This is a genomic window from Pseudomonas fluorescens (genome assembly GCF_041354075.1).
GTDB classification, from domain to species: Bacteria; Pseudomonadota; Gammaproteobacteria; order Pseudomonadales; family Pseudomonadaceae; genus Aquipseudomonas; species Aquipseudomonas fluorescens_CE.
This window is the reverse complement of the sequence record NZ_JARZGC010000006.1, coordinates 280,775-334,612: the sequence shown is the minus strand read 5'-3', so window position 1 is coordinate 334,612 and position 53,838 is coordinate 280,775. Positions and strand designations below refer to the sequence as shown.

Here is a 53,838-nt window from a genome sequence, read left to right as displayed (position 1 = left end):
GGATGATTTGGCGTTTCATGGTGGTGTGCTCCGGGGTGTTATTGGTTGGTATGGGTGTGATGTTACGCCCCGGAATTTTTAAGAGAACTTCATTGACGTGATGTTGAACATCGACGCCAGTGATGATTTGTCAGGCTCCCTGCGCGTGAGATTGATGGTTCGTATAGGGAAGGGGTTCAGATGACCTTCACCGCGCGACCGATGAATTGAATCGGCCCGGTCGGCTTGCCGATCGGCGAGCCGGTGCGGTTTTCCAGGGTCAGTTCGAACAGCTGGTCCGGCTGCAGCGGCGGCAGCTTGTCCAGCGGCACCGACAGGGTCTGCCCGGGCTTGACCAGGCCCAGGGACACCGGCCCCTGCCAGCCTTCGGCCTTGGTCCAGAACTCCAGCGCCTTGTCTTCCGGAACCTGCGCAACCCCGAGCGGAATCAGCTGGATCTCCCTGGAACTGCTGGCCTGGATCACCCAGCCTGGCGCTTTGTCCTGCGGCGCGACGAGCACCACCAGATAGGTCGGTTTGACCGTGGCCTGGGTCAACAGCAACGTCCCCAGCACCAGCGACGCTGCGAGCCCGGCACCGGCAAACCCGCGCCACAGCCCCAGCCGGTTCCACCAGGAGGGCGGCGCGCTCGCGGCGCTGGCCGAGCGTGGCTGCGAGGCGTTGAGGCTGCGCTCGATGCGGTGCCACAGATGGGGCGACGGGGTCACGGGCTCGGCCAGCTCCGTCAGGCCGAGCAGACGCCGTTCCCAGCCATCCACCGCCCTGCGCAGCGCATGATCGTCGCGCAGGCGTTGTTGAACCTCGGTACGTCGTTCGGGCGAGAGCGTGCCCAGCACATATTCGCTGGCCAGTTCGTCGCGTTCGTCCGGGGTTTCTTCCACAGGTCGAGTGGTCATCCCATGCACTCCCGCAGGGCGGTCAGGCTGCGTTTGATCCAGGCCTTGACGGTGCCCAGTGGCGTGCCGAGCTTGTGTGAAATCTGCGCGTGCGAGTAACCGTCGACGTAGGCGTGCAGGATGCAATCGCGCCGCGCCGGTTCCAGTTGTTCCAGGCACAGGTGAATGCGTGACGAGTGGGCCTGTGCCTCGAAGGTTTCAACGTCGTGGTACTCGTCGATGTCGCCCTGGATCTCGCGGCTGTGGTCGCGGATGAAATTGAGCGCCAGGTGCCGTGTCACGCTGTACATCCAGCCCCGTGCCGTCCCGCGCGCCGGGTCGAAACGTGCTGCGCCGGCCCAGATCTTGAGAAAGGCATCGTGGACGATGTCTTCGGCCAGCGCATTGTCCCGCACCAGACGCCTGGCCACGCCGAGCAATCGCGGGCTCTCCTGCTCGTACAGCGCCCGCAGGGCCTGACGCTCGCCCCGGCCACAGGCGAGGAGGTGGGCTTCATAATCGAAAAGGGTGTCGGGCAAGGGCACACGCTCAGTCGTTCTGGTCATGCAGTGCAATCTAGCAAACAATCGGGATACCTGGGTTTGCATCTGAATACCAACCCGGCATGCCCCCTGTAGGAGCGAGCATGTCGAGGCGTCGAACCGTCGCGATGGTGGCCAACGATAACGCTGGCTTACTGGCACCCCGTGTCGCCTGGTCCTCCATCGCGAGCATGCTCGCTCCTACAGGGGAGGTGAAAGTCAGCTGGCAGACCAGAAAATATAATCCGCCTGGTACTTCACCACTTCCTGTTTGCCTTTGTTGGCCGCCGTGCATTCTGCGCTGGGGGCCACGCCGCCCTTGAGTGCCACGCGCTGGATGTAGCTGACGCCGTTCATCGCGCCCTTGCCCTCGGCCGGGTTGGCCTTGACCAGTTGATACGGCAGATTGCCCGGGCTCGACGGGGCGACGGCCAGTTGGGTGCCGGTGACTTTCGAGCCGTCCTTCGCTTGCCAGGTGGCGGGTGGGCCGAAATAGGTGCCGACCTGTTTGCCACTGCGATCATTGAGCACCGCCTTGGGCCCGACGAAGAACCACTCGGTCTGCCCGGCGGCGTTGGCCTTGTCGCGGCATTCGTAGGTGATTTCACCGACCCCGGTGGTTTCCATCGCCACCTTGTGCCCGTCCGGTACCTTGATGCTGTCGGGCAGTGCGGTCTGGGCAAATGCCGCAGGCGTGGCAGTGAACAAAGCGGCAAGGCACATCAGCTGTCTGGCGTTCATGAAATTCTCTCCGTTTATGAGTCATTCGCTGCGCAACCACTGCGGCTGCTACAGGTACTACCCGTCGGAAAGCGATTTGGATGCAGCGGCAAAAAAAGAAATTTCCCGGCAGCCGCGCAGTCAGCTGCTACAAAGAGAAGACCACAGTGGAGGTGTGTATGTACCAACTCTACGGGCATCGGAACTCCGGCGCCGCCGCCATCGAAGCCGCGCTGGAGCTGTGCGCGGTGCCTTATCGCTTCATCGACGTCGAACTGGCCATGGAGGCGGCGATCGAACTGGAGAAGCTCAACCCGCTCAAGCAGATCCCGACCCTGCAATTGCCCGACGGCAGCATCCTCACCGAAAGTGCGGCCATCCTGCTGCACCTGGCGCTGACCTTTCCCGAAGCCGGCCTGCTGCCGAAGGCGCCTGCCGAGCGCGACCAGGCGATACGTGGCCTGATCTACATCGTCAGCAATTGCTACGCGGCCATCGGCATCATCGATTACCCCGAGCGCTGGCTGTCGGCGGCCGATCATGCCGCCCGGGAAAACCTGGTGGCCGGCGCGCGCCAACGGCTGCACTGGAGCTGGGAAGTGTTTGCCGATGAGTTTTCCGGGGAGTTGTACCTGGGGGAGGAAACCCCGGGAGCGCTGGATGTGCTGGCGGCGGTGGTCACGCGCTGGGCCGGTAGCCGGGCCCATCTGCGCCACGCCCGCCCGGGTTTTTTCGCCTGGCTGGAGCGCATCGACCGGCATCCGACATTGGCGCCGGTGTTTGCACGGCATTGGCCGGGTTGAGTGCGCCGCAGACCAGAATGTGGCAGCGGGCTTGCTCGCGAAGGCGGCGTGTCAGGCTCAACTCTGTTGAATGTTCTGCAGCCTTCGCGAGCAAGCCCGCTCCCACAGGGAGGGCGTGGTGTTTGGGCTTATTCCCCGCGAATGTACTGCTCCAACTGCCGGATCAGCTCCGCTTGTTCGGCGATGGCTTCCTTGACCAGGTCGCCGATCGACAGCAAGCCGATCAGTTTGCCGTCCTGCACCACCGGCAAGTGGCGCAGGCGCTTGTCGGACATGATGCCCAGGCAGGTATCGACGGTCTGGTGGGTGTCCACGGTGATGACCGGCGACACCATGATGTCGCGCACCGGCGTGCCCACCGAGGAGCGCCCGTGCAGCACCAGTTTGCGCGCGTAGTCGCGTTCGCTGATGATCCCCAGCACTTGCTCATTCTCCACCACCAGCAGCGCACCGACGTTCTTCTCGGCCATTTTCATCAGCGCTTCGAGCACCATGTGGTCGGGTTTGATCTGGTGCACTTCCTGATTTTTCTGATCTTTCAACTTGAGCAGTTGGGCGACGGTTTTCATGGTGTCTTCTCGGGTGTTGTCGTTGTTCCTGAAGAATCGTAGACCCTGACGTCCAGAGCAAGGCGCAAAGCGGCAGATAACGTGCAAAAAACGTCATTTGCCGGTTTTTCTTGCATGAACCCGTGGCAGCGAGCCCATCCCCGGCAATGACGCGTAGAATTGCCTTCCTGATCGACGTTGAGGTTGCAGTGGTGGATTTACAGCGGGGCTTCGTCCTGACCCGGCATTGGCGCGACACCCCGAAGGGTACGGAAGTCGAATTCTGGCTGGCGACCGACAGTGGCCCCCGGCGCATTCGCCTGCCGCCTCAACCGTCGGTGGCGTTCATTGCCGCCGAGCAGCGCGAACAGGCCGAAGCGGTGCTGCTGGACGAAAAAAATGTCGAGCTCAAGCCCCTGGCCCTGAAGGACTTCGATCACCGCCCGGTACTTGGCCTGTATTGCCAGCAGCACGGGCAGCTGATGCGCCTGGAAACCGCCCTGCGCAAGGCCGGTGTCGAGCTGTTCGAAGGCGACGTGCGGCCTCCGGAACGCTACATGATGGAGCGTTTCATCACCGCTCCGGTGGTCTTCGGCGGCACGCCCGATGCCGAAGGGCTGCTGGTCGACGCGCAGATGAAACCCGATCCCGATTATCGGCCGAGCCTGCAGCTGGTATCCCTGGACATCGAAACCACCGCCCAGGGCGATCTGTATTCCATCGCCCTGGAAGGCTGCGGCGAACGCCAGGTCTACATGCTGGGCCCGCCCAACGGCGACGCCAGCGCCGTGGATTTCCAGCTCGAATACTGCGATTCGCGCACGGTGCTGCTGAAGAAGCTCAACGAATGGTTCGCCCGGCATGACCCTGACGCGATCATCGGCTGGAACCTCGTGCAGTTCGACCTGCGGGTGCTGCACGAACATGCGCGTCGCTTGGGGGTGCCGCTCAAGCTGGGGCGTGGCGGCGAAGAAATGCAATGGCGCGAACACGGCAGCCGCCACCACTTTTTCGCCGCAGCGGCCGGGCGCTTGATCATTGATGGTATCGAGTCCCTGCGCTCGGCGACCTGGAGCTTTCCCTCGTTCAGCCTGGAAAACGTCGCGCAGACCTTGTTGGGCGAAGGCAAGGCGATCAGCACACCGTACCAGCGCATGGACGAAATCAACCGCATGTTCGCCGAGGACAAGCCGGCCCTGGCCACCTACAACCTCAAGGACTGCGAACTGGTCACGCGGATTTTCGCCAGGACCCAGTTGCTCACCTTCCTGCTGGAGCGGGCCAGTGTCACCGGTCTGCCGGCCGATCGCAGCGGCGGCTCAGTGGCGGCATTCACCCACCTGTACATGCCGCTGATGCATCGCCAGGGGTTCGTGGCGCCCAACCTGGGCAGCAAACCGGCCCAGGCCAGCCCCGGCGGGTTTGTCATGGACTCGCAACCGGGCCTGTATGAATCGGTGCTGGTCCTCGACTACAAGAGCCTCTATCCGTCGATCATCCGCACCTTCCTCATCGACCCGGTGGGGTTGATCGAGGGCCTCAGGCATCCCGAGGACAGCGAATCGGTGCCGGGCTTTCGCGGCGCCCGTTTCTCCAGGACCCGGCATTGCCTGCCGGCCATTGTCGCGCGGGTCGCCGAGGGCCGCGAAACCGCCAAGCGCGAGCACAACGCGCCGTTGTCCCAGGCGCTGAAGATCATCATGAACGCCTTTTACGGCGTGCTCGGCTCCAGCGGCTGCCGTTTTTTCGACACGCGGCTGGCATCGTCCATCACCCTGCGCGGGCACGAGATCATGTTGCGCACCCGGCAACTGATCGAAGCCCAGGGGCACACGGTGATCTATGGCGACACCGACTCGACGTTCGTCTGGCTGCGCCGCGCTCACGGTCAACAGGAAGCGGCGCAGATCGGCCACGCCCTGGTGGATCACGTCAACCAGTGGTGGCGCGAGCATGTGCAGCAGCAGTACGGCTTGCAAAGCGCCCTGGAACTGCAGTTCGAAACCCACTACAAACGTTTTCTGATGCCCACCATCCGCGGGGCGGAGGAGGGCAGCAAGAAGCGTTATGCCGGGCTGGTCACCCGCGACGACGGCAGCGAGGAAATGGTTTACAAGGGGCTGGAAACCGTACGTACCGACTGGTCGCTGTTGGCCCGGCAGTTCCAGCAGGAGCTGTATTCGTTGATCTTTCATCGCAAGCCCTACCAGGATTACGTGCGCGACTATGTACGCAAGACCCTGGCCGGCGAGTTCGACGATCGGCTGGTCTACCGCAAGCGTCTGCGCCGAACCCTGGATGACTACGAGCGCAATGTGCCGCCGCATGTGCGTGCGGCGCGGATCGCCGACGACTACAACGATCGTCAGGGACGGCCTCGGCAATACCAGAATGGCGGCTGGATCAGCTACGTGATCAGCGTCGCCGGCCCCGAACCCCTGGAAATCCGCCACGCGCCCATCGACTACGATCACTACATCACGCGCCAGCTGCAACCGGTGGCCGACGCGATCCTTCCGTTCGTCGACGATGATTTCTCAACCCTGGTTGGGGGGCAACTGGGCCTGTTTTGAGTCCAGCAGCGTCAGCGTCCATCCGTCCGGGATACCGTGGAAGTAACGCTCCAGCGCTTGATGGAAGAGGCTGGCCGGAGGGGCGAACTGCGCGAACAGGGTCATCGATGAATGGAATTTCAGCTCATCCGGGTGACCGAACACCTCGGCGATCGAGCGTTCACGGATATCCAGAACCGACTGCGTGCAGGCGAGCAGCCGTGGACCCAGCAGGGCATGTTGCAGGTAGGCCGCAGCTTCTTCGCCGGAGCGAATGGCAAAGCGTCGGGACATTTCGCTGTCGCCCAGGCCGGCGAACTGCGGAAAGACGAACCACATCCAGTGACTGCGCTTGCGCCCGGCACCGAGTTCGTTCTGCACGCGCTGCAACACAGGGTTCTGCGCCAGGACAAAGCGCTGCAGATTGAAGGCATCGAGCTGATCGGTGCTTCTCATCGGAAGCCCTCCGCCAGAACCGCGATGGCTCAGACCATGGCCAGTCGCTGTTTGCGTTGTGGCGCGCGAAACGCTTGGTCCAGCGCCTCCAGATCCTTGATATGAAGTTGCAGTTGCGCGGGTCCCTGTTCCCACCGAACCGCCTTGGGGATGGTGATCACGCCATCCTGTCGCAGAATCCACGCCAGCGCTACCTGCGCCGAGGTCGCTGCAGGCCAACCTCCAGTGAAACCTGGAATTACTCCAGTTGGCAGCAGAATAGCCCACGGGTTCCCTTGGCCGGTAGCCGCCGGCCTGGAACGGGCTGGCGGCAGGCGGCGGGAGGTGTTACTGGGCGGTGAATTTCAGCACGGTGTTCTGGGTGTAGGTCTTGCCTGGGTCCAGGCGGGTGGACGGGAAACCCGGCTGATTGGGCGCGTCCGGATAATGTTGGGTTTCCAGGGTGAACGCGCTCCAGTGTGCGTAGGTCTTGCCCGCCTTGCCCTTGACCGAACCGTCGAGGAAGTTGCTGGTGTAGAACTGCACGCCGGGCTCGGTGGTGTAGAGCTGCAAGCGGCGCCCGGACTGCGGATCGCTGACCTCGGCGGCGAGCTTGCCCAGGTCGCCCTTGGCATCGAGCACCCAGTTGAAGTCGAAACCGCCTTGTTTGGGCTCGGCGAACTTCAGTTGCGGGTGGTTGGCTTTGATGTTCTTGCCGATGGCGGTGGGCTGGGTGAAGTCCATCGGGGTGCCGGCCACCGGGGCCAGTTCGCCGGTGGGGATCAACTTGCCGTTGACCGGGGTGTAACGGCTCGCGTGCAAGGTGGCGAGCTGTTGCAACACATCGCCGTTGCCTGCACCCGCCAGGTTGAAATAGCTGTGGTTGGTCAGGTTGAGCACCGTGGGCTTGTCGGTGGAAGCCTTGTAGTCGATGCGCAGTTCGTTGCGCTCGTTGAGGCTGTAGGTGACCTCGGTTTCCAGGTCGCCGGGGAAACCCATTTCACCGTCGGCCGAGCGGTACGTCAGCGTTACGCCCACCGAGTCCTTGCCCTGGGTCGCCCGGGCTTTCCAGACGTGTTTGTCAAAACCCTGAGGGCCGCCGTGCAGCGAGTTGGAACCATCGTTCTGCGGCACCTGGTAGCGTTTGCCATCCAGTTCGAAGGCGCCGTTGGCCAGGCGATTGCCGAAGCGTCCGATGGTCGCGCCGAAGTAGGCCTTGCCGGCCTGATAACCCTGGACGTCATCGAAGCCGAGCACCACGTCTTCGACCTTGCCGTGCTTGTCGGGCACGGCCAGCGCCTGCAACGTTGCGCCGTAGGTGATGACGGTGGCCTGCATGCCGTGGCTGTTGCGCAGCACGTATTGCTCGACGGGCGTGCCGTCGCTGGTTTTACCGAAGTTTTTCTGTTCGCTGGACAGGCCGGCAGCCTGGGCGGAGAGGGTGGCGATCATCAGTGAGAGTCCAAGGAGGCACAGCGGAGAGCGGGATTGAAGCATGGTCAACCTTCCTTTTTCTTGTTGTTGGATAAGTAGTCATACTAGTGGCCGATTTGTTATTCGGCAGGTGGGAATTTATAGCGGGTTCTGCTGGTATTGCACTAATAAAGTATGACTATTTTGCGTGAGCCCGAATCTACGACGGCTCGGCACTGCACTTTTTCGCGATTCCCGGCTCTATCCTTGGCCAGCCTGCGGCGATCCCCACCGCCGGCCCATGCCCAAGTCCGCGTACCCATGGCCCGAGTTTTACCCACAAGCGTTGTGCCCATCCGCCGCCTTTGCCTGCTGCTGGCCCTGCTGTCGATGCTGTTCACTTCCGGGTGCAGCCAGCAGCAGGGGCGCGACATCGTCAGCCAGTTCCGCGAGGGCAGACCCCAGGAATTTCTCCAGACCAGCGTGGACCGCATGGCGACCCTGGCCATGCGCGACAACCTCGATAGCCTCTACCTGTTGATGAGCAAGCTCTACCTGCGCAACCCGCAGGAGCTGAAAAAGTCCGGTTTCCTCGACGCCCGCACGGCCGGGAAACAGGTGCGCCTGGCCATCGAACAGCAACAACCGCTGCCGACCCTGGGCGGCAGGAAAGACCTGGCGGCGCTGAGTTACGCCATGAGCCCGGAGTTTCTCGGCGACCGGGTAGGTGCCTTCATCTATGCCATCGGCAGCATGCTGGTGACTGCGCATGGCAATCGGATGGAGTTCTACATGACCGATGCGATCAACCCGACCTTCGTCAACAACGCCGCGCGCAACATCGAGAAAGCCACCTGGATCCTCAGCCAGCGGCAAACTGCCGATGGTCAGCCGCTGCTGTTTTCCAACGAGATATCGGAAGAGGGCAGTAACCTGAGTTTTGCCGTGGAATTCGGCAAGATCGTCGCGCGCCTCGACCTGTTGACCCAGATGCTCGACGAACGCTACCGGCGGATCGGCCTGAACTATGCGCAGAGCCTGTTGTTCCTGAATTTCCTGCCGGTGCAGTGACCACCCCGCAGGAAATTGTTTATGGAATAAACATAGATCGCATCGATATAAGTGGTTATAAGAAAAATCGCTATCCTGCGGGCCAGTTTTTTCCTGCTTCGTGGGCGTTTTGATGGAATTCGGTGATTTCGGCTTAATCGTGGCAGGCCTGGTGGTGGGCTTCATCGTTGGCATGACCGGCGTGGGGGGAGGTTCACTGATGACCCCGATCCTGTTGTGGTTCGGCGTCAACCCGGCCACGGCGGTCGGCACGGACTTGTTGTACGCGGCGATTACCAAATCCAGTGGCGTGCTGGTGCATCGCAAGAACAACAACATCGACTGGGCCATTACCGGTTGGCTGACCCTGGGCAGCGTGCCGGCGGTGGCGCTGACCCTGTGGTTCCTGAGCACCCTGCAAACCTCGCCCGAGGCGATGAACGCCGTCATCAAGCAGGCGCTGGGCTTCGTGTTGTTCGCCACGGCGCTGGCGATCTTCTTCAAGAAACGCCTGCTCGATTTTGCCCACAAACGCGCCGGCGGCCACTACAACCCGAGCGGCCGGCGCTTGAACGCACTGACGGTCATCACCGGCCTGATTCTCGGCACCATGGTGGCGCTGACCTCGATTGGCGCCGGCGCCCTGGGCACCGTGGCCTTGTTCATCCTCTACCCGCTGCTGCCGACCCGCCGCCTGGTGGGCACCGAAATCGCCCACGCCGTGCCGCTGACCCTGGTGGCCGGCCTTGGCCACGCCAGCATGGGCAACATGGATTGGCAGGTGCTGGGTTTCCTGTTGGTGGGTTCGCTGCCCGGGATTTACCTGGGCAGCCACCTGACCGGGCGCATCTCCGACGACTGGCTGCGCCCGTGCCTGGCGACCATGCTGGTGCTGATCGGCTTCAAGCTGGCGTTCTAGGCTGACCGAGCTCAGCTCAGCCTGGCACCCCGCCAGATCAGCAGCGCCGCCAGCAACTGGCTGCCGGCAAAGACGCTGAACAGCTCCAGGGCGCTCCACCGTGCATCCAGCAGCAGGCCCGCGACGGCCGGCGAAAGGATCGCGCCAAGACGTCCCCCCGCCAGCACCAGGCCGACGCCGCGGCTGCGCAGGGCGGTGGCGAATGCCTGCGGCGCCAGGGTGAACAGCGCGGCGATGGCGCCATTGAGCAACAACCCGCAGCTGAAACCGATGGCCACCGCCAGGCCCTGAACGCCCGTGGCTGGCACCATCAACGGCATCAGCACCGCGTTGAGCAGTACAAAGCCCAACAACAGCCGATTGCCGCCGAAACGATGCGCCCCCAGGCCCATCAACAGCGCGCCGAGCATGCCGCCCAGGCTCAACAGGATCCCGCCCGTCGCACCTTCCGTCTCGGAAAAGCCGTGCTGCACCATCAGCGTCGGGGTCCAGCTCATCACGAAGTAGAAGCAGAACATGATGAGGAAAAAGGCCAGCGTCAGTGAGGTGGTCTGGCGCCACTGGGCGGACGCGAACAACGCTCGGTAACCTGTCGCATGCACAGGCTGCATCGGGCTGGCGCCTGACCACCGGGCGTCGCGGCGCTGTCGCTGCAGCCCCAGGAACGCCTCGGATTCGCTCAGCCACCGCACGCCGGCGAAGGTCACGATGAAGGTGATCACTGCACCTGCAAGAAACACGTAGCGCCAGCCAAGGCCTTCATTGAACACCTGTGCCAGCACGCCGCCCAGGCTCACGCCGAGGGCGAAGGCCACTGATTGCAGGGCAATTGCCAGGCCGCGACGATGGGCGCTGGCGTGCTCATGGGTCAACACATTGGCGCCCACCAGCACCACCCCCAGGCCAATGCCGGTCAGGGTGCGCAGCAGCATCAACGCGCTCAAGCCCTGGCTCCAGAAGCACAGCAGCATGCACAGGCCGCTGAACGACAGGCCGGCCAGCAGCAAGGGTCGACGCCCGTAGCGATCCGCCATGGGGGCAGCGAACAGCGAGCCGCCGGCCATCCCGACCAGGCTGGCACTGAGCAGCATCCCGAGTTCGGTCCCGGTCAACGCCCATTGCGCCGCAACGCTGGCCGCCGTGAAGGCCATGACCATGGCGTTCATGCCATCGACCACGTTGAAGAGCATGCACAGGCCGACCACCGCCCAGCAGGTGGACGCCAGTGCCGGTTCGTTCATCGGCTCGTGCAGCGTGCGCTCACTCATTGCCACCCATCCCTTGCTTTCCCCTGCGTCGACCCATTCAACCTCGCGCCCTCCCGGGCGCGTTCCGCGCTGCTGACGACACCATTCAGGGGTATCGGCTGGCAAGTGATACTTAGGTATCGACCGACACCTACGTGCAATCGTCCCGAGGCTGGGCGGGTGGTTTTATCAAGCCTGCGTGAGCTGGTTCGAGCCAATGACCGAGGCCACTGCCCGGTCGCCGATCCAGTCATTCGCGCTGCGCCTGCAGGCCACTTACTCAAAGGAGATTGAACATGCATGCAGTTTCGTCCGTTCTTGCCTGGCCGCGCTGCCTGGCGTCATCCGCCCGGCTGCATCTGCTCGGTTTTGCCCTGATCGCCGGCAGCAGTGGCGCATGGGCCGCCAACGCTGCATCGGCGCAATCGGAAGCCATTCGGCCGTATCGCATCCACGTCGATGAAGCGCAACTGACCGACCTGCGCCAGCGCATCGCCAACACCCGCTGGCCCGACAAGGAGACGGTCAGCGACGTCAGCCAGGGTGTGCAACTGGCCGAGGTGCAGGCGCTGGTGAAGTATTGGGGCAGCGATTACGACTGGCGCAGGGCGGAGGCGAAGCTCAATGCCTTGCCCGAGTTCATCACCCGGATCGACGGTGTCGACATCCAGTTCATCCACGTGCGTTCGCGCAACCCCAATGCCATGCCGCTGATCCTCACCCATGGCTGGCCGGGTTCGCAGTTCGAGTTCCTCAAGACCATCGGCCCGCTGACCGATCCGACCGCTTACGGTGGGCGTATCGAGGACTCCTTCGACGTGGTGATCCCGTCGATTCCCGGTCATGGGTTCTCGGGTAAACCTACCGAACTCGGTTGGGGGCCGGACCGGGTGGCCAAGGCCTGGGATGTGTTGATGAAGCGCCTGGGCTACAGCCATTACGTGTCCCAGGGCGGCGATCACGGGTCGGTGGTCTCCGACGCGTTGGGCCGCCTGGCGCCGCCGGGATTGCTGGGCATTCACCTGAACATGCCGGCCACGATTCCGCCGGAGCTGGTGAAGCCGATCTTCAGCGGCGATCCGGCGCCGAGCGGGCTGGGTGATTCGGAGCGCGCCGCTTTCAATTCGCTGAGTACCTTCTTCGGCCGCAACGCCGCCTACGGCGCGATGATGGTCACTCGACCGCAGACCATCGGCTATCTGCTGGCCGATTCTCCGTCCGGCACGGCGGCGTGGATGTACGAGAAGATCGCCGCCTGGACCGACAGCGACGGCAAGCCCGAACGCGTCCTGAGCCGCGATGAAATACTCGACGACATCAGCCTGTACTGGCTGACCAACGCCGGCGCCTCGTCCTCGCGCTTCTATTGGGAGAACAACAACAATAACTTCAGCGCTGCGGCGCAGAAGACCGCCGAGATCAAGGTCCCGGTGGCGATCACCGTGTTCCCGCACGAGATCTACCGTGCCCCGAAAAGCTGGGCCGAGCGCGCCTATCCCTCGCTTTCCTATTTCAACGAAGTCAGCAAAGGCGGGCACTTCGCCTCCTGGGAACAGCCGCAACTGTTCAGCGAAGAGCTACGCGCCGCCTTCCGACCCTTGCGCGCGGCAGCGAACAAGACGGCCGCGAAAACCGCACCGTAAATCCTGCATGACCGATCCATCACGCGGCGGCCATGGGGCCGTCGCTCGGGAGACTTACCATGAGCACCCAGTTCAACTCTCACGCTGTCCCGCGCCATCTGCGTTTTTTCGCCTGCACGGTTCTGACGGCGGCCATCATGCAATTCGGCGCCCTGACGCTGACCTCGTCGTCAGCCCAGGCCGCCGAGGTAGCGGCCGCCACGATCGGTACCCTGACGCCGGGCACTCACGCGTCCCTGGGTCCACTCAAGCAGGTCAAGGCCGGCCTGCTGGACGTGGCTTACGCCGAACTGGGCCCGGCCGACGGGCCGGTGGTCATCCTGTTGCACGGCTGGCCCTACGATATCCACAGCTACGCTGATGTCGCGCCGGCCCTGGCAGCCCAGGGCTATCGCGTGCTGGTGCCCTACGCGCGGGGTTACGGCGATACGCAGTTCCTGTCGGCCAAAACCATTCGCAACGGCCAGCCGGCCGCGCTTGCCAAAGACGTGATCGATTTCATGGACGCGCTGCACATCAAGCAGGCGGTGTTCGGCGGATATGACTGGGGCGCACGCACCGCCGATATCGTGGCGGCCTTGTGGCCGGAGCGGGTCAAGGCGCTGGTGGCGGTCAGTGGTTACCTGATCGGTAGCCAAGAGGCGGGCAAGGCACCGCTGCCGCCCGCTGCCGAATTGCAGTGGTGGTACCAGTTCTACTTCGCGACCGAACGCGGTCGCCTGGGGTACGAAAAAAACACCCACGATTTCGCCAAGCTGATCTGGAAACTGGCTTCGCCCAAGTGGGCGTTCGATGACGCGACGTACGAGCGCAGCGCCGCCGCCTTGCAAAACCCCGATCACGTCGCCGTGTCGATCTTCAACTATCGCTGGCGTCTGGGCCTGACCAAGGGCGAGGCGCGGTACGACGCACTGGAGAAAAAACTCGCACAGGGCCCGTCCATCAGTGTGCCGACCATCACGATGGAGGGCGATGCCAACGGTGCGCCTCATCCACCGGCCGAAGCCTATGCCAAGCGATTCACGGGCAAGTACGAGCACCGGCTGATCGAAGGCGGCATTGGTCACAACTTGCCCCAGGAGGCCCCGCAAGCCTTCGCCCAGGCCGTTATCGACGCCGACCATCTCTGATTGGCAATGCGCGGGATAACCACGATGAAACTCACCTGTCTGGCCGTGTTGTCCACGGCCCTTGCTTCGGCTGCGCTGGTCGCGACCGGTATTGCCCTGGGCGACAGCAGCGCCGCCTCGCCGATCTACGGCGTGACACTTCCCGAGGGTTATCGCCAGTGGCCATTGGTCGCTCCAGCGGTGGAAGCCGCGCCCCTGGATGAACTGCGGGCAGTGGTCGGCAACCCGCAGGCGATCAAGGCGTATCAAGCCTCGACGCTGCCGTTTCCCGACGGCACGGTGCTGGTCAAGCTGGCCTGGAAACGCGTGCAGTCCACGGAGTTCGAGCCCGCCTCGATCCCCGGTGCGGCGACCACCGTTCAGGTCATGGTCAAGGACTCGAAAAAATATGCATCAACCGGCGGCTGGGGTTTCGGCCGCTTCATCAACGGTCAGCCGGCCGATGAGGCACAGCACCAGACCTGCTTCGCCTGCCATCAGGCGCGCGTGCAGAACCACGATTACGTCTTCACCCGGTTGGCTTTCTAAACCTTCACGAAAAGGGTTCACCCATGAAAAGAGTCATGACTGCACTGGCGATCAGCGTCAGCCTGATCGCCGCCACCCACGCCGTTGCCCAGCCTGAAAAACCCACGGTCGTGCTGGTGCACGGCGCGTTCGCCGACGCCTCCAGCTGGAGCGGTGTAGTGAAGATCCTCGAAAAGGATGGCTACACCGTGATCGCCGCCGCCAATCCGCTGCGCAGTGTGAAAAGCGATGGCGCGGCGGTTTCCGCGTTGTTGTCGAGCATCAAGTCGCCGGTGGTATTGGTCGGCCATTCCTATGGCGGCAATGTCATCAGCTCGGCAGCGAACGGCCACCCCACGGTGAAGGCGCTGGTCTATGTCAGTGCCTTCGCACCCGAGGCCGGTGAAACCGTCGCCGGCCTGGCCGGAAAATTCCCCGGCAGCACCCTCGGCCCGACCCTGGCCGCGCCGGTCACTCTGGCCGACGGCGGCAAGGACCTGTACATCCAGCAGGACAAGTTCCACGACCAGTTTGCCGCCGATGTACCCGCGCCGGAGGCGGCCTTGATGGCGGCGACCCAGCGTCCGGTCACCGACGCGGCGCTGAATGAGAAGGCCGGCCAACCGGCCTGGAAGACGGTGTCTTCCTGGTTCATCTATGGCGACCAGGACAAGAACATTCCTCCACAGGCCATGGCCTTCATGGCCAGCCGCGCCGGTGCCAAAGAGGTGGACGTGGTCAAGGGCGCCTCCCACGTGGTGATGGTGTCCAACCCCGAGCCCGTCGCCCGGCTGATCGAAAAAGCTGCGGCGGCTTCCGCCTCCCTGTAATTCGCCCGCAGGAATCGTCCCTGCCTTCCACACCAACACAGGTATTGAACATGTCCACACTCACACAGCGTTTAACCGGCAGGACGGCATTGGTCACCGGAGGCTCGCGCGGCATCGGCGCCGCCATCGTCCGCCGCCTGGCCAGAGAAGGCGCCGCCGTCGCGTTCACCTATTCGTCATCGGCAGAGAAAGCCCAGGCGCTGGTCGCCAGCATCGAAGGCGAGGGTGGCAAAGCGTTGGCCATCAGGGCCAACAGCCAATTCGCCGAGGACATCGAGCATGCCATCAGCTTTACCGTGCAGAAGTTGGGCGCGTTGAACATTCTGGTGAACAACGCCGGGATACTCGCGCTGGGCACGGTGGATGATTTCACCGTCGAGGCGTTCGACGAGCTGTACGCGGTGAACGTGCGGGCCACTTACATCGCCGCCCGTGCCTGCTCCCGGGTCATGAATCGCGGCGACCGGATCATCACGATTGGCAGTGTGTCGGGCGAGCGTTCCGGTTTCCCCGGCTCCAGCGGCTACTCCATGAGCAAGGCGGCGATGATCGGCCTGGTCCGTGGTCTGGCCCTGGACTTCGCGGCGCGCGGCATCACCGTCAACAATATCCAGCCCGGCCCTACCGCGACCGACATGAACCCGGCCGACGCACCTTACTTGGAACACGTCATCAGTCGGGTGCCCGTGGGGCGTTTGGGCACCGCTGATGAAATCGCCGGCATGGCGGCTTACCTGGCCAGCGAGGAGGCCTCGTTCGTCACCGGTTCGAGCCTCACGGTCGACGGCGGTTACCTGGCCTGATGGTTCACCCGGTCAGCCAAGGAGGGCAGGCCGGGTGCCTGCCCTCGGCGTTTTCAGAGAATTCAGGCCACGGCGGCCTGCGGCATGGGTTCGGCAGCCGGCTTGAGCAGCGGGGTGATGCACAGCATCAGGATCAATACCCCGAACAACAGCGTGTAGGCCGGGCCGAAGTGACCGCTGTAGTCACGCAAGGCACCGAACAGCAGCGGGCCAAGCGCGGCGATCAGGTAACCAACGAACAACATGAACACGGTCCACAAACCGGCCTGTTCCGCGTTGGCCGCGTTATCCAACGGCAAGGTCATGGCGACGGTAAAACCCATGCCCAGGCCAATGGCCGCCAGGACGACATAAAGAATCGGCAACCCGGTGGGCAGGAAGGCCATCCCGGCGACACCCAGTGTTGCCAGCAACGTCGAGAGCCCCAGCAGACCCCGGCGATCATGCGCCTTGCCGGGAAGCAGGCCGGCACAGACACTGGCCACCGCGAACACGGCGGTGAAGACCCCGAGCAGGGTGCCAGGGGACCAGGTCGTGACCGCCGTTTCCGTGGAGGCCGGTGCCATCCAGGCGAAGAGGGCGTAGACCACGAATTGACCGGCGCCGAAGTTCAGCGCCACCCACCAGGCCTGCGGGTTGCGCCAGGGCAGACGGGTCGCCGCACCCGGGCGTGCGGGGGCCAGAGGTGAGGGCGTGGCGAAGGTCCTGGTCATCCAGATCCAGCTGGCTACGGCGCTCAGGCACAGCAGGCTCCACACCCCGGCACTGACACGCCAGCTCTGGGCCAGCTCGGCAATCGGTGCGCTGAAGACCGCCGCAAGCGTGGCGCCGACGCTGAGCCCGGCGGCATAAATACCCATGAACAATGAGGCCCGGTGCGGGAAATGGGTCTTGATCCAGCCGCCGGTCATGGCGCCGGCGATGGCGATGCCGACGCTGGCAACGAAGGTACTGCCCAACAGGAACACCGCATTGGGCGACAGCGCTCGCAGCAGGGTGGCGATGCCGAGCAGCAGCAACGCGACCACCACGCAGCGGTCGATGCCGAAGCGCCGGGCCAGCCCCGGCACCATCAGGGCAAAGAGTCCCATGCAGACATCGGGAATGGACGTCAGCAGCGCGGCCTGGGTGTAGCTCAACTGGAAGTGTTGCTGGATCAGCAACAGAATCGGTCCCACCGAGATGATCGCTGGGCGCAACGCGAGGGACAGCACCAGCAAGCCGATCACGGCCGCGATGCTGTGGGTGTTGCCGGGAGAATCAGGAGAGTGTGCCATGTGTGCGGCCTCGTCAGGAAAGTCAGAAACAAGGCTAACAACAGCTGTTCGATGGTATATGCCATGTGTTGTCGTGTAAGTGACATCTGGTGACGGAGCGTGTTTTGATGATTTCGCCTCACGACCACCCCCCCAAACCCACGAGCCTCAGCCAGTGAAGCGAACAGAGCGGAACGTCGTCGACCGTGAAACACCGTCGGTGCGCAGCGAGAATTACCTGGACTACCAGGACGTGCCGCGCCTGATGACCGTGCTGGTGCGCAATCAGCACACGGGCGAGTACAACGAGCCGCATACCCATCGGCACGGGCAGTTGTTGTACGCCTCCAGCGGCGTGATGCGGGTGGCGACGCCGACGGGGTTGTGGGTACTGCCGCCGAAACGGGCGTTGTGGATTCCGCCGCACATCGTCCATGACCAGCTCATGCTCAGCCCGGTGACCATGCGCTCGGTCTACATCGAACCCGAGGTGGCGCTGCGTTTTGGTGACAGTTGCAAGGTGGTGGACATTTCGCCCTTGCTGCGTGAATTGATCCTGACCCTGGCGGAACAATCGATCGAGTACCCGCCGGAGGGGCGCAATGCCCACGTCGTGGCCCTGATCCTCAGCGAGCTCGACGTCGCCCGAACCCTGCCCCTGCAGATTCCATGGCCCCGGGATCGTCGACTGCTGACGGTTTGCAGCGCCATTCTCGAGAACCCCGAACACGTCCACTCGGTGGATTATTGGGCGGGCCGGGTCGGCGCCAGTTCACGCACGCTGATCCGGCTTTTCCAGAACGAAACCGGCTTGAATTTCCGCCATTGGGTCCAGCAGGTCCGCCTGGCGACGGCGATCGACCGGCTCGACAAAGGACAGGCCATCAGCCGCATCGCCCGTGACCTGGGTTATGGCAGCCAGAGCGCATTCAGCGCCATGTTCCGCCGCCTGATGGGCGAGTCGCCCCGGGAGTTCATGGCGCGTGGCTGATGCACAGCCCTGCAACTGAACCCCGTGGGAGCGAACCCGCCCTCACAGGTCTGATATCAACCCAAGGCTTCGATGGCCCGCGCCACACCCGACCCATATTGCGGATCGGCCGCTGTGCAGTTGTCGATATGGCGCTGTTTCACCTGTGCCGAGGCGCCCTGGATCGCGCGTGCGGTGTTGTCGAACAGCGCCTGTTTCTGCGCCGCGTCCATCAAGCGGAACAACGCCCCCGGTTGGGAGAAATAGTCGGCGTCTTCGCGGTGATTCCAGTGATCGGCGCTGCCCTGCAAGGCCAGAGGCGGCTCACGGAAGTCCGGTTGTTCGACCCATTCCTGGTAACTGTTGGGTTCGTACCCCAGGGTACTGCCGGCATTGGCATTGATGCGCATCTGGCCGTCGCGATGGTAGCTGTTCACCGGGCAGCGGGCCGCATTCACCGGAATCTGATGGTGGTTGACCCCGACGCGATAGCGCTGGGCATCGCCATAGGAGAACAGGCGCGCCTGCAACATCTTGTCCGGCGAGAAGCTGATGCCGGGCACCACGTTGGCCGGGTTGAACGCCGCTTGCTCGACGTCTGCGAAGTAGTTGTCGGGGTTGCGATTGAGCTCCAGCACGCCGACTTCGATCAACGGATAGTCGGCATGGGGCCAGACTTTCGTCAGGTCGAACGGGTTGATCGGGTAGGTGGCGGCGTCCGTTTCCGGCATCACCTGCACGAACAGTTTCCAGCGAGGGAAGTTTCCCTGCTCGATGCTTTCGTACAGGTCCCGTTGCGCGCTTTCACGGTCGCAAGCGACCACGGCGCCTGCCTCGGCGTCGGTGAGGTTGGCGATGCCCTGTTCGGTTTTCCAGGTGAACTTGACCCACGAACGCTGGTTGTCCGGGCTGATGAAGCTGAACGTATGGCTGCCGAAACCGTGCATGTGCCGATAGGATTGCGGCAGGCCGCGGTCACTCATGACGATGGTGACCTGATGCAGAGCTTCGGGCAGCAAGGTCCAGAAGTCCCAGTTGTTGTTGGCGCTGCGCATGTTGGTGCGCGGGTCGCGCTTGACCGCGCGATTGAGGTCGGGAAACTTCAGCGGATCGCGCAGGAAGAACACCGGCGTGTTGTTGCCCACCAGGTCCCAGTTGCCTTGCTCGGTATAGAACTTGATGGCAAACCCACGGATATCGCGCTCGGCGTCGGCGGCGCCGCGTTCACCCGCCACGGTCGAAAACCGCACGAAGATATCGGTGGTCTTGCCGACGTGGGAGAACAGTTTTGCCTTGGTGAAGCGGGTGATGTCGTGGGTCACGGTAAAGGTGCCATGGGCCCCCGATCCCTTGGCGTGCATGCGTCGTTCGGGAATCACTTCGCGGTCAAAATGCGCGAGCTTTTCCAGCAGCCATACGTCCTGCAATAACACCGGGCCCCGGGGGCCCGCCGTTTGTGAATTGTTGTTGTCGACCACCGGTGCACCGGCGGCGGTTGTCAGCTTGTTCATCATCAGCTCCCTACGGTCATGGGACGGTTCCGGGCGCTCGGTTCAGCGCCCGGTTCGGATGGGGTGCAGCCACTCAGGCGAGGGTGATCTGCACGGCAATGTTGTTGCGCGACAGCTTCGAATACGGGCAGGTTTCATGGGCGGCATCGACCAGGGCCTGGGCCGACTCGCGATCCACGCCCGGCACGCTGACATTCAGGCGTGCCTGCAGAAAGTAGGCACCCTCGGCCGAGCACAGGTCCACTTGCGCATCGATGGCAACGGGTTGCGGCAGGTTGATGCTCATGCGCCGTGCGGCCAGGCGTAATGCGCCTTCGAAGCACGCGGACCAGCCGGCGGCGAACAGCTGTTCCGGATTGGTGCCAGCCCCGGACGATCCAGGGCTGGAGAGATTGACGTCCAGGCGCCCGTCATGGCTGCGGGCATGACCGTCGCGGCCACCTGTGGTGTGAACGTTGGCGGTGTAGAGCACATTCTCGGCGGCGGTCGGAGCAGGCATGGTGTTTTCCTTTTTGGATGTGTGAGGAAATTTCATCTCACCAAATCGCCCACTGCGGTCTCAATTGCACCAAGGTGTTATTGGCCTGGCCAGGACGCTCCCGGCGACCTGCGCACCCGCCGCTACACTGATGTCGGCATGCGACACCAAGGTATGATAGGCGGCGTATGGCTGGCGGGGGCATCCTCGCAAAATGGCGACCGCACTCTCAGGATCGGTATGGACAACGAGCTCGACCGCGTCATCGATGTGCTGCCAGGTGTGGTGTGGACTGCACTTGCCGATGGCCGCGTCGACTCCGTCAATCAATACTGGTGCCGCTACACCGGCCGTGCCCGGGAAGAGGCCTTCGACGCGGGCTGGCTGCGCGCCATTCATCCCGACGACCAGTCACAGGTGTCAGCGCGCTGGCAGGCCAACCTCGCCGGTGGCGAGCCTTGCGACCTCTGCGCGCGCCTGCGCCGCGCCGATGGCGTCTACCGGCGTTTCGTCCTGCGTGTGGGCCCGCTGGCCGACGGCGCAGGCGGCAGGTGGTGCGCAATCGCCACCGACATCGAAGATCATTGCGTCATCACCCCGCCCGCGCCTGCGACCGAGCCTGACCTGCGCACGCTGATCGACAGCATTCCCGCGCTGGTTTCGCTGATGTCGCCCGACGGGGAGCTGGAGTACGTGAACAACCACAATCTCCAGTACATGGGCACCACACTCGAGGAGCTGAGGGGCTGGACCACCAGTGAAATCATTCACCCCGAGGACAAGCCCCGGGTCATGCAAAGCTGGTCGCACGCGGTGGCGACCGGTGAGCCGTTTCACGAGGAGCAGCGCATCCGCCGAGCGGACGGCGCCTATCACTGGTTCGCTGCCAATGGCATTCCGATGCGCGATGACAGCGGTCGCATCACTCGCTGGTGGGTGATCACGGTCGACATCGACGAACACAAGCGCGACAAGGCATTGATCGCTCAGGCCCTGGTCGAGATCAGTGCCTCGGAAGCGCGTTTTCGCAGCCTGATCAACGCCGTTCCAGGGTTTGTCTGGAGCGCCGCGCCCGATGGTCATGTCAGCTTTCTCAACCAGCGCTGGTGCGACTACACCGGCATTGCCCTGCACGACGCGTGCGGCGACGGCTGGATGGCCTCGATCCATCCGCAAGACCACGATGCGCTCGCGTCCTATCGGCGGGTATTGGCGTCGGGCGAGCCGGGTGAGTTCGAAGCCCGTCTGCGCCGCTTCGACGGGGTCTTCCGCTGGTTCCTGGTGCGTGCCGTGCCGGAGCGCGACGAGTGGGGGCGGGTGGTGCGCTGGTACGGGGAAAATACCGATATCGAGGATCGCAAACGCGCCGAGATGCTGCTGGGTGGGGAAAAGCACCTGCTGGGACTGATCGCCGGCGGCACCCCGCTCAGGCTCATACTCGAAGCCTTGTGCGCTCTGGTTGAAGCGAGCTTCGACGGCGGCGTGTGCAGCATCGTGCAGATCGACCCCAACGCTTCGTATCGCCTGCCTAAAGCCGTCCCCCGCTTGCTGCCGGGGGCTGCACCGAATCTGCCAGCCGACCTGACCCCTGCTCCCGACGGTCACCCCGTGGACGCGACAGGATGCCCCAACGCCCTGGTCGCGATTCGCAACCAACAGGTGATCTGCCGGGACCTGACCCGCGAGCAGCGCTGGCCGCGCTGGTGTGCCAAGGCGTTGGCCCATGGCCTGCGGGCCTGCTGGTCGACTCCCGTGGCCTCGATCAGCGGTCAGGTGACCGGCGTCCTTTCGGTACTGTTTCGCGAACCGGGCGTGCCCGATGCCCGGCAGCAGAACCTGATTGCCCAGTTCACCCACCTTGCCAGCATCGCCATCGACCGCGCGCGCGGCGAAGCGGCGCTGCGCCAGAGCGAGGCGTTCCTGGCCAAGGCCCAACGGCTGAGCTCCACCGGGACGTTTTCGTGGCGTGTGGGTTCGGACGGCATCACCTGGTCCGAGGAGGTCTATCGGATACTCGACCTGGACCCCGGCGTGAGGCCCACGTTCGACCTGCTGTACACCCGCATCCATCCGGACGATCTCTCCAGTTACAAGGAGATGATCCGCAGCCAGCGCAAGAAAGGTCGCGACTTCGAGCACGAACACCGCCTGCAACTGCCGGACGGCACGATCAAGCATGTGCACCTGGTGGCCCACGCGATACCCGATGAAGACGGCGGCCTGGAGTACATCGCCGCCTTGCAGGACGTGACGCAGCGGCGGCTTTCCGAAACCGCGCTGGGCGAGGTTCGCTCGGAGCTGACGCATCTGGCGCGGGTGGCGAGCCTGGGGGCGTTGACCGCGTCCATCGCCCACGAGGTCAATCAGCCTCTGGCGGGCATCATCACCAATGCCAGCACCTGTCTGCGCATGCTCGGTGCCAGCCCGCCGAACGTGGACGGCGCCCTGGAAACGGCGCGGCGCACCATCCGCGACGGCAATCGTGCCGCCGATGTCATCAAGCGCCTGCGGGTGTTGTTCTCCAAGAACAGCATCAGCCTGGAAGACGTCGACCTCAACGAAGCGGCGCGCGAGGTCATCGCCCTGCTGCTGGGCGAACTGCAGCGGGGCAGGGTCATCCTCAATCCGGTATTCGCCGATGGCCTGCCACCGGTCAGGGGCGATCGGGTGCAGCTGCAGCAGGTCATCCTCAACCTGATTCTCAATGCCAAGGAATCGATGAACACCATCACCGACCGATCCAGGCACCTGCAGGTCAGTACCGGGCAACAGGACCGTCAGGTGTATTTCGAGGTCAGGGACAACGGCGCCGGTTTCGATCCGCAGGACGCCGAACGCCTGTTCAACGCGTTCTACACGACCAAACAGTCAGGCATGGGCATCGGCTTGTCCGTCAGCCATTCGATCATCGACAAGCATGACGGTCGTTTGTGGGCGCGAGTGAACGAGCTCGGGCCCGGGGCGACCTTTCGCTTTTCGATCCCGTTTCCACCGGCACCTGACCAGGCCATCGACATGAATGACACCCCAAGGCCGGACGCTGGAAGCGACCGTGATCTCACCAGAGAGGGTTTTTGATGGACAAGCCATTGCTCATATCAGTGGTTGACGACGACGAGTCGGTACGCGAGGCGTTACCCGATCTGCTCAAGGAGTTCGGTTTTGCGGTGCAAGCCTTTTCGTCGGCACAGGCGTTTCTGTCGTCCGGGTATCTGGAACTGACGCGGTGCCTGATCCTGGACGTCGCCATGCCAGGCATGTCCGGTCCGGAGCTGCAAAGGGAGCTCGCTTTGCAGCACTGCGCGATCCCGATCATTTTCATCACCGCGTTGGGCGATGCCGGGCAACGTCCGTTCCTGATGAGTCAGGGCGCGGTGGACTGCCTGATGAAGCCGTTCAGCGAGGCGGAGCTGCTCAAGGCGCTCAGCGCCGCCTTGCCGGTCAGTTGAGCACCGATCCATCCATGAGGAGACAGTCTGTTGAATGCCAATAACGTGTCAGCCGCGCAACAGGCGAACACCGCGACGAACAGCACGCCCATCGTGTTTGTGGTCGATGACGATATTTCCGTGCGCGAGTCGCTGGAGCTGCTGATCGGCCAGGCCCGCTGGCGACCGCAATTGTTCGAGTCCGCCCAGGCTTTCCTCGCCGAGCCGCGACCGCTGGTGCCCAGTTGCCTGGTGCTCGACATCAACCTGCCGGACTTCAACGGGCTGGATCTGCAGAACGCGATTGCCGGCGACCGCCCGAGAATACCGATCATCTTCATCACCGGTTACGGCGACGTGCCGCGCTCGGTACGGGCCATGAAGGCCGGGGCGGTGGAGTTCCTGACCAAGCCGTTCGATGATGAAGTCCTGCTGACTGCCATCGCCGACGCCTTGCAGAGCAGCCGTGTCGCCCTGGAACGCGAGGGCGAACTGCGTGTGGTGCGCGAGGCCCACGCGACCCTGACCCCTCGTGAGCAGGAGGTTCTGGACAAGGTGGTGGCGGGGAGTATGAACAAGGTCATCGCTGCTGATCTGGGCATCAGCGAAATCACGGTCAAGGCCCATCGCGGCAGGGTCATGCGCAAGATGAAGGCGCGCTCGCTGGCCGATCTGGTGAAAAAGGTCGCACTGCTTTCGCCTCAGGCCGATTGAGCCGGTCTGCCGGTCAGTTCGGCACGCTGCGCCAGAGCGTTTCCAACTGCCGCATGTCGAGGCTGTCGTGGCCTTCGATCATCTGTTCGCGGCAGGCGGTCAGCAGCTCCCTGGCCTGGGCCGTCCTGCCCTGTTCCAGCCACAGGCGAGCGAGGTCCATCGATGTCCTGAGTTCCCATGAGCGAGCCCCTTGCTGGCGGCTCAGCGTGATCGACTCGATGAGCAGGTCCTGGGTGACGAGGGCATTGGCCGGTTCCAGGGCCTTCAGGATGTTCGCCTTGATGCGCAGCAGTTCGGGGAGGGCGTAGGCGTCGCCACTGTGACGGCAGTGGTCGATGGTCCGTTCAGCCTGACACAGCGCTTTTTCGTGTTGACCGCTCAATGCCAGACCTTCGATCAGTGCCGTTTCGAAGGAACTGGTCAGCAGTTCGTAACGCATGCCTTGCAGCCGCGCCAGGCTTTCTTCGAGCAAGGCCACCGCGTTGCCGGGTTGCCCGCCACGTATCGCAATGGTCGCTTGCACGCCCAGGGTCGCCGCGACGTAAGGCGCCAGGGCATTGGCTTCGGCGATGGTGCTGAAGGTTTGCAGGCGCGCTGCAGCCTTGTCCAGATCACCGGTCCAGATGTAGATGCACAGCGTCCAGACCAGGGCGATGCAGTAGGTCACCGAGTGGTCCAGCGCGGCGGCCTCGGCTTCGACCTGTTCGGCCCAGCGTCTGGCCTGATCGGGAAAGCCGAGCAACCAGAGCGTGCGCGCCAGCGCCAGGCCGGTACGGTTACGGTGGTCAAAGCCGTAATGAACGGTGCTGCTGCGTTCGGACGGCAAGCTGTGGCGCAGGGATTTTTCCAGCGCCTCGCGCGCCCGTTGCTGGTGGCCGAGCAGGTGGTGGGAAATGCCGGCCAATGACGCGGCGACGGCGATGGCTTCGGGCTTGCCGATCAGGTTGCCCACCTCCACGGCTTTTTCGGCCCAGGTCAGGGACGAGGGGAAGTCGCCAATGCGTTCGGAAAAGATCTGCAGGCGCCCGAGCAGGCGCAACTGTGACCAGTGGTCGCCGAGTTCCAGGGCGATGTCCAGTGCCCGCAGCAATGCCTTCTGCGCCGCTTCGCTGTTGCCCCGGGTGAACATCAGCACCAACCCCAGGGCAGCCTGCAGTTCCATTTCTGTCGGCGTGCCGAAGTAGCCCAGTTCCAGCAACTCGGTTGCCCGGGAGCACCAGGCCCGGCATTCGACCATCAATGAAAAATGCAGGAACAGGCGGGCACTGGCCGCCGCCAGTGGCAGCGCGAGGCCCGGATCGCCCTGGGGGCCGAAACTCCATTCCAGCGCACTCCTGATATTGCCGAGCTGGCTGGCGAGGCGCGAGCAGCTTTCATAGATCTCCCCGGGCGTCGTCCCCAGGTGATCGAGCAGCCCGGTGAAATAAGCGGCGTGCCGGAAGGACAGGGCATGTGCCTCGGCCTCGCCGCGTTCCGCGAGTTTTTCCCGGGCATAGGCGCGGGTCATCTCCAGCAGGCGATAGGTCGCCATGGCGTCACTGTGATCGACGGCGACCAGCCCCTTGGCCGCCAGTTCATCCAGCGCCGCTGCGGCGGTGACCGAGTCGATCTGTCCGTCGGCAAGAATCTGCGAGGCGGCTTGCAGCGAGAACGGCCCGACGAAGATCGCCAGGCGATCGAACACCAGTTGCTCCCCGTCGCACAGCAGGGCGTAGCTCCAGTCGAGCATCGCGCGCAGTGTCTGGTGGCGCGGCAACGCCGTTCGCCGCCCCGACCAGCCCAGGGAAAACCGCTCGCCGAGCAGCGCATGGGTGGCTTGCACGCCGTGCGTGGCAACGCGCATGGCGGCCAGTTCGATGGGCAGCGCCATGCCCTCCAGACGGCGACACATGTCGGCAATCATCTGCGCATCGCCGGCTTCCAACTGCAGTGACGCGTTGCCCGACAGGGCGCGCTCGACGAACAGCTTCACCGCCGCAAACGCCAGCAACTTGTCGACACTCAGCGTCTGGGTCTCAGCCGGAAAGCCCAGGGGGCTGAGCCAGTGGGTGTGTTCGCCAAGGGCGCGCAAGGGTTCGCGGCTGGTGGCCAGCAAGGCCACCTCGGGCGCCGCTGTGCGTATCCGTTCGACGATGGCTGAAACGGCGTCGATGAGGTGCTCGCAATTGTCGATGATCAGCACCCGCTTGCGCGCCTGCAGGTGCGCGAGCAGCACGTGCAGCGGGTCGTCGGCCTGCACGGAAATGCCCAGCGCCGCGGCCAGCGACGAGGCCACCAGAGTGGCATCCTCGACCTGGGCGAGGTCGACGAAGCAGACCCGTTCCGGGTGACCGGCGCAGATCCGGTGCCCGACCTCGATGGCCAGGCTGGTCTTGCCGACTCCGCCGGGGCCGACGAGGGTGAAGAGCTTGGGCTCCAGCAGACGCTCGACGAGCATTTGCGCCGCCTCGTCGCGACCGACCAGCCTGGCGCGGGGCGGCAAACTGCCGACGCCACTGGCCGGGCGCTGGCTGGCGGCCTGGGCGCCAATGGGCGGGCTGACCGTCGGGCCGTCATCGAGCTGCAAGCGTTCGATGGGGGCGACGAAGGCGTAGCCGACGCCCACCTGCGTGGTGATGTAACGCGCGCCGTCTTCGCCGTCACCGAGCAGCTTGCGCAGGCCGGTCATGTGAAAGCGCAGGCTGCCTTCGGAGACCACGACGTCGGGCCAGACCTGTTTGATCAATTCGTGTTTGGACAGCACCCGGCCAGGGCGCTCGAGCAAGGCAATCAGCAGGTCCAGGGCCCGTCCGCCAATCTCCACCGCAGAGCCGCTCCTGGTGAGCAGGCGCTTGCCCGGCGTGACGCAAAAGGGACCAAAGGCGAGTTGCAGGTTCAGGGATTCATGCAAATCGTCTGGGACGGTCTCCACAAGGAACGCTCTCTGAAAGGGGCTGTGTTTTCGCTGCAAGTGAAAGGCGCACGCAAGACTGCATCATAGGTGTTTTGATTCAACGTTCAAGTACCCCGATCGGTCGGGCGGGGGAGACGGATCGGAGCATCGTGCGGGTGGGGGAGGGGCGCATGGCGAAAGGTCAGGCGAGGGACAGGCTGACGTCGATGTTGCTGCGGGTGGCTTTGGAGTACGGGCAGTTCTGGTGGGCCGCGTCGACCAACTGCTGCGCTATATCCGCTGCGATGTCGGGCAGTGATACGGCCAGTCGGGCCTGCAGGAAAAAGCCCTGTTCACCATGCACCAGATCGACCTGTGCATCGACCGCGGCGTTCGCCGGAAAGCTGATCTTGCGAGCGTTGCAGGCGTGACGGAGCGAACCCAGGAAGCAGGCTGACCAGCACACGGCGAACAGTTGCTCCGGATTGGTGCCTTCGCCAGGGGCTCCGGGCGCGGAGAGTTTGAGATCCAGTCGACCGTCGTGGCTGCGTCCTGTCCCTTCGCGCCCGCCCGTTGTATGGGTATGGCTGGTATAGAGGACTTTTTCGATACTGATCATGAACATTTCCTGATGCGCGCAGACGGCATTCGGGTGGTCTTCAAATGGCCCGCAGAGCGGCATGGCGATTCAGCAGGGGGACGCTGGGCAGCGGGGTGGCGACCTGCGCGCCATGCTGGCTGCGAAGATGCTCGAGCAGGGTGTCGCGGGCCGTTTCGATCAGCCACGCGCGAAACGGAATGGTCGAGTCGTAGGCGGCGCGACGTTGGTAGAGCGTCAGGAACGCTTGTTGGACCAGCGCTTCCACGTTGTCACGTTCGACCCGGGCGGCCTGTACCTGCCCTTCGAAAAACGCCAGCAACAGCGGCGTCACGGTGGCGATCAATTGCAATGAGGCGGGCGCGTCGTGTTCGAGGACATCCGCCATCAAGGCACAGAGTTCGTCATTTGCGGGACGTTCGTGTCTGTCCAGACAGTTACCGCGATAATGCTCGGCCATGATCGGATCCCTCTTGAGCCTTGGGTTCTACTGTTCATGGTCAACGGCAGCAAGCCAGGTCGCCATGGGTGCAGTGGTCAGGCTCAAGAGTGATGCGCAAGCGCCGGGATCACCAGTTATCCGCTGTTAGCGCTTGTTAGCTGGGGCAAGTCGCGCAGCGTTAGCGCGGAGGTTGTTCGCGACTGAACGCATCCAGTTCCCGAATCAGGCTTTGGGCCGCCAGCATGACCAGTTGGCCGCCTTTTTCCGGGGTCGCCTGGGCCGGGTGCGAGCCCATCCGGCCGTCGGGGAAACGTGCACGGAAATCATGGGCTTCGCGGATCGGGCCGGAATTGGCGATCTGCGGCGAGTACTGCGCCGACTTGATCGAGTCCGGGTAAGCCCATTGGGTCACGGCAATCTCCGAGGGAGTGGCATGGATGCCGTGGCCGGTCGGGAACTGTTGGTTGGCCAGCGCGGTGACGCCATCGAGGTCCCACCAGTTGCACAGTTTCAACGAGAACCCGGCCGGACGCCGGGCGAAACTGGCTTCAGCGTAAAGCTCCGAGAACGCGGCCTCGATCGAAGCAATGTTGCCGCCATGGCCATTGAGGAAAAAGATCTTCTCGAAACCATGGGCAACCAGCGAGCGCGTCCAGTCGCCAATGGCGGCGATGAAGGTCGAAGGGCGCAAGGTGATGGTTCCCGGGAAACCCAGGTGGTGCTGGGCCATGCCGATGTTGAAGGTCGGGGCGATGAGGATGTCCGCCGATCTCTGGGCTTCGTGGGCGATGATCTCCGGGCACATCCAGTCGGTGCCCAGAAGCCCGATCGGGCCGTGCTGCTCATTCGAGCCGATGGGAATGACGATGGTGCGCGAGCGCTCGAGAAACTGCTCGATCTCGGACCAGGTTGACAGAGGTAATAGCATGTTAGCCTCGCAAATCGATGGCTCCATTCGGAGCATGGGACATCCTGGGGGCGTGGCAATGTCGGGTTACAAGTCCCGATTGCCTGCCTGGCCATCACAGCACGGACGCACGCGGGGAGGACATTGCACGATGGTGTCGCTCGCGGTGGGCGCGAGGGTGCCCGGCGGGATCGTCAACGATGAGGCTGTTGCGCATTGACCGCCCTGACCTAAGCTTGGGACATGGCGAAACACAATTGCGGTGCGTCACCCGGAACGATCGCCGCGATGCGCAATCACTAGAGCGTGGATATCAAAAGGAGATGCGCATGCTCATCAGGTCTCTGACCCTGACAACCCTGCTGGCCTTCACCGGTCCCCTGTTCGCCGCCGATGGCGACTCGCCGCTGGATGTCTTCAAAGGCCTGGCCCGACCGCTGATTGTCATCGCCCAAAGCACCGTGGACCCGACCTGGGTCAGCCTGAAGAAAGCGCTGGACGACCCGGCCAACAAGCAGGGCATCGCCGACCGCAACATCAAGGTCTACAGCGTGCTGAACATGTCCGGCCAGCTCGACGGCAAGGACATCGGCCAGCAGGACACCATGGCGCTGATCCGGGCACTGAAGCTGGGCGCAGGGCCGTTGCCCAAGGTGATTCTGGTGGGCAAGGACGGCGAGAAGAAACTCGAAAGCTCGGGTGAAGAATCCAGGGCCCTGGACCTGCAGAAAATCTTCGCCACCATCGACGCCATGCCAATGGCCGAGAAGGAAGCAGCGGCCGCCGCACCACCGCCAGCTCCCGCCGCCGAGGCCGCCCCGGCCAAGGGCGCCAAGAATGCCAAGCCCGCCAAGCCGGCGAAACCGGTCAAGCCACCTGAGCAGCCGGATGATTGAGTGCGCCCCGGACCTCTTGCAGCAGCGAGCTTGCGGGAGGCGCCAGGACTGATCCAGTCACGATCATGACGCGGGGGCGCTCTCGGTTTTTTCGTCGGAACGCCGCCCGGAGCGAGCTCGCTCCTACAGGGCCTCCAACACCGCATGCGCAATCCGGATGCGCTCCGCGTTCGGATAATTGCGGTTGGCCAGGATCACGATGCCGATCTGCTTTTGCGGCACGTAAGCGACGTAGGCGCCGAAGCCGCTGGTTGAACCGGTCTTGTTGAACAGGGCGTCCTGGCGAGGTGCCTGGGGCGGATTGAGCCATTGCACCGTATTCGCTTCATAGGCCATCTGCGCCGAATTGCCGTTCAGCAAGGTGTCGAGCTTGACCGGGTACGGATAGAACTCCCAGCCCAGTCCCTGGGTGGTGTCGCCCACCTGGTAGTAACCGGTATGGGTGATGGCGATGGCTTGCTGCAAGGTTTTTTCCAGCCTGGCCGGCTCCAGGTTCGCCTGCACGTAGCGCAGCAGGTCCGACGCGCTGGTCTTCACTCCGTAAGCTTCGGAATCCAGTGCCCCCGGGCCGACCCGAACCGGCTGGTCATTCTTGTTGTAACCCTGTGCGTAAAGACTCATCTGATTCTGCGGCACCTTGAGGAAGGTGTGCTTGAGCCCCAGCTTGGGCAGCAGGATGTTTTCCATGGCTTCATCGAACGGCACACCCAGGCTTCGCGCGGCGAGATAGCCGAACAGCCCCAGGCTCGGGTTGGAGTACTGGCGATGGCTGCCGGGGGCATACAGCGGTTTCCACTGTTTGAAGTAGCTGAGCATTGTCTGCGGCGAGTCGGCCTCGGCCGGGAACTGCAGCGGCAATCCACCGCCCGAGTAGGTGCCCAACTGCAACACGCTGACAGTGTCGAATGCGCTGCCCTGCAAGGCTGGCCAGACTTGGCTGGCCTTGTCGGACAGGGACAGTTTGCCGCTGGCCTGGGCGTAGGCGGCGAGGGTGGCGGTGAAGGTCTTGCTCACCGAGCCGATTTCAAACAGGGTGTCGGCGCTGACCGCCTGGGCGGTTTCCTTCGAGGCCACGCCGTAGTTAAAGTAATGCGGCTTGCCGTTGACGGTGACGGCGACCGCCATCCCGGCAATGCCCTGCTGTTGCATGACGGGCAGGACGGCGCGGTTCACCGCAGCTTCGATCTGTGAGTCCGTCGCCTGGCCGGCCATGCAGTGACCTGCACCGAGAAGAAGTCCGAAAACACTGTAGGATAAGGCCTTGCTGAGTCTTAGGTTGTGCATGTGTGCGCCGCTGTCCCTGTAGTTTTTATCGGGTGGTCCTGCTCATTCCAGGCGGATGTCGAACGGGCCGCCGCTGAGCGTGGCAAAATCTATTCACTTTGCCGGGCTACTACAAACGACCTTATCTCGGCCCAGTCATTAGAAAAATTTGGGAGTCGGCATGATTCGTCCGCAACTACCGCTCAACGCCCTGCGGGCTTTCGAGGCCTCGGCGCGGCACCTGAGTTTCACCCGGGCGGCGGTGGAGTTGTGTGTCACCCAGGCGGCGGTCAGTCATCAGGTCAAAAGCCTGGAGGCCCAGCTCAAGGTGACGCTGTTCAAGCGCCTGCCACGCGGGCTGATGCTGACCAGCGAGGGGGAGACCCTGCTGCCGGTACTGCGCGATTCGTTCGACCGCATCGCGCAGACCCTGGAGCGTTTTGAGGGCGGGCATTTTCGCGAAGTGTTGACGGTGGGCGCGGTGGGGACTTTCGCGGTGGGTTGGCTGTTGCCGCGACTGGCCGACTTCCAGGCGAAATATCCCTTCATAGATTTGCGCCTGTCGACCCACAACAATCGGGTGGATGTTGCCGCTGAAGGCCTGGATTATGCGATCCGCTTTGGCGCCGGTGCCTGGCACGGGATTGAAGCGGTACGCCTGATCGAGGCGCCGTTGTCGGTGTTGTGCGTGCCGCAGATTGCCCGGCAATTGCTGGCGCCGGAGGACCTTTTACAACAAACCCTGCTGCGATCCTACCGCACGGACGAGTGGCCGGAATGGTTTCAGGCCACCGGCCTGGCACCTCATGTCGCGACGCGCAGCATCGTTTTCGATTCGTCGCTGGCGATGATGGAAGCCGCGCTGCAGGGCGCGGGCGTGGCACTGGCGCCGCCGCTGATGTTTGCCCGGCAGTTGGCGTCAGGCGCCATCGAGCAGCCGTTCGCCATCGGTATCACCACCGGCAGCTACTGGCTGACCCGTTTGCAATCGCGAGTGGAAACCTCGGCGATGGCAGCGTTCAAGGGATGGTTGTTGCAGGTGGCTTTCCCTCACTAGCGAAGGCACCTGTGGGAGCGGGCAAGCCCGCTCCCACAATGGATCGCATTGCAGGGTGCCGATCACCGCACCAGACACGGCCGCTTGTTATCGAACGTCCACCCCGGAATCAGAAACTGCATCGCCACGCTGTCATTGCGTGCGCCCAGTCCCATGCCCTTGTACAGCTCGTGGGCCTTGGCCAGTTGGTCCATGTCCAGCTCGACGCCCAGTCCCGGTTTCTTCGGCACCTGCACGCAACCGTCGACGATCTGCAGGGGAGCCTTGGTCAGGCGCTGGCCGTCCTGCCAGATCCAGTGGGTGTCGATGGCGGTGATGTCGCCCGGTGCCGCTGCCGCGACATGGGTGAACATCGCCAGGGAAATGTCGAAGTGGTTGTTGGAGTGCGAGCCCCAGGTCAGGCCCCACTCATGGCACATCTGCGCCACGCGAACCGAACCCTGCATGGTCCAGAAATGCGGGTCGGCCAACGGGATGTCCACCGATTGCAACTGGATCGCATGACCCATTTCCCGCCAGTCGGTGGCGATCATGTTGGTTGCGGTCTTCAGGCCGGTGGCACGGCGGAATTCAGCCATGACCTCGCGGCCCGAGTAACCGTTTTCCGCGCCGCAAGGGTCTTCGGCGTAGGCCAGAACGTGGTGCTGGTCGCGGCACAGACGAATCGCTTCCTTCAGCGACCACGCACCGTTCGGATCGAGGGTGATGCGCGCATCGGGGAAGCGTTCGGCCAGCGCGGTGACGGCCTGGATTTCCTCGTCGCCGCTGAGCACGCCACCCTTGAGCTTGAAGTCCTGGAAACCATAACGAGCGTGGGCGGCCTCGGCCAGGCGGACCACCGCCTCGGCGGTCATGGCTTTTTCATGACGCAGGCGGAACCAGTCGTTGTCGGCGTCCGGTTCGCTGCGGTAGGCGAGGTCAGTCTGCTGGCGATCACCGACATAGAACAGATAGCCGAGCATCTTCACTTCGTCGCGCTGCTGGCCTTCACCAAGCAGGGCGGCGACCGGTACATCGAGGTGCTGGCCGAGCAGATCCAGGAGTGCCGCTTCCAGGCCGGTGACGGCGTGGATGGTGATGCGCAGGTCGAACGTCTGCAAACCGCGACCACCGGCATCGCGGTCGGCGAACGTCTGGCGCACCTGATTGAGGATCTTCTGCCAGGTGCCGATCGGGCTGCCGACCACCAGCGAGCGGGCGTCTTCCAGGGTCTGGCGAATCTTCTCGCCGCCCGGTACTTCGCCGACCCCGGTGTGACCGGCGTTGTCCTTGAGGATCACGACGTTGCGGGTGAAGAAAGGCCCGTGGGCGCCGCTCAGGTTGAGCAGCATGCCGTCGTGGCCAGCCACTGGAACGACTTGCATGCTGGTGATGATCGGGGCTTTGGCGGTGTCATGTGCGGTCATGTTGTTGTCCTTTTAAAAGCAATATTCAGGCGTGCTGGGGCGCAGGTTTGTCCGATGCCGTCGGCGATGCGGCCTTGGGCGTGTTACGAGCGGCGAATACGATGATCGCGGCGATGATCGAACTGGCCGCCAGACCATAGAGCCCGCCCTGGATCGAGCCGGTGTGTTGTTCCAGCAGGCCGAAGGTGGTCGGGGCGACGAAGCCGCCGAGGTTGCCCACCGAGTTGATCAACGCGATTACCCCGGCGGCGATGCGGGCGTCGAGGTAGGCCTGGGGGATCGGCCAGAACAGCGAGGAGGCCGACTTGAATCCCAGCGCCGCGAAGCAGATCGCGACGAACGCGAAGACCGGCCCACCGGTGGTGGACATGAACATCCCCGCCGCCGCGATCAGCAGGGCGGCAGCCACCCAGGCTTGCTGGTGTTTCCATTTCGCCGACAACGAGGCGAAGGCGTACATACCGACGATCGACAACAGCCAGGGGATCGAGTTGAACAGCCCGACCTGAATGTCGCTGAGCTCACCCATTTTCTTGATGATGCTCGGCAGCCAGAAGGTCGCGGCGTAGATGGTCAGCTGAATGAAGAAGTAGATCAGGCAGAACAGGATGATCTGACGGTCCTTGAGCAGCGTGCCCAGGGACGGCTTGACCGGTGTTGCGGCTTCGCGGGCCAGTTGCTCGGCGTCGATGGCCTTGACCAGTGCGTCCTGTTCGGCGCGGTTGAGCCACTTGGCGTCATGGGGCCTGGAGTCGAGCCAGAACCAGACGAATGCGCACAGGACCACCGAGAACATGCCTTCGATGAAGTACATCCATTGCCAGCCGTGCATGCCCAGCCCGTTGATCTGCAGGAGCAACCCGGACAGTGGGCCGGAGATCAACGACGCAATCGCGGAGCCGCTGAGGAAGATCGCGATCGCCTTGCCGCGTTCGACGCCGGGCAACCAGCGGGTGAAGTAGTAGATGACCCCCGGGAAGAACCCGGCTTCAGCCACCCCGAGCAAAAATCGCAGAATATAGAAGTGGGTTTCGTTCTGGATGAACGCCATGCCGGCGGCGACCAGGCCCCAGGTCAGCATGATTCGGGTCAGCCAGACGCGGGCCCCGACTTTTTGCAGCAGCAGGTTGGAGGGCACTTCGAACAGCGCGTAACCGATGAAGAACAGACCGGCACCAAAGCCGTAGGCGGCTGCGCCAATGCCCAGGTCGTGCTCCATGTGGGTCCGGACGAAACCGATGTTCACACGGTCGATGTAATTGACGATGAACATGATGACGAAGAGCGGCAGAACGTGGCGTTTCACTTTCGAGATGGCGGATTGCAGGACCGGATCGATACCGTCGTGCATCCCGGTGAGGGGTGTTTTCACTTGATGTCTCCCACTGATTATTTTTATGCGGGGTGCTGCGTTGTTGCTGGACATCATACAACTGCGTTTTTTTGTTTCGCAAGCGTCATTGTCCAATGATTTGGCGATTAATCAGGGTTTTTTGGATTTTTTGCTCAATGATTGTCGCTGGGTTTTCTCTGATTTTGCTGAAATTGTTGAGTGTTGTCATACAAGTTGAGGGGTGTTTGTTGAGGCTTCCGTTCGTCTGCGGTGCTAGGATTCCGTCAACGGCAACTTTGGAAGATCCCCATGCAAGAAGACCTGGAAGCGCCTGCCCGCAAGCGCACCCACAACCTGGCCCATGACCTGGTCGACAAACTGACCCAGAGCATCCTGCTCGGCCAGTTGCAGCCGGGGGACAAGTTGCCGTCGGAGAACAGCATCGTTGCCGAACACGGAGTCAGTCGCACGGTGGTGCGCGAGGCGATCTCGAAGTTGCAGGCGTCGGGGCTGGTGCAGACGCGGCATGGCATCGGCACCTTCGTCATCGAGCGCGCGCCGGAGCAGGGGTTGCGACTCAACGTCGAGACCGCGCTGGGGGTGCGCAGCATTCTGGAGTTACGCCTGGGGCTGGAAACCCAGGCGGCTGCGCTGGCCGCCGTGCGCCGCACCGAATCGCAACTGGGGCAGATGCGCCAGGCCCTGGACGATTATCAAAGCCTGCTCGCCAACAACGACAGTTGCGTCGAGGCCGATCGGCGCTTTCACCTGCTGATCGCCGAAGCCACCGGCAACGTCTGCTTCAGCGAAATCATGCAGCACCTGGGCAGTGCGATGATTCCACGGACCCGGGTCAATGCCGCCGAACGCGGCGCCGCGGATCTGAGCAAGCTGGGGCAGCTCGCCAACCTCGAACACGAGGCGATTCTCAACGCCATCAAGCGTCAGGACGCAGATGCGGCAAGGGCCGCCATGTGGCTGCACCTGACCAACAGTCGCGACCGCTTTCTTGCCGGTGGCGACTGATCAGGGGCTGGCCGATCAGCGATCAGGCCATCTTGAAACGATTGACCAGTTGCTGCTGGTACTCCGCCAGGCGTGCGAGTTCCTGGCTGGTAATGGCCGTCTGTTCGGCACCGGCACTCACCTGGATCACCAGGTCGTTGATCTCGTTCACATTGCGATTGATGTCTTCCGACACGGCACTCTGTTCTTCGGCCGCAGAGGCGATCTGAATGTTGCGGTCGTTGATGCGGGCGACACCGTCAGCGATTTCCACCAGCAATTCACCCGCCCGTTCAACCTTGGTCGCCCCATCCTGGGCCTTGTCCAGGGTCTGTTGCATGGAGCTGACCGCATGCTCCGAACCGGCCTGCAGGTTACTGATCATCTGCTGAATGCTGCCCGTGGATTCCTGGGTTTTCTGCGCCAGGGTGCGCACCTCGGAAGCGACTACGGCAAAGCCACGTCCGAATTCCCCGGCCCGTGCCGCCTCGATCGCCGCGTTCAGCGCCAGTAGATTGGTTTGTTCGGCAATGCCACGAATCACGTCGAGCACCGAGGAGATCGCATGGCTTTCCTCCTTCAGGTTGCCGATGATCTGCGCAGTGTCCTCGGCCTGGCCGGACAACTGGCGGATCAGCCCGATGGTGCTTTCGATCTCGGCGCGCCCTTGCTCTGTGCTGAGGTTGACCTGGCGCGACATCTGCGCGGCATCGTTGGTACTTTGCGCCACCTCGCGGACCGTCGCGCTCATTTCATTGATGGCGGTCGCGACCTGTTCGGTGCCCTGGCGTTGCTGGCCAACACTCTGGCTGGTCTGGATGGTCACTGCGGAAGACTCTTCCGCCGCAGTCGCCACTTGCGCGGTGGCATTGCCGATTTCCTCGACGACGCCCCGGATCTCCTCAGCCATGCGGTTGAGGTTGAGGGAGATCTGGCCGAACTCGTCCTTGCTCTCATAGGTGGCGCGCGCCGTGAGGTCGCGCTGTGCCAACCCGTCCAGTACCCGGTTGACGTCGCTGACCGCTTGGTTGATGGTGCGGATGATGATGAAGGACAGCAGCGCCACCACCAGCAGCGCCACGACCACGGCGCCAACGGTCAGCCACAGGGCTCGACTGGCGAGATCGCGTTCATGCATCGCCAGGTTGCCGACACTTTGCCCCAGGGTTTCCTCCACCCGGCTCATCAGGTCGATGCGTTGGGTCGAGGTTTGAAACCACGCCTCGGGTTTGATGTTCAGCGCTTGTCCTAATGGCACCTCGAAGGCCAGGCGTTGCAATTTTCCGACTTCGAGGGCAACCGGCGTTTGCATCTGTTCATCGAACTGTTTCAGCAAGGCCGGCGGCGCCTTGCGCCGGAAAGCATCCGAATACGCGGAGAACTCTCCCAGGTTGCTGCTGAAACGCGACAACAAGGTTTCGTCGAAATGGCCCTGATTGAACACCAGACCCAGCAGCACCCGCTCGCGTCCGGCCCGCTCCTTCATTTCGATGAACTGGCTGAGTGCGCTCAGGGCGTGAATCACCGTTGCGTTGTTGACGCTGGCTTCCAGGGAGTGGGTGTAACCAATCAGGAGATTGATGATCGCGGTGTAACGTGCGCCCGAGTCGACGTCGTTGATGCTCAATTTATCGACCAATGCGCGCGTCGCCATGACCTTTTCCAGCGCCCGGGCGGCCTCTGCCAGTTGGCTGTTCCCCCGGTCAGCCAGCCCGCGCACGGCTGCGATCGACACGTCGGAGTCCTTGCGCAACTGCGCCATCTGCTCGGCCATGGACTTGCCGCCGCTGCCCAGGAAAACACCGCTGGCACCCCGTTCGCGTTGCAGTGCGGTGATCAGCTGGCTGAGCTTCTGAGCGGTGGAGCTGGCCGTTACCGTCGTATTCATGTCACGCAACGTTGCATAGTTGCTCGTGACAAACAGACCGGACAACAGCAAAAAACCGAGCAGGGGAAGTGCCAGGATCAACAGCAGTTTCAAACGTAACGGAGCATTCTTGAGCATTGGGCGTTAAACCTCAGTCCAGATTAAATTCATTGAGGCGCCACATTGTCGAACCTCTTTTTTTATTCGCGCACTTCCGGGTCGATGGTACGCGAGTGGCCAAGTGCTATTACTGCAAATATCATCGAATCGGGTGCCGATGGACTGTCCCCAGGCACCCAATTGCATATGTTTTGACCTGGATCAACAGAAGCGGTGTTTGCCGGCAATCCGTTCCGCAATGGATCAGGCCTTGAGCAGATCGCGCATCAACAGGCCGAATCGCAGGTCCACGGCATCTGGTATCGGCAGGTACACGGTGTGCCCGTCCCCCGGGGCGACGTCGATGGATTGGCCGTCGCTGTTGTGCAACTGGTGCAAGTCGAAGTGGAAGTTGCCTTGGGGGGTCATCAGTTCCATGTGGTCGCCCAGGGCGAAGCGGTTCTTGACCTTGACCTCCGCCAGCCGGTCGCGCCGCTCGCCGGTCAGTTCACCCACGAACTGCTGGCGTTCCGACACCGAACTGCCGTTCTGATAGTTCTGGTATTCGTCGTGCACATGCCGGCGCAGGAAACCTTCGGTGTAGCCGCGCTGGGCGAGGGATTCCAGATTGATCATCAGGCCGCGATCGAAGGCGCGGCCGGCCACCGCGTCGTCGATGGCCTGGCGATAAACCTGAGTAGTGCGTGCGCAATAGAAGTGTGATTTGGTCCGCCCTTCGATTTTCAGCGAGTGCACACCCATCCGCGTCAGGCGCTCGACGTGCTGCACGGCCCGCAGATCCTTGGCGTTCATGATGTAAGTGCCGTGTTCGTCCTCGAAGGCGGGCATCAGTTCGTCGGGGCGGTTGGCTTCCTGCAGCAGGAACACCTGATCGGTCGGCGCTCCGATACCCAGCGTCGGCTCGGGCTCAGGCTCGGGCTGGAAGGTCTGGACGATCTCGCCAAGTGTGTTTTCCGTGGCCTCCTGGGCCGAATACTTCCAGCGACAGGCGTTGGTGCAGCTGCCCTGGTTGGCGTCGCGCCGGTTCATGTAGCCCGACAGCAGGCAGCGTCCGGAGTAGGCCATGCACAGCGCGCCATGGACGAACACTTCCAGCTCCATGGCCGGCACCTGCTGGCGGATTTCAGCGATTTCCTCCAGCGACAGCTCCCGGGACAGGATGATCCGGCTCACCCCCTGCAACTGCCAGAACTCGACGCTTGCCCAATTGACCGTATTGGCCTGCACCGAGAGGTGAATCGGCATCTGCGGAAAATGGCGGCGCACCAGCATGATCAGGCCGGGGTCGGACATGATCAGCGCGTCCGGCGCCATGGCGATGACCGGTTCCAGGTCCTTGAGGAAGGTCTTCAGCTTGGCATTGTGCGGGGCGATGTTGACCACCACGTAGAAGCGCTTGCCCTGGGCCTGAGCTTCTCGAATACCGAGCGCGAGGTTGGCGTGATCGAATTCGTTGTTGCGCACCCGCAGGCTGTAGCGCGGCTGGCCGGCGTACACCGCATCGGCGCCGTAGGCGAAGGCGTAGCGCATGTTTTTCAGGGTGCCGGCGGGGGCGAGCAGTTCGGGTGTGGCGAGGGGCATGAGCGTGTCGATCGCAAAAGTCGGCGAGGGTAATCGTCCTGCTCGCGAGTTTCATTGATCTGGATCTATGCTTGATGAACAAACGGATGGCACTCGTGCGAACCGTGGCGGACTAAGCATCAGGGCGCGATCGGCGTCGCTTTGGACTGACATGGATCGGACATGAACGAACAGACGGTACACGACAAATCGCTGATGGTGCTCCTTGGGCTGGTCACCATCGCCTTCATCTGGATTCTGCTGCCTTTCTACGGCGCAGTGTTCTGGGCGGTGATCCTCGGGATTCTCTTTGCGCCCATGCAGCGGCGACTGCAATTGAAGCTGGGGTGGCAGCGCAACTTCATTTCGGCACTGACCCTGAGCATCGCGCTGGTCATCGCCATTCTCCCGGTGATCATCCTCAGCATCCTGATGGTTCAGGAAGGGGCTGCGGTGTACAAGCGTATCGAAAGTGGCGAACTGGACATCGCCGGTTACGTCACGCAGTTCAAGCACAGCCTGCCGGCTTATTTCCAGCATCTGCTCGATCGTGCCGGTATTGGCGAACTGGAGGGCCTGCGGGAAAAAATCGTCAAGAGCGCGGTGAGTGGCAACGAATTCATCACCAGCCAGGCGTTCAGCTTCGGCCAGGGCACCTTCGATTTCCTGGTGAGCTTTTTCATCATGCTCTATCTGCTGTTCTTCTTTTTGCGCGACGGTGCAGAACTGGCGCGCAAAATGCGCACGGCCGTACCGCTGGAAGAACACCAGAAGCGCCGCTTGCAGCTCAAGTTCAACCGGGTGGTGCGGGCCACGGTCAAGGGCAACCTGGTGGTGGCCATGACGCAAGGCGCCTTGGGCGGTGCCATTTTCTGGTTTCTCGACATCCCCAGCGCGTTGCTCTGGGCGGTGCTGATGGCGTTTCTGTCGCTGCTGCCGGCGGTCGGCGCGGGGATCGTCTGGGCGCCGGTGGCGGTGTTTTTCCTGTTCACCGGGGCGGTCTGGCAGGGCGTGGTGCTGGGGCTGTTCGGCGTATTCGTGATCGGCCTGGTGGATAACGTCCTGCGACCGATTCTGGTGGGCAAGGACACCAAGATGCCGGATTACCTGATTCTGATCTCCACCCTGGGCGGCCTGTCGATTTTCGGCCTCAACGGCTTTGTCATCGGGCCTTTGATCGCGGCGCTGTTCATCTCGAGCTGGGCGATCTTCACCGAAACCAAACCGCGGGTTGTGCTCCCTTAGGCGCTGAAGCGCTCGGTGTCCAGGCGTTGTGACATGGCCTTGGCGGCACTGAGCGACGTGAGCGGGCCGCTGATCGGTTCGCCGTCGCGCATCAGGTACCAGCAGGCGAGCAGGCCCAGCTCTCTGAGCGAGGCGGGGACGGCGCTGCCGATAACGGACATGATCTGAACTTGTTTCATAAGTACCTCCATCAATCTATGGAGTTACTTTAAGTCGCTGGTACGGGCACGAGAAATCAACGCTTTCAATAGTCGTCATTGACAGGACCGGTGTTTACCGACCGTCTGTCGGTCAATCGACCACCAGGTCCAGCAAGTGAACCACTTCCTGTTCGTTGAGCAGCCCTTTGCGCACCAGGTTTTCCGCCATCAGCGAAAGAAACTTGGCACTACGGTGGCCTTCCAGCTGTTTGAGTTCGGTCAGGGCGCTGTACACCTTGCCGGAAGTGCACAGGCTGATATCGCGATGCGGGTTCTGCGTGGGCATGAGCGCGTCCTTGTTGTAATCAACTGTTATTGACGGACAGGCCCGAGCTTGCAGGCCTGACATGACAAAAATATGACCGCCCATGGAGGGAAGGGGGCGAGTCAATCATGCCCGCTTGCACAGCCCGCGCTGTCCCGATAGCGACCTCGAACAGAGTAATCCAGACTCCGGCGACGAATGGTCGGGGCTCGTCACACGGGCTCGCTCCTGAATGAAAAGGCCCCGCCGTGGGGCAGGGCCAGTTTATTGAGCGTTACCAGCGGCCGTATCCGTGGGGAGGGCCATAGTAACCCCGTGGCGGGCCGTAATAGCCGCGCGGTGGTCCGTAGTAGACCGGCGCCGGGCGGTAGTAGATCGGCTGTTGCACGTACACCGGCGCCGGCTGGTAATAGACCGGTGGTGGCGGTGGCGCGTAATACACCGGTGCAGGCTGCGCGTAGACGGGCTGCGGTGCGACATAGACCGGCCGATTGCTGTTGATGATGGCTGAACCGACGATGGCCGAGCCGACGATCGCGCCAAACACCGCCGGGCCCTGCCAACCGCCACCGCCATGCGCTTCGGCCTGCCCCGTGACAGCCAGAGCGCCGATCAGCAAGGCAACTGCGGGGATTTTACCGATCATAATCATTCCTCGTTTCTTCAACCCGATGACGTGTCTGCGATAGACCCAGGGATAGTCTCGGGGATACTTATAAGACAACGGTTTCTGAAAATTCTGCACAGCCGTTGGGTAAATTATGTGTAAGGTCTGTACCGGCTTGCTTACCGTCGTGCTGCCCCGGGCAGGCGCGTTCTCACGAAGGAGATGTTCCATGCAGATGAACCCCAACAAAGACACCCAACTGTGCATGTCCCTGTCGGGGCGTCCGGGCAATTTCGGCCTGCGCTTTCACAATCATCTGTACGAGCAGTTGGGCCTGAATTTCTACTACAAGGCCTTCAGCAGCCAGGACCTGACCGGCGCTGTTGGCGGCATTCGGGCGCTGGGCATTCGTGGCTGCGGCGTATCGATGCCGTTCAAGGAAGCCTGCATCGCCCTGGTGGATGAACTGGACGCCTCCGCCGCCGCCATTCAATCGATCAATACCATCGTCAACACCAACGGCCACCTCAAGGCCTACAACACCGACTACATCGCCATTGCCCAACTGCTGGACTCCCATCAGGTGCCCAGGGAATCGACCTTTGCCCTGCGTGGCAGCGGCGGCATGGCCAAGGCTGTGGCCAGTGCCCTGCGCGATGGCGGGTACGAGCAGGGAGTGATCGTCGCTCGAAACGAAAACGCCGGGCGCGCCCTGGCGCAATCCCTGGGGTATGAGTGGCAAGCCGAACTGGGCGAGCGGCGCCCGCAGATGTTGATCAACGTGACGCCGATCGGCATGACGGGCGGGGCGGAGGCTGATCAACTGGCGTTCGAGGCCCAGGCGATTGCGGCGGCGCAGACGGTCTTCGACGTGGTGGCGATTCCCGTGGAAACCCCATTGATCGTGCGGGCTCGTGCCGAAGGCAAGCGAGTGATCACCGGCCTTGAAGTGATTGCGATCCAGGCGCTGGAGCAGTTCGTGCTGTACACCGGGGTACGGCCGACGGTTGAACAGTTCGAGAAGGCCGTGGCGTTCGCTCGCGGCTGAGGTGGGAGCAGGCTCGCTCCCACAGTGGTTGGCTTTACTCCAGACGCGCCAGACGCTCTTCCAGCGCGGCGATGCGCGCCTCGAGCTCTTCGATCCGCTCAAGCGAAACACCGCCACCTGCGCCGCGCTCGGTCGGGTTCTGGCGGGCAGCGAGGATCGCTTCGATGTCCGCCGGGTCGCCCAGGGCGTGGGTGTAACGGTCTTCACGCTGCCCTGACTGGCGTGGAATCAGCACCGCCAGGCCGCGAGCGATCAAGCGCTCCAGTTGGTGCACCACCTGCTCGGCATCTTCGAAGTCATGCATGCGTCCGCTGCGGGTCAGCAGTTCATTGACGGTCTGCGGACCTCGCAGAAACATCAGCCCGGCGAGAATCACCTGTGCCGGCACCAGTTCCAGGGCCTTGTCGACCCGGTGCTCCCAGCGGTCGGCGCGACTGCCCATCACCAGTTTGGTGAAGCCGCGTCCTTCGAGGGCGCGCAGGCTCTGGCCGACCTGGCCCTGGGTCAGGTTCATGACCGGTTCGCGGCTGGTTTTCTGGTTGCAGGCGATCACCAGCGCATTGAGAGTCAGCGGATAGGTCTCCGGACTGGTGGCCTGCTTCTCGATCAACGAACCCAGAATGCGGATTTCCGTGCTGTTGAGCCGTGGCTCGTCGACGGTGGTTTCTTGTTCACTCATGATGCTGCGTCCTTACCCCGGTTCATATTCTTCTCCTGCTGGCATGCACTTTAGATGGGTGCGCGCCAATGGCAACTGAATTCGTTGCCGCTATAATCGCTCCCACGTTTCACTCCTGTCATCACACGAGACTGCCATGACCATTTCCCTGTACGACGCTTCCGTTCCGGTTTTCAAGCAAATGCTCACCGCCCTGAGCGATGTCCTGAAAAAGGCCGAAGCCCATGCGGCCGCGAAAAACATCGACGCGAATGCCTTCCTGCAGGCGCGCCTGTACCCGGACATGTTCCCGCTGGTGCGCCAGGTACAGATCGCCGTTGATTTCGCCAAAGGCGTTTCCTCGCGCCTGGCCGAAGTCGAAGTGCCCAAGTACGACGACAACGAAACCACCTTCGCCGAGCTGCAGGCGCTGCTGACCAAGGTTCTGGCCTACATCGGCGAGATCAAGCCCGAGCAGGTCAATGGCAAGGAAGGCATCGAGATCGTCACGCGCCCAGGCACGCCGAAAGAGAAGCGCTTCTCCGGCCAGGCCTACCTGCTGAGCTATGGCTTGCCGCAGTTCTTCTTCCACGTCACCACCGCCTATGCACTGCTGCGCCACAACGGCGTGGAAGTGGGCAAGCGTGATTACATGGGCGCGTTCTAAACCGCCGGATACAAAAAAGCCCCCGCAGCCTTGGGTTGCGGGGGCTTTTTCATGGCTGCAAAAAGCCTACGCCTTCTGTTCTTCACCCAGGCAGGCCGCCGCCGTGAACAGCACGTCGGTGGACGAGTTCAGCGCCGTCTCCGCCGAGTCCTGCAACACACCGATGATGAAACCGACCGCCACCACCTGCATGGCAATTTCGCTGGGGATGCCGAACAGGCTGCAGGCCAGTGGAATCAGCAGCAATGAACCGCCCGCCACGCCTGACGCGCCGCACGCGCAGATGGCCGCGACTACGCTCAGCAGAATGGCGGTAGGAATGTCCACGGCGATGCCCAGCGTATTCACGGCGGCCAGGGTCAGCACGGTGATGGTGATCGCCGCGCCCGCCATGTTGATGGTCGCGCCCAGCGGTATCGATACCGAGTAGGTGTCCTCGTGCAGACCCAGGCGCTTGCTCAGTTCCAGGTTGACCGGAATGTTCGCCGCCGAACTGCGGGTGAAGAACGCCGTGATCCCGCTTTCGCGCAGGCAGGTGAGCACCAGCGGGTAGGGGTTGCGACGCAACTTCCAGAACACGATCAACGGGTTCATGACCAGCGCCACGAACAGCATGCAGCCGAGCAGCACCGCCAGCAGGTGCACATAGCCGACCAGCGCGCCGAAGCCGGAGGTCGCGAGGGTCGACGCCACCAGGCCGAAGATCCCCAGCGGAGCGAAACGAATCACCAGGCGCACGATCAGGGTGACGCCGTTGGACAGGTCGCCAAGCACTTCGCGCGTGGTGTCGCCGGCATGGCGAATGGCGATGCCCATGCCGATGGCCCAGGCCAGGATGCCGATGAAGTTGCCGTTCATCAGGGCACTGACCGGGTTGTCCACCACGCTCAACAGCAGGCTTTGCAGCACTTCAGCGATGCCCCCCGGTGCCGTCACGGCCACGTCGTGGGTGCTCAGCACCAGATTCGACGGGAACATCATGCTGGCCACGACCGCGACCACCGCCGCGGCAAAGGTGCCGAGCAGGTACAGGAACAGAATGGGCCGGATGTGGGTTTCCTGGCCGTGCCTGTGATTGGCGATCGACGCCATGACCAGCACGAACACCAGGAGCGGCGCGACGGCCTTGAGCGCCGAAACGAATACTTTGCCGATGAACGCCGTGGGCTTCGCCACCTCGGGCGCGATCAGCGCCAGGGCAATGCCCGCGATCAGGCCGATGATGATTTGCGAAACCAGGCTCAAGCCTTTCAGGCGTTGCAACAGCGAAGGGGATGCAGCAGTCATAAAACGACATCTCTGATTTGTCGGGTGCGAGGGTGCTGCGACGTCGGGGCCCATCACTGGCGGATGGGCAGAGGTGGGAAATCGCAGGGTGCGGACTTTATCACAGCGCCGGTTGTGTTCTGTCTTCCGCTCTGTGACCAACTGTCACCCCATTGGCCGATGGATTTGCAGGTTCGTGCAACCGTGATGGCCAGCACTCTGTTAACATCGGCCATCCTCATCTTCATCACTGCCAGCGGGCCTTCGGGCTAGCGCTGGTGTCGTCGTTTTTCTGGAGTTCTGCATGCTGTTGCCCATCCTTCTGTTGTCTGCCGCCGGTTTCACGGTGCTGACCACGGAATTCGTCATCGTCGGCCTGCTGCCGGCCATCGCCCGGGACCTTGAAGTCACGATTCCCCAGGCTGGCCTGCTGGTAACGCTGTTCGCCTTCACCGTGGCGGCGTTCGGTCCGTTCCTGACCGCGTACTTCGCCCGCTTCGAACGGCGCAAGCTGTTCATCTCGGTGCTGATCATGTTTGGTCTGGCCAACACCCTGGCGGCGTTCGCGCCCAACATCTGGGTGATGGCGTTCGCCCGTCTCGTCCCCGCGCTGGGCTTGCCGGTGTTCTGGGCCCTGGCCAGCGAGACGGCGGTGGACATCGTGGGCCCGGAGTACGCCGGCCGCGCCATCGCCAAGATCGGCTTTGGCATCGTCTGTGCGACGGTATTCGGTATCCCGGTCGGTACGCTGATTTCCGATGCCTTCGGCTGGCGCAGCGCCTTCGCCATCCTGGCGGTGATCGCGTTCGCCAAGGCCCTGCTGCTGTTTATCTACCTGCCGAAAACCAGCCTGCACCAGCATCAGGTGAGTTTGCGGTCGCAGTTCAAGATCCTGCGCAGCCCGTTGATGTTGGGTCATGTGGTGCTGTCGATCGTGGTGTTCAGCGGCATGTTCACCGCCTACACCTACCTCGCGGACATTCTGGAGCGTTTGGCCGGGTTCAACGGCACGGTGGTCGGTTGGTGTCTGATGGGGTTCGGCGCGGTGGGCCTGATCGGCAACTCGCTGGGTGGGCGCGCGGTGGATCGCCACCCGCTGATTGCCTCGATGACATTTTGCGCCTTCATGATTGCCGGCATGGTGTCACTGGTGCCGAACATCCATTCGCCGCTGGGGCTGGCGGCCGCGATGGGCATCTGGGGCGTGACCCAGGCGGCGTTGTTCCTGGTCAGCCATGTGCGGTTGATGAAGGCCGCGCCCGAGGCGCCGGCCTTTGCCGCGTCGCTGAACATCGCGGGAGCCAACCTCGGGATTGGCCTGGGCGCGATGATCGGTGGTCGGGTGATCGACAGCGTCGGTCTGCAGGGGCTGGGTTTTGCGGCAGCCGGCCTGATCCTGATGTCGATTCTGCTGGCCATGGCATTGATGACCTTCAAACCCCGGGAAATCTGCGCCTGAGTCCTACAGGGCGGTAAACAGCTCGCGTCGGGCACCTTCGGTGATCGCAACGATACCTGGGTGCTTGACTTTGCGCTCCACCGAAATGGCGTAGAACGACTCGCTGACCGCGTCGGTCTGCCCCAGCAACTCGACCCCATACTGACGTTTCACTTCATCGGCAATCACGCTCGGGCCGATGAAGATCCCGCTCCCCGATTGCCCGAATGCCTGCATCAAGGCGCTGTCATCGAATTCGCCGACGATTCGCGGCTGGATCTGCTGCTCGGCGAACCAGCGCTGCAGACGGCTGCGCACCACCGTTTCCGGCCCCGGAATCAACAACGGTGCACCGTGCAGGCTGTGCGGGAAGTCCTGACCGTATTGCGCCGCCAGTTCGGCGGTCGCGAAAAAGCTGATCCCGCATTCGCCAAGCTTCTGGCTGTAGCCCTTGATGTCCAGGTGCGAAGGCATCGGGCTGTCGGAAATCACCAGGTCGAGGCGCTGAATCGCCAGGTCGGCGAGCAGGCGTTCGAGTTTGTCTTCGCGGCAAGTGATGCGCAGCGGCTCGTGCAATTCCATGGTCGGCGCGATCAGGCGATAGACGATGGACTTGGGCACGACGTCGGCCACGCCGACTCGAAACAGGATCTGCTGCTCATTGGGTTGTGCGCGCAACATCAACTCCAGCTCGCCACCGAGCTGAAACATCTGTTCGGCGTACGGCAGGGTCTGGCGTCCGGCTTCGGTGAGTTCCAACTGCCGCCCCACCCGGCGAAACAACTCGATGCCGTAGGTCTGTTCGAGCAGAGAGATCTGCCCGCTGATGGTCTGTGGCGTCAGGTTCAGTTGCTCACAGGCGCGCACGATGCTGCCGGTCTTGGCCACCACCCAGAAGTAGTGCAGTTGGCGATAGTTGATCATGGTGCCTCACAGTTCGTGAAAATCGAAGTATAGCCGGTAAAAATACGAATTTTCCTGAAGTGTTTGTCTCCCTAGAATGCCTCGCTATCAACGGCCGCGCAGGTGGCTGTTCCGTACTATCGAGGAAAGCGTCATGAAGCTTAAGACCACGGCGGTGCTGATCGCGTCTTTACTGATACTGGCCGGTTGCGACCAGGCCGAAAAAAGCGCCCAGCAATTGATGGGCAAGGCGGCCGAAAGCGCCAAGCAGGCGATCGACGATACGCACAAGGCGGCCGAACAGGCGCTCAGCGACGCCACCGGCGGGTTGATCAGCAAAAAAGAATCGTCAGATGAAGATCAGGAACAATCCGAATCTTCGTCCCAGGAAATCTAAACCGTCATAACGAGTCAGGACTGACCCATGGAATACCTTCTGGAACTTGCTGCAAGCCCCACCGCCTGGGTCGCCCTGGCCACGCTGGTGGTGATGGAAATCGTACTCGGCATCGACAACCTGATTTTCATCTCGATCCTGACCAACAAACTGCCGGAGCAGTATCGGCAGAGAGCGCGGCGCGTGGGTATCGGCATGGCGCTGATCATGCGACTGGCGCTGTTGAGCACCATCGCGTTCATCGTGCAGTTGACTGCGCCGCTCATTGAAGTCCTCGGCCACGCCTTCTCCTGGAAGGACATGATCCTGATCGCCGGCGGCCTGTTCCTGCTGTGGAAAGCCACCACCGAGATCCATCACAGCATGGACCCGGCGCCGCAGGACCCGAAATCGGCGACGTCGACGGTGACCCTGGGTTTCGCCGCCGCGATCGGACAGATCCTCATGCTGGACCTGGTGTTTTCCATCGACAGCATCATTACCGCCGTCGGCATGACCGAGCATTTGCCGATCATGATCATCGCGGTAGTGGTTTCGGTACTGGTGATGTTGCTGGCGGCCGACCCGCTGGCGAAGTTCATCAACGACAACCCGACGGTGGTGATGCTGGCGCTGGGCTTCCTGATCATGATCGGCATGACGCTGATCGCCGAAGGTTTCGGCGCCCACGTACCGAAAGGCTACGTCTACGCAGCCATGGCGTTCTCGGCCGCTATCGAGGTCCTGAACATGATGTCGCGGCGGGCCAAGCAGAAGCGGGTGGCTGCTGAAGCCTGACAGCCCATGCACAAAACGGCCGCCTGCGCTCGAAAGAGCCCAGGCGGCCTTTTCATTTATCAGTATTGGGCAACGGTTGCCCCTCAGTGCGCGGTGGCGTGGCGTGCCGTGGTTTTTTCGATCTTCTCCACCCGGGTCGTCGGGGCAGGGTGATGGTGCCGGCGTGCGATTCGCAGGACCCCCCACAACATGGCGGCGGCAACGGCCAGCCAGCCGGAAATCAACATCACGATGGTCATTGTCAGGCTCATCAGTGCCTCCTCTTCGCCCTGCAACGGGCACACACTCTTTACCAATGACAGTCTAGTCGCTGCCGTGTTTCAAGCTATTGACCAAAGGTCGCCCGTGACCAACCACTTCGCTCTATGGAAATCGTGTAACTGCCTGTTAAAGCTATACCGCCGTCGATTGGCGTCCTATGATCGAACATTTGGACACAATTGAAGAGGGACGAGGGTGCGGGCGATGTCGCGAATTCGAAGGGCAGCATGGATTGCCGGTTGCGTGGCGGCTCTGGCGGGCTGTGCGGGGAGTGTGGCGCCGGAGGTCAAGCGGCTGCCGGAGCGGGTGGAGCTCAGTGGCACGTTCTACCGCGGGACGAGCTATCAAAGCGGTCCCCAGGTCCTGGCGAGCCTGTTGTCCCAGCAGGGTGTGGTGATCACACCCGGTCTGCTCGAGAAACCGTTGCGTGTGCCGGGCGCTGAAGCGAAATTGCCGCAAAGCATTCCGAACCTGGCGCGTGAATACGGCATGGTCGTCTATCCCCTCGACGCCAACCTGCCGGCACTGCTGGCCCAAGTGGCCGCCGGCTACCCGGTGATGCTGCGGTTTACCGAAGGCTCGGCGTTCTGGGCGGAACCGCGTTACGTCATTCTTTCCGGTTACGACCGGCAGAAGCAGACCGTGTTGCTGCGAGCCGGGATGAACCGCCGGGAGTCGGTGAGCTTTGGCTCGTTCGAGTCGGCCTTCAAGAGCGCCGGCGGCTGGGCCCTGCTGATCCAGAAACCGAACCAGGTCCCGGCCAATGTCGATCGGCAACGCTGGTTGAAGGCCGCAGATGACCTGGGCCAGGCTGGCCAGGAACAAGCCGCCGCCCGTGCCAGGAAGGCTCTCGACGCAAGATAGCTAGCCATTCGTCATCTGCATCGCACGGCCCGGTGCGATCGCCCTCTGAGGGATAAGTGCCCGGATCTTCCGGGCCAGACTCAGGAGGCCTCCATGACCGATTCCAAACATCCTTCCGGCCCGCATTCATCCGAACACGCCTCGGATGACGAGTTGGGCTTCGACCCCGACTCGCCGGACCTCGATGACCCGCAAGTCGACCCCGTCGGCCCTGCCAAGGCGCCCCTGGACGTCGACCCCGAGAAGGGCGGCAAGTCGCCCGCCAAGCCCTACGATCCGTTGGGCGATCTGAAACCTTGACGTTCGAGTGAGGTGTGTATGTCTACCGATTCGAGTTTTGACGACAAGCATCCCGACAGTGTGCCCACTACACCGGAAGACGACATCGATCCAGTGATGGACCCCGACAGCCCACTACGCGACCCCCTGGCCCGACCGGCGGTGGCGCCGGGAGAGCATCCTCCGGGGCAGCGGGACCCGAGTGCCGGAGACGGCATCCCCGATGATGACCAGATGCCGCTGCCGAATGATTGATTATGTAGAAGCGAGCAGGCTCGCACACGGGCACTGCGTCGGCTTTTGAGCCGGCTTTTGATGTGGCTTGTGATCTGGCTTTTGATCTGGCTCGTGATCTGGCTTTTGATCTTGATCTGCCCCGTCGGCAGGCCGAGTGGAGGTTCTGCGCAGTGGGCAAACCGGCATGGATGCCGGTTTAGCCGCCGCCGGCCATGGATGGCCGATGGCGGCGGGCCCACGGAGCAGGACCGGAGCGAGGGAACCCTGAGCGTCAGCGAAGGGCCGTACGTCAGGGGATCAGAGCGCTTTGGTTACTTTCCGCCGGGCCGCGCAGGCTTTTCGAAAGTGACCCGCTGTAAGAGCGGAACCATTAGCGGCCATTACCGCAGCAACGGATATGTACACCTGAGAGACGGCCTTCGCTGGCAAGCCAGCTCCCACAAGGATCGAGTACACCCGCAGAAACCAGGCTGGCTGCAAGGCCGCCTTCGCTGGCAAGCCAGCTCCCACAAGGGTCCTGTGCATCCGTTGAAACCAGGTCGGATTCAAGGCCGCCATCGCTGGCAAGCCAGCTCCTACAGGATAAGGTCCGTTACTTCGAGGCTTCAGCCACACCCCCCTGACGCTGCTTCAGGTTCTTTTCCGACTTGTACTGCAAGGCCACCGATGGCACGTCGGCGCTCTTGCCGGTCTCGACCCAGTTGCGAATACGGCTGGCGTCAGCAAAGTGCGTGTACTTGCCGAACGCATCGAGAATCACCAGGGCCACTGGCCGGTTGCCCATGCGGGTCACCAGCACCAGGCAGTGGCCGGCTTCATTGGTGAAACCGGTCTTGGTCAGCGAGATATCCCAGTTCGGTTTGCCCACCAGATGGTCGGTGTTGCGAAAACCCAGGCTGTAGTTGGGTTTGCGGAACGACACCGTTTTCTCCTTCGTGGTGCTCAGCTCGGTGAGGATCGGGTACTTGCGGGCCGCAATCAGCAACTTGCTCAGGTCGCGGGCCGTGGAAACGTTGCGCGGCGACAGGCCAGTGGGTTCGACGTAGTGAGTGCTGGTCATGCCCAGCGCCTTGGCCTTGGCGTTCATGGCGGCGATGAAGGCGGCGTAGCCACCCGGATAGTGGTGGGCCAGGCTGGCGGCGGCGCGGTTCTCCGAGGACATCAAGGCAATCAGCAGCATTTCCCGGCGCGGCATCTCGCTGTTGAGCTTGACCCGGGAAAACACGCCCTTCATTTCCGGGGTGTCGCTGATGTTGATGGAAATGTACTCGTCCATGTTCTGCCTGGCCTCGACCACCACCAATGCGGTCATCAGCTTGCTGACCGAGGCGATCGGGACAACCACATCCGGGTTGCTGGCGTAAATGACTTTGTTGGTTTGCAGGTCCATCAACAGGGCGCTGCCGGACGCGATCTTCAGTTGCTTGGCGTCTCGGGGGGCTGCGGTGGTCTCGGCTGCATTGACCGTTGGCGTGAGGAACGTCCCTGTAAAGGCAAGAAACAGGCTCAGGATGGAAAGACGAATTTTCACGCGGGCAGACTCATGGAATGTTGGATTAGTCGTTTTGTAACGGGCTGTTACACCAAAAAACGACGCATTCTATGAGTATGGCTGAAGAACTGTCGATGGTTGTTCCATCGAGCTGATGCATTTCTGTAGGAGCGAGCATGCTCGCGATAAATTTCGATACACCGAGTGGTGTCAGGCAGCCAGCGTTATCGTTGGCGACCATCGCAAGCGTGCTCGCTCCTACAGGGTTTCGTGCCTTAGCTGTGAAGTGTTTCCGCTGCGTACAGCGTATTTTCCAGCAGGCAGGCACGGGTCATGGGGCCTACGCCACCCGGGACCGGGGTGATCCAGCCGGCACGGGGCAGGGCGGTATCGTAGACGACGTCGCCGACCAGTTTGCCGTCATCCTGGCGATTGATGCCGACGTCGATCACGATCGCGCCTTCCTTGATCCACTCGCCCTTGACCAGGCCAGGCTTGCCGGCAGCCACCACCACCAGGTCGGCGCGACCGACGTGGCCTGCCAGGTCCTTGGTGAAGCGATGGGTGACGGTCACGGTGCAACCGGCGAGCAGCAACTCCATGGCCATCGGGCGACCCACGATGTTGGAAGCGCCGACGACCACGGCGTCCATTCCGTACAGGTCTGCCCCCGTGCTCTCGAGCAGCGCCATGATGCCCTTGGGTGTGCAGGGGCGCAGCAACGGGATGCGCTGGGCAAGGCGGCCGACGTTGTAAGGATGGAAACCGTCGACGTCCTTGTCCGGGCGAATGCGCTCCAGCAGTCTGGAGGCGTCAAGGTGTTCCGGCAGAGGCAACTGCAGCAGGACGCCATCAATTGCCGGGTCTTCGTTCAGGCGATCGATCAGGTCGGTCAGCGCTTGCTGGGTGGTTTCGGAAGGCAGGTCGTAGGCTTGGGAAATGAAGCCGACCTCTTCACAGTCTTTACGCTTGTGCGAGACATAAACCTGAGAGGCGGGATCGCTGCCGACCAGGATCACCGCGAGACCGGGTGTGCGCAGGCCTTGCTGGCGGCGCTCGGTAACGCGTTTGGCGATCTGCTGGCGCAGGCTGGCGGCGATCGATTTGCCGTCGATTAGTTGTGCAGTCATTGCGCGTGATTAACCATCGAGAGGGGAAAAAAAGAGAACGCATTCTCGCATGTCAGGCGGTGAGGGCAAAGGCGCTTGGTCTGCAAATTCCCCTAACTCCTTTAATTAAATGAATTTTTTATAAAAAGGATTTGACGCCTTCTGGGTCGCTCTATACTATTCGTCGCACTTGTCGGGCACAGCCTAGCACTGGTTAAGAAGGTCGAGCAGAATCAAGGTTTTGCGAGGCTGGAAAGCACTTAGTTTGTAGTCCTCCAAGGGTACAGATTAACAAGGCGCCCGTAGCTCAGCTGGATAGAGCATCCGCCTTCTAAGCGGATGGTCGCAGGTTCGAGTCCTGCCGGGTGCGCCATTAGGCAGCTTTGGCACAAGTAACGCGATATGGTGGGCGTAGCTCAGTTGGT

General features: G+C 62.6%; 53 protein-coding genes, 2 tRNA genes and 1 pseudogene (1 of these 56 running past the window's edge). 27 read left to right on the top strand and 29 right to left on the bottom strand.

Annotation, left to right across the window (positions count from 1 at the left end; genetic code table 11):
• Positions 1–176: 176 nt before the first annotated feature.
• The 3 genes from QIW53_RS11020 to QIW53_RS11010 all read right to left on the bottom strand — a co-directional run bounded on the left by QIW53_RS11020 (position 177) and on the right by QIW53_RS11010 (position 2,158).
• On the bottom strand, positions 177–896 hold the full coding sequence (locus QIW53_RS11020; protein WP_371049668.1) for an anti-sigma factor: 720 nt from the start codon (positions 894–896) through the stop codon (positions 177–179).
• On the bottom strand, positions 893–1,441 hold the full coding sequence (locus QIW53_RS11015) for a sigma-70 family RNA polymerase sigma factor (protein WP_371049667.1): 549 nt from the start codon (positions 1,439–1,441) through the stop codon (positions 893–895). The genes QIW53_RS11020 and QIW53_RS11015 overlap by 4 nt, the downstream gene beginning before the upstream one ends.
• Positions 1,442–1,636: 195 nt before the next feature.
• A complete protein-coding gene (locus QIW53_RS11010) occupies positions 1,637–2,158 on the bottom strand; it encodes a DUF3455 domain-containing protein (RefSeq protein ID WP_371049666.1) in 522 nt (173 codons plus the stop codon).
• A gap of 158 nt (positions 2,159–2,316) precedes the next feature.
• On the opposite strand from QIW53_RS11010, the gene QIW53_RS11005 reads away from it, so the two are divergent.
• Complete coding sequence (locus QIW53_RS11005) at positions 2,317–2,940, top strand: glutathione S-transferase family protein (protein ID WP_371049665.1); 624 nt, start codon at positions 2,317–2,319, stop codon at positions 2,938–2,940.
• Positions 2,941–3,068: 128 nt separating this feature from the next.
• On the opposite strand, the gene QIW53_RS11000 is transcribed toward QIW53_RS11005, so the two are convergent.
• Positions 3,069–3,509, bottom strand: a complete 441-nt coding sequence (locus tag QIW53_RS11000; protein ID WP_371049664.1) for a CBS domain-containing protein — start codon at positions 3,507–3,509, stop codon at positions 3,069–3,071.
• Between the two features lie 191 nt (positions 3,510–3,700).
• Between QIW53_RS11000 and QIW53_RS10995 the strand changes: the two genes are divergently transcribed.
• Positions 3,701–6,061 carry a DNA polymerase II gene (locus QIW53_RS10995; RefSeq protein ID WP_371049677.1) on the top strand — a complete coding sequence of 787 codons (2,361 nt, stop codon included), beginning with the start codon at positions 3,701–3,703 and terminating at the stop codon, positions 6,059–6,061.
• Here the strand turns inward: QIW53_RS10995 and QIW53_RS10990 are convergent.
• The 3 genes and pseudogenes from QIW53_RS10990 to QIW53_RS10980 form a co-directional block, all read right to left on the bottom strand.
• Positions 6,026–6,496 carry a DUF1810 domain-containing protein gene (locus QIW53_RS10990; protein ID WP_371049663.1) on the bottom strand — a complete coding sequence of 157 codons (471 nt, stop codon included), beginning with the start codon at positions 6,494–6,496 and terminating at the stop codon, positions 6,026–6,028. The genes QIW53_RS10995 and QIW53_RS10990 overlap by 36 nt on opposite strands.
• Before the next feature lie 29 nt (positions 6,497–6,525).
• Positions 6,526–6,705 (bottom strand): annotated as a pseudogene (locus QIW53_RS10985) (aldo/keto reductase); the annotation flags it as partial.
• A 118-nt stretch (positions 6,706–6,823) separates the two neighbouring features.
• Entirely contained in the window at positions 6,824–7,972 is a 1,149-nt protein-coding gene (locus tag QIW53_RS10980) for an aldose epimerase family protein (protein WP_371049662.1), read from the bottom strand.
• Positions 7,973–8,209: 237 nt separating this feature from the next.
• On the opposite strand from QIW53_RS10980, the gene QIW53_RS10975 reads away from it, so the two are divergent.
• Together QIW53_RS10975 and QIW53_RS10970 are read left to right on the top strand one after the other, a co-directional pair.
• A complete protein-coding gene (locus QIW53_RS10975; protein ID WP_371049661.1) occupies positions 8,210–8,959 on the top strand; it encodes a hypothetical protein in 750 nt (249 codons plus the stop codon).
• A 112-nt stretch (positions 8,960–9,071) separates the two neighbouring features.
• Positions 9,072–9,857, top strand: a complete 786-nt coding sequence (locus QIW53_RS10970) for a sulfite exporter TauE/SafE family protein (RefSeq protein WP_371049660.1) — start codon at positions 9,072–9,074, stop codon at positions 9,855–9,857.
• Positions 9,858–9,868: 11 nt separating this feature from the next.
• On the opposite strand, the gene QIW53_RS10965 is transcribed toward QIW53_RS10970, so the two are convergent.
• Positions 9,869–11,125, bottom strand: coding sequence for an MFS transporter (locus QIW53_RS10965; RefSeq protein ID WP_371049659.1), 1,257 nt, complete (start codon positions 11,123–11,125; stop codon positions 9,869–9,871).
• Between the two features lie 275 nt (positions 11,126–11,400).
• Between QIW53_RS10965 and QIW53_RS10960 the strand changes: the two genes are divergently transcribed.
• Genes QIW53_RS10960 through QIW53_RS10940 form a run of 5 tightly spaced genes read left to right on the top strand, consistent with a single transcriptional unit; the run spans position 11,401 to position 16,017 of the window.
• Entirely contained in the window at positions 11,401–12,747 is a 1,347-nt protein-coding gene (locus tag QIW53_RS10960; RefSeq protein ID WP_371049658.1) for an epoxide hydrolase family protein, read from the top strand.
• 59 nt (positions 12,748–12,806) lie between these two features.
• Entirely contained in the window at positions 12,807–13,877 is a 1,071-nt protein-coding gene (locus QIW53_RS10955) for an alpha/beta fold hydrolase (RefSeq protein ID WP_371049657.1), read from the top strand.
• A gap of 24 nt (positions 13,878–13,901) precedes the next feature.
• Positions 13,902–14,405 carry a cytochrome P460 family protein gene (locus QIW53_RS10950; RefSeq protein ID WP_371049656.1) on the top strand — a complete coding sequence of 168 codons (504 nt, stop codon included), beginning with the start codon at positions 13,902–13,904 and terminating at the stop codon, positions 14,403–14,405.
• A gap of 23 nt (positions 14,406–14,428) precedes the next feature.
• A complete protein-coding gene (locus QIW53_RS10945; protein ID WP_371049655.1) occupies positions 14,429–15,214 on the top strand; it encodes an alpha/beta fold hydrolase in 786 nt (261 codons plus the stop codon).
• 50 nt (positions 15,215–15,264) lie between these two features.
• Positions 15,265–16,017: a 3-oxoacyl-ACP reductase family protein gene (locus QIW53_RS10940; protein ID WP_371049654.1), complete on the top strand. Its 753-nt coding sequence runs from the start codon at positions 15,265–15,267 to the stop codon at positions 16,015–16,017.
• Between the two features lie 62 nt (positions 16,018–16,079).
• Here the strand turns inward: QIW53_RS10940 and QIW53_RS10935 are convergent, their stop codons facing one another.
• The gene (locus tag QIW53_RS10935; protein WP_371049653.1) at positions 16,080–17,294 is read right to left on the bottom strand and encodes an MFS transporter; all 1,215 of its coding nucleotides are present in this window, start codon (positions 17,292–17,294) and stop codon (positions 16,080–16,082) included.
• 154 nt (positions 17,295–17,448) lie between these two features.
• Here QIW53_RS10935 and QIW53_RS10930 point away from each other — a divergent pair, with 154 nt between their 5' ends.
• Positions 17,449–18,264, top strand: coding sequence for an AraC family transcriptional regulator (locus QIW53_RS10930; RefSeq protein WP_371049652.1), 816 nt, complete (start codon positions 17,449–17,451; stop codon positions 18,262–18,264).
• A gap of 56 nt (positions 18,265–18,320) precedes the next feature.
• Here QIW53_RS10930 and QIW53_RS10925 read toward each other — a convergent pair whose 3' ends face one another.
• Positions 18,321–19,754 carry a catalase gene (locus tag QIW53_RS10925; protein WP_371049651.1) on the bottom strand — a complete coding sequence of 478 codons (1,434 nt, stop codon included), beginning with the start codon at positions 19,752–19,754 and terminating at the stop codon, positions 18,321–18,323.
• A gap of 73 nt (positions 19,755–19,827) precedes the next feature.
• Positions 19,828–20,253 carry an organic hydroperoxide resistance protein gene (locus QIW53_RS10920; protein WP_371049650.1) on the bottom strand — a complete coding sequence of 142 codons (426 nt, stop codon included), beginning with the start codon at positions 20,251–20,253 and terminating at the stop codon, positions 19,828–19,830.
• Between the two features lie 219 nt (positions 20,254–20,472).
• Here QIW53_RS10920 and QIW53_RS10915 point away from each other — a divergent pair, with 219 nt between their 5' ends.
• The 3 genes from QIW53_RS10915 to QIW53_RS10905 are packed head-to-tail and all read left to right on the top strand — an operon-like array spanning position 20,473 to position 24,374.
• Positions 20,473–23,310: a PAS domain-containing protein gene (locus tag QIW53_RS10915; RefSeq protein ID WP_371049649.1), complete on the top strand. Its 2,838-nt coding sequence runs from the start codon at positions 20,473–20,475 to the stop codon at positions 23,308–23,310.
• Positions 23,310–23,681, top strand: a complete 372-nt coding sequence (locus tag QIW53_RS10910; RefSeq protein WP_371049648.1) for a response regulator — start codon at positions 23,310–23,312, stop codon at positions 23,679–23,681. The genes QIW53_RS10915 and QIW53_RS10910 overlap by 1 nt, the downstream gene beginning before the upstream one ends.
• A 30-nt stretch (positions 23,682–23,711) precedes the next feature.
• Entirely contained in the window at positions 23,712–24,374 is a 663-nt protein-coding gene (locus QIW53_RS10905; RefSeq protein ID WP_371049647.1) for a response regulator transcription factor, read from the top strand.
• A gap of 13 nt (positions 24,375–24,387) precedes the next feature.
• Here QIW53_RS10905 and QIW53_RS10900 read toward each other — a convergent pair whose 3' ends face one another.
• From QIW53_RS10900 to QIW53_RS10885, 4 genes are all read right to left on the bottom strand, one after another.
• The gene (locus tag QIW53_RS10900; RefSeq protein WP_371049646.1) at positions 24,388–27,285 is read right to left on the bottom strand and encodes an ATP-binding protein; all 2,898 of its coding nucleotides are present in this window, start codon (positions 27,283–27,285) and stop codon (positions 24,388–24,390) included.
• Positions 27,286–27,448: 163 nt separating this feature from the next.
• Positions 27,449–27,865 (bottom strand): organic hydroperoxide resistance protein, encoded by a 417-nt coding sequence (locus QIW53_RS10895; protein ID WP_371049645.1) that lies wholly within the window; start codon positions 27,863–27,865, stop codon positions 27,449–27,451.
• Between the two features lie 40 nt (positions 27,866–27,905).
• A complete protein-coding gene (locus QIW53_RS10890) occupies positions 27,906–28,304 on the bottom strand; it encodes a sigma factor (protein ID WP_371049644.1) in 399 nt (132 codons plus the stop codon).
• A gap of 160 nt (positions 28,305–28,464) precedes the next feature.
• Positions 28,465–29,214, bottom strand: coding sequence for a creatininase family protein (locus QIW53_RS10885; protein WP_371049643.1), 750 nt, complete (start codon positions 29,212–29,214; stop codon positions 28,465–28,467).
• 308 nt (positions 29,215–29,522) lie between these two features.
• Between QIW53_RS10885 and QIW53_RS10880 the strand changes: the two genes are divergently transcribed.
• Positions 29,523–30,089: a DUF4174 domain-containing protein gene (locus QIW53_RS10880; RefSeq protein WP_371049642.1), complete on the top strand. Its 567-nt coding sequence runs from the start codon at positions 29,523–29,525 to the stop codon at positions 30,087–30,089.
• Between the two features lie 123 nt (positions 30,090–30,212).
• Here the strand turns inward: QIW53_RS10880 and ampC are convergent, their stop codons facing one another.
• Complete coding sequence (ampC, locus tag QIW53_RS10875; protein ID WP_371049641.1) at positions 30,213–31,373, bottom strand: class C beta-lactamase; 1,161 nt, start codon at positions 31,371–31,373, stop codon at positions 30,213–30,215.
• A gap of 160 nt (positions 31,374–31,533) precedes the next feature.
• On the opposite strand from ampC, the gene QIW53_RS10870 reads away from it, so the two are divergent.
• A complete protein-coding gene (locus QIW53_RS10870) occupies positions 31,534–32,409 on the top strand; it encodes a LysR family transcriptional regulator (RefSeq protein ID WP_371049640.1) in 876 nt (291 codons plus the stop codon).
• Positions 32,410–32,471: 62 nt separating this feature from the next.
• On the opposite strand, the gene gudD is transcribed toward QIW53_RS10870, so the two are convergent.
• On the bottom strand, positions 32,472–33,815 hold the full coding sequence (gene gudD / locus QIW53_RS10865; protein WP_371049639.1) for a glucarate dehydratase: 1,344 nt from the start codon (positions 33,813–33,815) through the stop codon (positions 32,472–32,474).
• Positions 33,816–33,840: 25 nt separating this feature from the next.
• Complete coding sequence (locus QIW53_RS10860; RefSeq protein WP_371049676.1) at positions 33,841–35,166, bottom strand: MFS transporter; 1,326 nt, start codon at positions 35,164–35,166, stop codon at positions 33,841–33,843.
• Positions 35,167–35,457: 291 nt separating this feature from the next.
• Here QIW53_RS10860 and QIW53_RS10855 point away from each other — a divergent pair, with 291 nt between their 5' ends.
• A complete protein-coding gene (locus tag QIW53_RS10855) occupies positions 35,458–36,174 on the top strand; it encodes a FadR/GntR family transcriptional regulator (RefSeq protein WP_371049638.1) in 717 nt (238 codons plus the stop codon).
• A gap of 22 nt (positions 36,175–36,196) precedes the next feature.
• On the opposite strand, the gene QIW53_RS10850 is transcribed toward QIW53_RS10855, so the two are convergent.
• Together QIW53_RS10850 and trhP are read right to left on the bottom strand one after the other, a co-directional pair.
• Complete coding sequence (locus QIW53_RS10850) at positions 36,197–38,158, bottom strand: methyl-accepting chemotaxis protein (protein WP_371049637.1); 1,962 nt, start codon at positions 38,156–38,158, stop codon at positions 36,197–36,199.
• 225 nt (positions 38,159–38,383) lie between these two features.
• Positions 38,384–39,721 (bottom strand): prephenate-dependent tRNA uridine(34) hydroxylase TrhP, encoded by a 1,338-nt coding sequence (gene trhP, locus QIW53_RS10845; RefSeq protein WP_371049636.1) that lies wholly within the window; start codon positions 39,719–39,721, stop codon positions 38,384–38,386.
• Between the two features lie 162 nt (positions 39,722–39,883).
• On the opposite strand from trhP, the gene QIW53_RS10840 reads away from it, so the two are divergent.
• Positions 39,884–40,945: an AI-2E family transporter gene (locus tag QIW53_RS10840; protein ID WP_371049635.1), complete on the top strand. Its 1,062-nt coding sequence runs from the start codon at positions 39,884–39,886 to the stop codon at positions 40,943–40,945.
• On the opposite strand, the gene QIW53_RS10835 is transcribed toward QIW53_RS10840, so the two are convergent.
• The 3 genes from QIW53_RS10835 to QIW53_RS10825 form a co-directional block, all read right to left on the bottom strand.
• On the bottom strand, positions 40,942–41,124 hold the full coding sequence (locus QIW53_RS10835; RefSeq protein WP_371049634.1) for a hypothetical protein: 183 nt from the start codon (positions 41,122–41,124) through the stop codon (positions 40,942–40,944). The genes QIW53_RS10840 and QIW53_RS10835 overlap by 4 nt on opposite strands.
• Positions 41,125–41,236: 112 nt before the next feature.
• Positions 41,237–41,431 carry a hypothetical protein gene (locus QIW53_RS10830; protein ID WP_368558963.1) on the bottom strand — a complete coding sequence of 65 codons (195 nt, stop codon included), beginning with the start codon at positions 41,429–41,431 and terminating at the stop codon, positions 41,237–41,239.
• Between the two features lie 253 nt (positions 41,432–41,684).
• A complete protein-coding gene (locus QIW53_RS10825; protein ID WP_371049633.1) occupies positions 41,685–42,056 on the bottom strand; it encodes a hypothetical protein in 372 nt (123 codons plus the stop codon).
• Between the two features lie 190 nt (positions 42,057–42,246).
• Here QIW53_RS10825 and QIW53_RS10820 point away from each other — a divergent pair, with 190 nt between their 5' ends.
• Complete coding sequence (locus tag QIW53_RS10820; protein WP_371049632.1) at positions 42,247–43,065, top strand: shikimate 5-dehydrogenase; 819 nt, start codon at positions 42,247–42,249, stop codon at positions 43,063–43,065.
• Between the two features lie 34 nt (positions 43,066–43,099).
• Here the strand turns inward: QIW53_RS10820 and QIW53_RS10815 are convergent, their stop codons facing one another.
• The gene (locus QIW53_RS10815; RefSeq protein ID WP_371049675.1) at positions 43,100–43,747 is read right to left on the bottom strand and encodes a YceH family protein; all 648 of its coding nucleotides are present in this window, start codon (positions 43,745–43,747) and stop codon (positions 43,100–43,102) included.
• 133 nt (positions 43,748–43,880) lie between these two features.
• Here QIW53_RS10815 and QIW53_RS10810 point away from each other — a divergent pair, with 133 nt between their 5' ends.
• Positions 43,881–44,390 carry a DUF1993 domain-containing protein gene (locus tag QIW53_RS10810; RefSeq protein WP_371049631.1) on the top strand — a complete coding sequence of 170 codons (510 nt, stop codon included), beginning with the start codon at positions 43,881–43,883 and terminating at the stop codon, positions 44,388–44,390.
• 66 nt (positions 44,391–44,456) lie between these two features.
• Here QIW53_RS10810 and sstT read toward each other — a convergent pair whose 3' ends face one another.
• Positions 44,457–45,677 (bottom strand): serine/threonine transporter SstT, encoded by a 1,221-nt coding sequence (gene sstT / locus QIW53_RS10805; RefSeq protein ID WP_371049630.1) that lies wholly within the window; start codon positions 45,675–45,677, stop codon positions 44,457–44,459.
• 283 nt (positions 45,678–45,960) lie between these two features.
• Here sstT and QIW53_RS10800 point away from each other — a divergent pair, with 283 nt between their 5' ends.
• Positions 45,961–47,115, top strand: coding sequence for an MFS transporter (locus tag QIW53_RS10800; RefSeq protein WP_371049629.1), 1,155 nt, complete (start codon positions 45,961–45,963; stop codon positions 47,113–47,115).
• A 3-nt stretch (positions 47,116–47,118) separates the two neighbouring features.
• On the opposite strand, the gene nhaR is transcribed toward QIW53_RS10800, so the two are convergent.
• A complete protein-coding gene (gene nhaR, locus QIW53_RS10795; protein ID WP_371049628.1) occupies positions 47,119–48,018 on the bottom strand; it encodes a transcriptional activator NhaR in 900 nt (299 codons plus the stop codon).
• A gap of 133 nt (positions 48,019–48,151) precedes the next feature.
• Between nhaR and QIW53_RS10790 the strand changes: the two genes are divergently transcribed.
• Entirely contained in the window at positions 48,152–48,394 is a 243-nt protein-coding gene (locus QIW53_RS10790; RefSeq protein ID WP_371049627.1) for a hypothetical protein, read from the top strand.
• A gap of 27 nt (positions 48,395–48,421) precedes the next feature.
• On the top strand, positions 48,422–49,171 hold the full coding sequence (locus QIW53_RS10785; RefSeq protein ID WP_371049626.1) for a TerC family protein: 750 nt from the start codon (positions 48,422–48,424) through the stop codon (positions 49,169–49,171).
• Between the two features lie 83 nt (positions 49,172–49,254).
• Here the strand turns inward: QIW53_RS10785 and QIW53_RS10780 are convergent, their stop codons facing one another.
• Positions 49,255–49,422, bottom strand: coding sequence for a hypothetical protein (locus QIW53_RS10780; RefSeq protein WP_371049625.1), 168 nt, complete (start codon positions 49,420–49,422; stop codon positions 49,255–49,257).
• Positions 49,423–49,636: 214 nt separating this feature from the next.
• On the opposite strand from QIW53_RS10780, the gene QIW53_RS10775 reads away from it, so the two are divergent.
• From QIW53_RS10775 to QIW53_RS10765, 3 genes are all read left to right on the top strand, one after another.
• A complete protein-coding gene (locus QIW53_RS10775; protein ID WP_371049624.1) occupies positions 49,637–50,296 on the top strand; it encodes a peptidase C39 family protein in 660 nt (219 codons plus the stop codon).
• 93 nt (positions 50,297–50,389) lie between these two features.
• The gene (locus QIW53_RS10770) at positions 50,390–50,596 is read left to right on the top strand and encodes a DUF6021 family protein (protein ID WP_371049623.1); all 207 of its coding nucleotides are present in this window, start codon (positions 50,390–50,392) and stop codon (positions 50,594–50,596) included.
• Positions 50,597–50,614: 18 nt separating this feature from the next.
• Complete coding sequence (locus QIW53_RS10765; protein WP_371049622.1) at positions 50,615–50,830, top strand: hypothetical protein; 216 nt, start codon at positions 50,615–50,617, stop codon at positions 50,828–50,830.
• A 574-nt stretch (positions 50,831–51,404) separates the two neighbouring features.
• On the opposite strand, the gene pbpG is transcribed toward QIW53_RS10765, so the two are convergent.
• Positions 51,405–52,343, bottom strand: a complete 939-nt coding sequence (gene pbpG, locus QIW53_RS10760; protein WP_371049621.1) for a D-alanyl-D-alanine endopeptidase — start codon at positions 52,341–52,343, stop codon at positions 51,405–51,407.
• 236 nt (positions 52,344–52,579) lie between these two features.
• On the bottom strand, positions 52,580–53,434 hold the full coding sequence (folD, locus tag QIW53_RS10755; protein ID WP_371049620.1) for a bifunctional methylenetetrahydrofolate dehydrogenase/methenyltetrahydrofolate cyclohydrolase FolD: 855 nt from the start codon (positions 53,432–53,434) through the stop codon (positions 52,580–52,582).
• 275 nt (positions 53,435–53,709) lie between these two features.
• Between folD and QIW53_RS10750 the strand changes: the two genes are divergently transcribed.
• Both QIW53_RS10750 and QIW53_RS10745 read left to right on the top strand, forming a co-directional pair.
• Positions 53,710–53,786: transfer RNA gene (locus tag QIW53_RS10750), tRNA-Arg, on the top strand.
• Between the two features lie 32 nt (positions 53,787–53,818).
• Positions 53,819–53,838, top strand: a tRNA-His gene (locus QIW53_RS10745); it runs 156 nt beyond the window's last position.

Bases quoted from the DNA above. Each gene is read 5' to 3' on its own strand.
- QIW53_RS11020 (WP_371049668.1), bottom strand. From the start codon at position 896: ATGACCACTCGACCTGTGGAAGAAACCCCGGACGAACGCGACGAACTG.
- QIW53_RS11015 (WP_371049667.1), bottom strand. From the start codon at position 1,441: ATGACCAGAACGACTGAGCGTGTGCCCTTGCCCGACACCCTTTTCGAT.
- QIW53_RS11010 (WP_371049666.1), bottom strand. From the start codon at position 2,158: ATGAACGCCAGACAGCTGATGTGCCTTGCCGCTTTGTTCACTGCCACG.
- QIW53_RS11005 (WP_371049665.1), top strand. From the start codon at position 2,317: ATGTACCAACTCTACGGGCATCGGAACTCCGGCGCCGCCGCCATCGAA.
- QIW53_RS11000 (WP_371049664.1), bottom strand. From the start codon at position 3,509: ATGAAAACCGTCGCCCAACTGCTCAAGTTGAAAGATCAGAAAAATCAG.
- QIW53_RS10990 (WP_371049663.1), bottom strand. From the start codon at position 6,496: ATGAGAAGCACCGATCAGCTCGATGCCTTCAATCTGCAGCGCTTTGTC.
- QIW53_RS10980 (WP_371049662.1), bottom strand. From the start codon at position 7,972: ATGCTTCAATCCCGCTCTCCGCTGTGCCTCCTTGGACTCTCACTGATG.
- QIW53_RS10975 (WP_371049661.1), top strand. From the start codon at position 8,210: ATGGCCCGAGTTTTACCCACAAGCGTTGTGCCCATCCGCCGCCTTTGC.
- QIW53_RS10970 (WP_371049660.1), top strand. From the start codon at position 9,072: ATGGAATTCGGTGATTTCGGCTTAATCGTGGCAGGCCTGGTGGTGGGC.
- QIW53_RS10965 (WP_371049659.1), bottom strand. From the start codon at position 11,125: ATGAGTGAGCGCACGCTGCACGAGCCGATGAACGAACCGGCACTGGCG.
- QIW53_RS10960 (WP_371049658.1), top strand. From the start codon at position 11,401: ATGCATGCAGTTTCGTCCGTTCTTGCCTGGCCGCGCTGCCTGGCGTCA.
- QIW53_RS10955 (WP_371049657.1), top strand. From the start codon at position 12,807: ATGAGCACCCAGTTCAACTCTCACGCTGTCCCGCGCCATCTGCGTTTT.
- QIW53_RS10950 (WP_371049656.1), top strand. From the start codon at position 13,902: ATGAAACTCACCTGTCTGGCCGTGTTGTCCACGGCCCTTGCTTCGGCT.
- QIW53_RS10945 (WP_371049655.1), top strand. From the start codon at position 14,429: ATGAAAAGAGTCATGACTGCACTGGCGATCAGCGTCAGCCTGATCGCC.
- QIW53_RS10940 (WP_371049654.1), top strand. From the start codon at position 15,265: ATGTCCACACTCACACAGCGTTTAACCGGCAGGACGGCATTGGTCACC.
- QIW53_RS10935 (WP_371049653.1), bottom strand. From the start codon at position 17,294: ATGGCACACTCTCCTGATTCTCCCGGCAACACCCACAGCATCGCGGCC.
- QIW53_RS10925 (WP_371049651.1), bottom strand. From the start codon at position 19,754: ATGAACAAGCTGACAACCGCCGCCGGTGCACCGGTGGTCGACAACAAC.
- QIW53_RS10920 (WP_371049650.1), bottom strand. From the start codon at position 20,253: ATGCCTGCTCCGACCGCCGCCGAGAATGTGCTCTACACCGCCAACGTT.
- QIW53_RS10915 (WP_371049649.1), top strand. From the start codon at position 20,473: ATGGACAACGAGCTCGACCGCGTCATCGATGTGCTGCCAGGTGTGGTG.
- QIW53_RS10910 (WP_371049648.1), top strand. From the start codon at position 23,310: ATGGACAAGCCATTGCTCATATCAGTGGTTGACGACGACGAGTCGGTA.
- QIW53_RS10895 (WP_371049645.1), bottom strand. From the start codon at position 27,865: ATGATCAGTATCGAAAAAGTCCTCTATACCAGCCATACCCATACAACG.
- QIW53_RS10890 (WP_371049644.1), bottom strand. From the start codon at position 28,304: ATGGCCGAGCATTATCGCGGTAACTGTCTGGACAGACACGAACGTCCC.
- QIW53_RS10885 (WP_371049643.1), bottom strand. From the start codon at position 29,214: ATGCTATTACCTCTGTCAACCTGGTCCGAGATCGAGCAGTTTCTCGAG.
- QIW53_RS10880 (WP_371049642.1), top strand. From the start codon at position 29,523: ATGCTCATCAGGTCTCTGACCCTGACAACCCTGCTGGCCTTCACCGGT.
- ampC (WP_371049641.1), bottom strand. From the start codon at position 31,373: ATGCACAACCTAAGACTCAGCAAGGCCTTATCCTACAGTGTTTTCGGA.
- QIW53_RS10870 (WP_371049640.1), top strand. From the start codon at position 31,534: ATGATTCGTCCGCAACTACCGCTCAACGCCCTGCGGGCTTTCGAGGCC.
- gudD (WP_371049639.1), bottom strand. From the start codon at position 33,815: ATGACCGCACATGACACCGCCAAAGCCCCGATCATCACCAGCATGCAA.
- QIW53_RS10860 (WP_371049676.1), bottom strand. From the start codon at position 35,166: ATGCACGACGGTATCGATCCGGTCCTGCAATCCGCCATCTCGAAAGTG.
- QIW53_RS10855 (WP_371049638.1), top strand. From the start codon at position 35,458: ATGCAAGAAGACCTGGAAGCGCCTGCCCGCAAGCGCACCCACAACCTG.
- QIW53_RS10850 (WP_371049637.1), bottom strand. From the start codon at position 38,158: ATGCTCAAGAATGCTCCGTTACGTTTGAAACTGCTGTTGATCCTGGCA.
- trhP (WP_371049636.1), bottom strand. From the start codon at position 39,721: ATGCCCCTCGCCACACCCGAACTGCTCGCCCCCGCCGGCACCCTGAAA.
- QIW53_RS10840 (WP_371049635.1), top strand. From the start codon at position 39,884: ATGAACGAACAGACGGTACACGACAAATCGCTGATGGTGCTCCTTGGG.
- QIW53_RS10835 (WP_371049634.1), bottom strand. From the start codon at position 41,124: ATGAAACAAGTTCAGATCATGTCCGTTATCGGCAGCGCCGTCCCCGCC.
- QIW53_RS10830 (WP_368558963.1), bottom strand. From the start codon at position 41,431: ATGCCCACGCAGAACCCGCATCGCGATATCAGCCTGTGCACTTCCGGC.
- QIW53_RS10825 (WP_371049633.1), bottom strand. From the start codon at position 42,056: ATGATCGGTAAAATCCCCGCAGTTGCCTTGCTGATCGGCGCTCTGGCT.
- QIW53_RS10820 (WP_371049632.1), top strand. From the start codon at position 42,247: ATGCAGATGAACCCCAACAAAGACACCCAACTGTGCATGTCCCTGTCG.
- QIW53_RS10810 (WP_371049631.1), top strand. From the start codon at position 43,881: ATGACCATTTCCCTGTACGACGCTTCCGTTCCGGTTTTCAAGCAAATG.
- sstT (WP_371049630.1), bottom strand. From the start codon at position 45,677: ATGACTGCTGCATCCCCTTCGCTGTTGCAACGCCTGAAAGGCTTGAGC.
- QIW53_RS10800 (WP_371049629.1), top strand. From the start codon at position 45,961: ATGCTGTTGCCCATCCTTCTGTTGTCTGCCGCCGGTTTCACGGTGCTG.
- nhaR (WP_371049628.1), bottom strand. From the start codon at position 48,018: ATGATCAACTATCGCCAACTGCACTACTTCTGGGTGGTGGCCAAGACC.
- QIW53_RS10790 (WP_371049627.1), top strand. From the start codon at position 48,152: ATGAAGCTTAAGACCACGGCGGTGCTGATCGCGTCTTTACTGATACTG.
- QIW53_RS10785 (WP_371049626.1), top strand. From the start codon at position 48,422: ATGGAATACCTTCTGGAACTTGCTGCAAGCCCCACCGCCTGGGTCGCC.
- QIW53_RS10780 (WP_371049625.1), bottom strand. From the start codon at position 49,422: ATGAGCCTGACAATGACCATCGTGATGTTGATTTCCGGCTGGCTGGCC.
- QIW53_RS10775 (WP_371049624.1), top strand. From the start codon at position 49,637: ATGTCGCGAATTCGAAGGGCAGCATGGATTGCCGGTTGCGTGGCGGCT.
- QIW53_RS10770 (WP_371049623.1), top strand. From the start codon at position 50,390: ATGACCGATTCCAAACATCCTTCCGGCCCGCATTCATCCGAACACGCC.
- QIW53_RS10765 (WP_371049622.1), top strand. From the start codon at position 50,615: ATGTCTACCGATTCGAGTTTTGACGACAAGCATCCCGACAGTGTGCCC.
- folD (WP_371049620.1), bottom strand. From the start codon at position 53,434: ATGACTGCACAACTAATCGACGGCAAATCGATCGCCGCCAGCCTGCGC.